The sequence below is a fragment of the Tepidiphilus thermophilus genome (assembly GCF_001418245.1).
Lineage (GTDB): Bacteria > Pseudomonadota > Gammaproteobacteria > Burkholderiales > Rhodocyclaceae > Tepidiphilus > Tepidiphilus succinatimandens.
The window spans coordinates 216288-258722 of sequence record NZ_LIPU01000003.1; the positions used below are offsets into that span (position 1 = coordinate 216288).

39 protein-coding genes and 2 pseudogenes are annotated in these 42435 nt (G+C 67.6%); 27 read left to right on the top strand and 14 right to left on the bottom strand.

Features of this window, described 5'->3' with window-relative positions; all coding sequences use genetic code 11:
- Nucleotides 1-330 precede the first annotated feature (330 nt).
- Both ASC37_RS11905 and ASC37_RS04145 read right to left on the bottom strand, forming a co-directional pair.
- Nucleotides 331-459, bottom strand: a pseudogene (locus tag ASC37_RS11905) (ABC transporter ATP-binding protein); the annotation flags it as partial.
- Nucleotides 460-547: 88 nt separating this feature from the next.
- Complete coding sequence (locus ASC37_RS04145) at nt 548-1546, bottom strand: LLM class flavin-dependent oxidoreductase (protein ID WP_055423160.1); 999 nt, start codon at nt 1544-1546, stop codon at nt 548-550.
- A gap of 502 nt (nt 1547-2048) precedes the next feature.
- Between ASC37_RS04145 and ASC37_RS04150 the strand changes: the two genes are divergently transcribed.
- The 4 genes from ASC37_RS04150 (at nt 2049) to arsH (ending at nt 4684) form a co-directional block, all read left to right on the top strand.
- Nucleotides 2049-2378, top strand: a complete 330-nt coding sequence (locus ASC37_RS04150) for an ArsR/SmtB family transcription factor (RefSeq protein WP_028875140.1) — start codon at nt 2049-2051, stop codon at nt 2376-2378.
- Between the two features lie 117 nt (nt 2379-2495).
- The gene (gene arsB / locus ASC37_RS04155) at nt 2496-3533 is read left to right on the top strand and encodes an ACR3 family arsenite efflux transporter (protein WP_051240790.1); all 1038 of its coding nucleotides are present in this window, start codon (nt 2496-2498) and stop codon (nt 3531-3533) included.
- Between the two features lie 13 nt (nt 3534-3546).
- Nucleotides 3547-3969 (top strand): arsenate reductase (glutaredoxin), encoded by a 423-nt coding sequence (gene arsC, locus ASC37_RS04160; protein ID WP_028875138.1) that lies wholly within the window; start codon nt 3547-3549, stop codon nt 3967-3969.
- Nucleotides 3962-4684 carry an arsenical resistance protein ArsH gene (arsH, locus tag ASC37_RS04165; RefSeq protein WP_028875137.1) on the top strand — a complete coding sequence of 241 codons (723 nt, stop codon included), beginning with the start codon at nt 3962-3964 and terminating at the stop codon, nt 4682-4684. The genes arsC and arsH overlap by 8 nt, the downstream gene beginning before the upstream one ends.
- A gap of 223 nt (nt 4685-4907) precedes the next feature.
- On the opposite strand, the gene ASC37_RS04170 is transcribed toward arsH, so the two are convergent.
- The 6 genes and pseudogenes from ASC37_RS04170 to thiI form a co-directional block, all read right to left on the bottom strand.
- Nucleotides 4908-5192: a SelT/SelW/SelH family protein gene (locus ASC37_RS04170; protein ID WP_028875136.1), complete on the bottom strand. Its 285-nt coding sequence runs from the start codon at nt 5190-5192 to the stop codon at nt 4908-4910.
- A gap of 96 nt (nt 5193-5288) precedes the next feature.
- The gene (locus ASC37_RS04175) at nt 5289-6029 is read right to left on the bottom strand and encodes an SDR family oxidoreductase (RefSeq protein WP_028875135.1); all 741 of its coding nucleotides are present in this window, start codon (nt 6027-6029) and stop codon (nt 5289-5291) included.
- Nucleotides 6030-6182: 153 nt separating this feature from the next.
- Nucleotides 6183-6464, bottom strand: a pseudogene (locus ASC37_RS04180) (aldo/keto reductase); the annotation flags it as partial.
- The gene (yghU, locus tag ASC37_RS04185; protein ID WP_037990181.1) at nt 6445-7287 is read right to left on the bottom strand and encodes a glutathione-dependent disulfide-bond oxidoreductase; all 843 of its coding nucleotides are present in this window, start codon (nt 7285-7287) and stop codon (nt 6445-6447) included. The gene yghU and the pseudogene ASC37_RS04180, both read right to left, overlap by 20 nt.
- A complete protein-coding gene (locus ASC37_RS04190) occupies nt 7284-7520 on the bottom strand; it encodes a hypothetical protein (protein ID WP_141056139.1) in 237 nt (78 codons plus the stop codon). Before ASC37_RS04190 ends, yghU begins: the two co-directional genes overlap by 4 nt.
- Nucleotides 7521-7675: 155 nt before the next feature.
- Nucleotides 7676-9148, bottom strand: coding sequence for a tRNA uracil 4-sulfurtransferase ThiI (thiI, locus tag ASC37_RS04195; protein ID WP_055423162.1), 1473 nt, complete (start codon nt 9146-9148; stop codon nt 7676-7678).
- A 128-nt stretch (nt 9149-9276) separates the two neighbouring features.
- Here thiI and mgtA point away from each other — a divergent pair, with 128 nt between their 5' ends.
- The 3 genes from mgtA to ASC37_RS04210 all read left to right on the top strand — a co-directional run bounded on the left by mgtA (nt 9277) and on the right by ASC37_RS04210 (nt 14591).
- Nucleotides 9277-11814: a magnesium-translocating P-type ATPase gene (gene mgtA / locus ASC37_RS04200; RefSeq protein ID WP_055423163.1), complete on the top strand. Its 2538-nt coding sequence runs from the start codon at nt 9277-9279 to the stop codon at nt 11812-11814.
- A gap of 96 nt (nt 11815-11910) precedes the next feature.
- Nucleotides 11911-12936, top strand: coding sequence for a UDP-glucose 4-epimerase GalE (galE, locus tag ASC37_RS04205; RefSeq protein WP_055423164.1), 1026 nt, complete (start codon nt 11911-11913; stop codon nt 12934-12936).
- A 92-nt stretch (nt 12937-13028) separates the two neighbouring features.
- Entirely contained in the window at nt 13029-14591 is a 1563-nt protein-coding gene (locus tag ASC37_RS04210) for an acetyl-CoA hydrolase/transferase family protein (RefSeq protein WP_055423165.1), read from the top strand.
- A gap of 27 nt (nt 14592-14618) precedes the next feature.
- Here the strand turns inward: ASC37_RS04210 and ASC37_RS04215 are convergent, their stop codons facing one another.
- The 3 genes from ASC37_RS04215 to ASC37_RS04225 are packed head-to-tail and all read right to left on the bottom strand — an operon-like array spanning nt 14619 to nt 17974.
- Nucleotides 14619-15044, bottom strand: a complete 426-nt coding sequence (locus ASC37_RS04215) for a PIN domain-containing protein (RefSeq protein WP_198288998.1) — start codon at nt 15042-15044, stop codon at nt 14619-14621.
- Nucleotides 15045-15085: 41 nt separating this feature from the next.
- Nucleotides 15086-16918 carry a PHA/PHB synthase family protein gene (locus ASC37_RS04220; protein ID WP_055423166.1) on the bottom strand — a complete coding sequence of 611 codons (1833 nt, stop codon included), beginning with the start codon at nt 16916-16918 and terminating at the stop codon, nt 15086-15088.
- A 27-nt stretch (nt 16919-16945) separates the two neighbouring features.
- Nucleotides 16946-17974 (bottom strand): MBL fold metallo-hydrolase, encoded by a 1029-nt coding sequence (locus ASC37_RS04225; RefSeq protein ID WP_055423167.1) that lies wholly within the window; start codon nt 17972-17974, stop codon nt 16946-16948.
- Nucleotides 17975-18034: 60 nt separating this feature from the next.
- Here ASC37_RS04225 and ASC37_RS04230 point away from each other — a divergent pair, with 60 nt between their 5' ends.
- The 16 genes from ASC37_RS04230 to rapZ all read left to right on the top strand — a co-directional run bounded on the left by ASC37_RS04230 (nt 18035) and on the right by rapZ (nt 32246).
- Nucleotides 18035-18475 carry a MerR family transcriptional regulator gene (locus ASC37_RS04230; RefSeq protein ID WP_055423168.1) on the top strand — a complete coding sequence of 147 codons (441 nt, stop codon included), beginning with the start codon at nt 18035-18037 and terminating at the stop codon, nt 18473-18475.
- 69 nt (nt 18476-18544) lie between these two features.
- Entirely contained in the window at nt 18545-19717 is a 1173-nt protein-coding gene (locus tag ASC37_RS04235) for an isovaleryl-CoA dehydrogenase (protein WP_055423169.1), read from the top strand.
- Nucleotides 19718-19743: 26 nt separating this feature from the next.
- A complete protein-coding gene (locus tag ASC37_RS04240) occupies nt 19744-20958 on the top strand; it encodes an acetyl-CoA C-acyltransferase (protein ID WP_055423170.1) in 1215 nt (404 codons plus the stop codon).
- Nucleotides 20949-21857 (top strand): DMT family transporter, encoded by a 909-nt coding sequence (locus tag ASC37_RS04245; RefSeq protein ID WP_082438367.1) that lies wholly within the window; start codon nt 20949-20951, stop codon nt 21855-21857. The genes ASC37_RS04240 and ASC37_RS04245 overlap by 10 nt, the downstream gene beginning before the upstream one ends.
- 31 nt (nt 21858-21888) lie before the next feature.
- Complete coding sequence (locus tag ASC37_RS04250; protein WP_055423171.1) at nt 21889-23022, top strand: acyl-CoA dehydrogenase family protein; 1134 nt, start codon at nt 21889-21891, stop codon at nt 23020-23022.
- Between the two features lie 11 nt (nt 23023-23033).
- On the top strand, nt 23034-23636 hold the full coding sequence (locus tag ASC37_RS04255) for a 2-hydroxychromene-2-carboxylate isomerase (RefSeq protein ID WP_055423172.1): 603 nt from the start codon (nt 23034-23036) through the stop codon (nt 23634-23636).
- Between the two features lie 17 nt (nt 23637-23653).
- A complete protein-coding gene (locus tag ASC37_RS04260; RefSeq protein ID WP_055423173.1) occupies nt 23654-25261 on the top strand; it encodes a carboxyl transferase domain-containing protein in 1608 nt (535 codons plus the stop codon).
- Nucleotides 25262-25284: 23 nt separating this feature from the next.
- On the top strand, nt 25285-26073 hold the full coding sequence (locus ASC37_RS04265; RefSeq protein ID WP_055423174.1) for an enoyl-CoA hydratase/isomerase family protein: 789 nt from the start codon (nt 25285-25287) through the stop codon (nt 26071-26073).
- A 10-nt stretch (nt 26074-26083) separates the two neighbouring features.
- The gene (locus ASC37_RS04270) at nt 26084-28114 is read left to right on the top strand and encodes an acetyl-CoA carboxylase biotin carboxylase subunit (RefSeq protein ID WP_055423175.1); all 2031 of its coding nucleotides are present in this window, start codon (nt 26084-26086) and stop codon (nt 28112-28114) included.
- A complete protein-coding gene (locus ASC37_RS04275; RefSeq protein WP_055423176.1) occupies nt 28114-29037 on the top strand; it encodes a hydroxymethylglutaryl-CoA lyase in 924 nt (307 codons plus the stop codon). The genes ASC37_RS04270 and ASC37_RS04275 overlap by 1 nt, the downstream gene beginning before the upstream one ends.
- Nucleotides 29016-29282 carry a DUF1289 domain-containing protein gene (locus ASC37_RS04280; protein ID WP_198288999.1) on the top strand — a complete coding sequence of 89 codons (267 nt, stop codon included), beginning with the start codon at nt 29016-29018 and terminating at the stop codon, nt 29280-29282. Before ASC37_RS04275 ends, ASC37_RS04280 begins: the two co-directional genes overlap by 22 nt.
- A 110-nt stretch (nt 29283-29392) precedes the next feature.
- Nucleotides 29393-30316, top strand: coding sequence for an MBL fold metallo-hydrolase (locus tag ASC37_RS04285; protein ID WP_055423178.1), 924 nt, complete (start codon nt 29393-29395; stop codon nt 30314-30316).
- Between the two features lie 88 nt (nt 30317-30404).
- Complete coding sequence (locus tag ASC37_RS04290) at nt 30405-30614, top strand: hypothetical protein (RefSeq protein WP_055423179.1); 210 nt, start codon at nt 30405-30407, stop codon at nt 30612-30614.
- Entirely contained in the window at nt 30611-31021 is a 411-nt protein-coding gene (locus ASC37_RS04295) for an HI0074 family nucleotidyltransferase substrate-binding subunit (RefSeq protein WP_055423180.1), read from the top strand. Before ASC37_RS04290 ends, ASC37_RS04295 begins: the two co-directional genes overlap by 4 nt.
- Nucleotides 31006-31323 carry a nucleotidyltransferase family protein gene (locus ASC37_RS04300; protein ID WP_055423181.1) on the top strand — a complete coding sequence of 106 codons (318 nt, stop codon included), beginning with the start codon at nt 31006-31008 and terminating at the stop codon, nt 31321-31323. The genes ASC37_RS04295 and ASC37_RS04300 overlap by 16 nt, the downstream gene beginning before the upstream one ends.
- A 71-nt stretch (nt 31324-31394) precedes the next feature.
- Nucleotides 31395-32246, top strand: a complete 852-nt coding sequence (rapZ, locus tag ASC37_RS04305) for an RNase adapter RapZ (protein ID WP_055423182.1) — start codon at nt 31395-31397, stop codon at nt 32244-32246.
- A 13-nt stretch (nt 32247-32259) separates the two neighbouring features.
- Here the strand turns inward: rapZ and ASC37_RS04310 are convergent, their stop codons facing one another.
- The 3 genes from ASC37_RS04310 to ASC37_RS04320 are packed head-to-tail and all read right to left on the bottom strand — an operon-like array spanning nt 32260 to nt 35296.
- Nucleotides 32260-34026 carry a Na/Pi cotransporter family protein gene (locus ASC37_RS04310; RefSeq protein WP_055423183.1) on the bottom strand — a complete coding sequence of 589 codons (1767 nt, stop codon included), beginning with the start codon at nt 34024-34026 and terminating at the stop codon, nt 32260-32262.
- Nucleotides 34023-34565, bottom strand: coding sequence for a crossover junction endodeoxyribonuclease RuvC (ruvC, locus tag ASC37_RS04315; RefSeq protein WP_055423184.1), 543 nt, complete (start codon nt 34563-34565; stop codon nt 34023-34025). Before ruvC ends, ASC37_RS04310 begins: the two co-directional genes overlap by 4 nt.
- Nucleotides 34562-35296 carry a YebC/PmpR family DNA-binding transcriptional regulator gene (locus ASC37_RS04320; protein WP_055423185.1) on the bottom strand — a complete coding sequence of 245 codons (735 nt, stop codon included), beginning with the start codon at nt 35294-35296 and terminating at the stop codon, nt 34562-34564. Before ASC37_RS04320 ends, ruvC begins: the two co-directional genes overlap by 4 nt.
- Before the next feature lie 171 nt (nt 35297-35467).
- Between ASC37_RS04320 and ASC37_RS04325 the strand changes: the two genes are divergently transcribed.
- From ASC37_RS04325 to ASC37_RS04340, 4 genes are read left to right on the top strand one after another with little or no spacing between them, the layout of a single operon-like run.
- The gene (locus tag ASC37_RS04325; RefSeq protein WP_141654648.1) at nt 35468-38815 is read left to right on the top strand and encodes a DEAD/DEAH box helicase; all 3348 of its coding nucleotides are present in this window, start codon (nt 35468-35470) and stop codon (nt 38813-38815) included.
- Nucleotides 38816-38832: 17 nt separating this feature from the next.
- On the top strand, nt 38833-39036 hold the full coding sequence (locus ASC37_RS11490; RefSeq protein WP_055423187.1) for a heavy-metal-associated domain-containing protein: 204 nt from the start codon (nt 38833-38835) through the stop codon (nt 39034-39036).
- On the top strand, nt 39017-41281 hold the full coding sequence (locus ASC37_RS04335) for a heavy metal translocating P-type ATPase (RefSeq protein ID WP_055423188.1): 2265 nt from the start codon (nt 39017-39019) through the stop codon (nt 41279-41281). The genes ASC37_RS11490 and ASC37_RS04335 overlap by 20 nt, the downstream gene beginning before the upstream one ends.
- Complete coding sequence (locus tag ASC37_RS04340) at nt 41278-42408, top strand: polysaccharide pyruvyl transferase family protein (RefSeq protein ID WP_055423189.1); 1131 nt, start codon at nt 41278-41280, stop codon at nt 42406-42408. Before ASC37_RS04335 ends, ASC37_RS04340 begins: the two co-directional genes overlap by 4 nt.
- The last annotated feature ends 27 nt before the right edge of the window (nt 42409-42435 follow it).

The window sequence follows — 42435 nt, forward strand, 5'->3', positions numbered from 1 at the left end:
AAGTCGATCACCGAGTCCATCTCCTGCAGGGGATCGCCCAAGCGATCGAGCTTGGCGCGATGTTCTTCTGCGGCAAAGAGGTCGGGCTGGATCGCGGTGCGGCGTGCCATGGTTCAGGCTCCTCTCGAATCAGGACAGAGGGATTTTATCAGAGACTGGGGGTAGAGGGGTTTTTCGAGGTGCCCATCACGTTCAATAGGGGATGACAAAGACGGCTATGGCATCGGCGCACTCCTTCACCGCCATGAACGGCGGGGCTTGCTTCAACGGAAGCGATGAACGAAAGCCCCCGGTGTTCCTCTCGCCTTTTCCTTGATAGAGCGAGGCGGTTCAGGCCAGACGTCCCTCCTCGATCGCATGACACGACACGATGCTCGAGCGATACGTATGGGGCGCCGGCGCTTGTTCCTTGCAGCGCGCATTGGCATGCGGACAGCGCGGATGAAATGTGCAACCGGAGCATCCCCATCACAAGCCCTTCCCGGCATAGGTGCGGAGGCGTCTGGCGCGCGTGCCGGCATGAGCGCCGAAGGCCCCTGCGCCGCGCTCAGTCGCGCAGCCCAGCGAGGATGTCGAAGCTGCGCAGGCGCGCGTCCGGGTCGTAGACGTCGCAGGTGAAGATCAGCTCGTCGGCGCCGGTCTGCTCGAGGATCGCGTCGAGCCGCGCACGGACCTTTTCCGGCCCGCCGATCACCGCCATGCCGAGGAAGCTGCCGACCGCGTCCTGCTCGTGGGGCAGCCACAGCGACTGCATGCTCCGCACCGGCGGCTTCAAGCGCAGGCTCTGGCCGCGGATCAGCGCCAGCACGCGCTGGAACACCGTGGTGGCCAGGTACTGGGCCTCCTCGTCGGTCGGCGCGGCGACCAGCGGCACGCCAAGCATCACGTAGGGCTCGTCCAGCACTGCCGAGGGGCGGAAATTCTCACGGTACAGGCGGATCGCCTCGTGCATGTAGCGCGGTGCGAAATGCGAGGCGAAGGCGTAGGGCAGGCCCTTGGCCGCCGCCAGCTGGGCGCTGAATAGGCTCGAACCGAGCAGCCAGAGCGGCACTTGGCTGCCGACGCCGGGCATGGCGACGACCCGCTGACCGTCCTGCGCGGGTCCGAGCAGGTATTCCAGCTCCTCGACGTCCGCGGGGAAGTCGTCGGCGCTGCCGAGGCGGTCGCGGCGCAGGGCGCGGGCGGTGAACGGGTCGGCGCCCGGCGCCCGGCCCAGGCCGAGGTCGATGCGCCCCGGATAGAGCGCTTCCAGCGTGCCGAACTGCTCGGCGATCACCAGCGGCGCATGGTTGGGTAGCATGATGCCGCCAGCGCCGACGCGGATGCGCGAGGTGCCGGCGGCGATGTAGCCGATCAGCACCGCAGTGGCGGCGCTGGCGATGCCGTCTATGTTGTGGTGCTCGGCGACCCAGAAGCGGGTGAAGCCGAGCGCCTCGACATGGCGGGCCAGGGTCAGTGCGTTATGCAGCGCCTGGGCAGGTGTGCCGTCGTCGCGGATCGGCGCGAGCTCGAGTACGGAAAAACGGGTGTGGGACAATCGGGACATGGCGATACTCCAACGGAAAAAGGGGGCATCTGTGGGGCGCCTCGAACAACCTACTGCGCGGCTGCATGGCGGCGTTGCGCGGTGCTCGGATGCTCGCCTATCTTCATGATATGTCTCGCCTCCTGCGCTCCGTGCGCCTTGCCCTGCAGCCGCTCGCGACGGTTTTTCGCGGCGCCCTGTGTTTTTCTGCAGATGCGGGCGCGGCGGACCCATCACGAACCCGCGCGGGTCATTGTTCATCACCGCTGCAGGAAAACGCCCGACGACGGTGCTCCTTGTAGCGATTCAGCAGCAGCTGCACCGATGAGCCGTGCCGCAGAATGCGCATGGCCACCGAACAAACACCGAACAAAAGGATAGTCGCTCTGTTCCAGACCCGGCGCGTGGCCTCGTCGTCCACCCGCGCTAGGCTAGTATAGAGCGCTGGCGCAACGCTGCACGCCTGAAGTTTGCTCTGTTGAGCTCTTGCGCGATGATTCAATAGACGTGGTATCATTGAATTATGGATGAGACCCAAGCCGTATCCGCCCTGAGTGCCCTGGCCCATACCCAACGGCTGCGCGTGTTCCGCGCACTGGTCGCCGCCGGCCCTGCAGGGCTCACCCCGAGCGTGCTGGCCGAGCAGCTGGAGGTGGCCCGCAACACCTTGTCCTTTCACTTGAAGGAGCTGGCCCGTGCCGGCCTGGTCACGATCGAGCAGCAGGGCCGCAACCTGATCTACCGCGCCGAGTATGGCCACATGAATGACCTGCTCGGCTATCTGACCGAGCACTGCTGCCAGGGCGGCGTGTGCCAAGCCAGCGACGATTCCCATGCCTGCATCGCGTGTTGAGCCCCATCGCCTGGCGCTCATCTCGTCGCAGCCCGGGTGGTGCAGCATCGGCGCAGCGGGACGGCCACGCGGGACGCAGCCCGCGAAGCCGTGCAATCAGCGCGAGCGCCTGAATCCATGAGCGTCTTCGAGCGCTATCTGAGCGTGTGGGTGCTGCTGTGCATCGTCGCCGGCATCGTGCTCGGGCAGTTCGCGCCCGGCGTATTCCAGGCCATCGGTCACATGGAAGTCGCTCGGGTGAACCTCCCGGTCGGCGTGCTGATCTGGGTGATGATCGTTCCCATGCTGCTGAAGGTGGACTTCGGCGCCTTGGGTCAGGTGCGCCAGCACTGGCGTGGCATCAGCGTCACTCTGTTCGTCAACTGGGCGGTCAAACCGTTCTCGATGGCGCTCCTCGCCTGGCTGTTCATCCAACGGCTCTTCGCCGACTGGCTGCCTGCCGACCAGCTCGACAGCTATGTTGCCGGTCTGATCCTACTGGCCGCTGCGCCCTGCACGGCGATGGTGTTCGTCTGGAGCCGGCTGACTGGCGGCGACCCCGTGTTCACGCTGTCGCAGGTGGCGCTCAACGACGTCATCATGATATTCGCCTTTGCGCCCATCGTCGGCCTGCTGTTGGGCCTGTCGGCCGTCACCGTGCCGTGGGATACCCTGTTGATTTCCGTGATGCTCTACATCGTGATCCCGGTCATCCTCGCGCAGCTCTGGCGCCGTGCGCTGCTGCGCCGAGGCCAGGCCGCGTTTGATCAGGCATTGGAGCGCATCGGTCCGCTGTCGATCGCCGCGCTGCTGCTGACCCTGGTGCTGCTGTTCGCCTTTCAGGGAGAAGCCATTTTGCACCAGCCGCTGGTCATCGCCATGCTGGCGGCGCCGATCCTGATCCAGGTGTTCTTCAATGCCGGCCTGGCCTACTGGCTCAACCGGAAGGCGGGCGAGCAGCACAGCGTCGCGTGCCCCTCGGCACTGATCGGCGCGAGCAATTTCTTCGAACTGGCGGTGGCCGCCGCCATCAGCCTGTTCGGCTTGCACTCCGGCGCCGCGCTGGCCACCGTGGTCGGCGTACTGATCGAGGTGCCGGTGATGCTGCTGGTCGTGCACGTGGTCAATCGCTCACGCGGCTGGTACGAACGCGGCGCGCAGCCCGCCCATAGATAGGAAGCCTTTCATCATGAGCCACATCACGATCTACCACAACCCCAACTGCGGCACCTCGCGCAACGTGCTCGCCTTGATCCGCAACAGCGGCGAGGAGCCGATCGTCATCGAGTACCTCAAAACGCCGCCCGAGCGCGACACGCTCGAGCAGCTGATCCTCGCCATGGGCGTGCCGGTGCGCGCGGTGCTGCGCGAGCAGGGCACGCCCTATGCGGAGCTGGGCTTGGCCGATCCGAAATGGAGCGACGCGGAACTGATCGACTTCATGCTCCAGTATCCCATCCTGATCAACCGGCCCATCGTGGTCACGCCGCTGGGCACGCGCCTGTGCCGCCCCGCGCAAACCGTGCTGGAGATCCTGCCGCAGCCGCAGCGCGGCGCGTTCAGCAAGGAAGACGGCAAACCGGTGGTGGATGCGCGGGGGCAAGATGTCTGACGCGCTCATCGATCTGCCGAATCTCGACGCCACGCTATTCCAGCAGCCCGACAGGCAACGGCTGCTGACGCCCCCACGTGCCAGCCATGCACCGCGCTTTCTGCTGCTCTATGGTTCGCTGCGCGAGCGCTCGTACAGCCGCCTGGCCGCCGAGGAAGCGGCGCGCATCCTGCGCGCGCTCGGGGGTGAGACGCGCTTCTTCGACCCGTCGGGCCTGCCGCTGGTGGACGACGCCAGCGAAGATCACCCCAAGGTCAGGGAACTGCGCCAGCTGGTGCAGTGGGCCGAAGGCATGGTATGGAGCTCGCCGGAACGGCACGGTGCGATGAGTGGCCTAATGAAGACCCAGATCGACTGGATTCCGCTGTCGGTTGGCGCGGTACGCCCGACCCAAGGCAAGACGCTGGCGGTGATGCAAGTCTCGGGCGGCTCACAGTCCTTCAACGCGGTGAATCAGATGCGCGTGCTGGGGCGCTGGATGCGCATGCTGACCATCCCCAACCAGTCTTCGATCGCCAAGGCGTACCAGGAGTTCGATGAGGCCGGCCGCATGAAGCCCTCGCCGTACTACGAGCGCATCGTGGACGTGATGGAGGAGCTGATGAAGTTCACGCTGCTCACGCGCGACGCGGTGCCGTATCTGGTGGACCGCTATAGCGAGCGCAAGGAAAGCGCCGAGGCATTGGCCAAGCGAGTGAACCAAAGTGCCCTCTGAGGCCCGAGCCGCCCATCAAGCGCCACGGGGCCGGGCGCGTCTTTCTGTCGTTCCTGCGCTTGAGCCGGACTTCTTTCGGTGGGCCGATCGCGCACCAGTCCTCCCACACGGAATTCGTCGAGCGGCGCCACTGCCACATGGCCCTTTGCACCGGCCGGTACCATGCAGACGAGAAAATACGTTGGTGCTCTCCATGCTGTCCCTTGGCACTCCTGCAGCGCGTTCAGTGGCGGTCGTTATGGCCGAGGTCACGGCCCGGAGCGATGCGGTCACGGACGCGCTGCTTGAGCACCTTCGCCTCGGGGAAGCCGCCGTCGGCCTGGCGCTCCCAGATTTGCTCGCCGTCACAGGTGATGCGGAACACCCCGCCGGTGCCCGGCTCCAGAACCACCCGCCCGAGGTCGTCGGCAAAGGTGGATAACAGTTCCTGGGCAAGCCAGGCGGCCCGCAGCAGCCACTGGCACTGGGTGCAATAGGTGATGACGATTTGCGGTTTGCGGGTGGTCATGGCGGCTCCCTTGAAACGGACGAGACGGCAAGGCCTGGTGCTCGGCGGCGAGCGAATCACCCGCCGGGTTGATGCCTCGGCGCAAAGACCTCAGTCTCAGTATTCCTGCGCGGTGGGGCGAAACAGGATCTCGTTGATGTCCACGTCGTCCGGCTGGCTCATCGCGAAGAGCACGGCCCGGGCGAAGGCATCGGCAGGAATGGCGATCTCGTAGAGCTTGCGGACGTTCTCCGCCACATCCGGCTCGGTGATGCTGTTCGGCAACTCGGTGGCCACCGCACCGGGGGAGAGGATGGTGGTACGAATGCCGTAGGGCTTCACTTCCTGGCGCAGACCTTCGGAAATCACGCGCACCGCGTGCTTGGTGGCCGAGTAGACCGTGCTGCCGGCGCGCACCTTGTGGCCAGCGACGGAAGCGACGTTGAGGATGTGTCCGGATCGCTGGCGGATCATGTGTGGCAGGGCCGCAGCGATACCGTACAGGACGCCCTTGATGTTCACGTCGATCATGCGATCCCAGTCATCGACCTTGAGCCGCTCCAGCGGTGAATGGGGCATCAGGCCGGCGTTGTTGAGTATGGCGTCGACCCGCCCGTAGCGCTGCACCGCGGCGTTGACCAGCGCCTCCACCTGACCACGGTCGGTCACATCGGTTCGCAGGGCCAGCGCCTTCTCCTCGCCGCCCAGTTCGGCCGCTAGCGCTTGGATGCGCTCGAGCCGCCGCGCACCGAGCACCACGATGGCGCCCTCGGCGGCTAGTCGGCGCGCCGTCGCCTCGCCCAGGCCGCTGCTCGCGCCGGTGATTACCACGATTTTTCCCCGGATGTTCTCGTTCATCGTCTACCCCTTTGTCGGACCGGTACCGGGTCAGCCCCGTGCCGGTGAAAGTGATCCGTCGAGCGAATCAGGGTTGGAAATAAGCGTTCGCTGCCCAGCCGGCGTCCTCGAGCGCTCCCTCGGGATTTTCAGCCCGCCAGCGATTGGCGACTCCCCGACGGCGGCGCCGGGCGGCAGGATGCGGTCGATGCGCGCCAGATCCTCGGCGCTCAGCCGTACCTCCAGCGCCTTGACGTTCTCCTCCAGCCGTGCGCGGCGCTTGGTGCCGGGGATGGGCACGATGTCCTCGCCCTGCGCCAACACCCAAGCCAGCGCGAGCTGCGCCGGGGTATCAGACGAGGTTTCGCACCAGCGCAGCGTGCCTTTGCAAGGCGTGGCGCACCGTGATCTTACACCCTCGAACCCATTGTCCCAATTAGCCCAAGTCCGAGGCATCGTGGCGCTCTGGTACTTGCTCGTCCTCTTCGCCCCAGGTGCGGTTGACCTTGCGTCCGCGGATCACGGCGGGGCGTGTGGCGATCTCGGCGGCCCAGCGCTGTACGTGTCTGTAGTCTTGCACCGAGAGGAATTCGGCCGCCTGGTAGAGCTCGCCGCACACCAGAGCGCCATACCATGGCCAGATGGCCATGTCGGCAATGGTGTAGTCATCGCCGACGATGTAGCGACGCTCGGCCAGCAGGCGATCGAGCACGTCGAGCTGGCGCTTGGTCTCCATGGCATAGCGGTTGATGGGGTACTCGTATTTTTCCGGTGCGTAGGCGTAGAAGTGACCAAAGCCGCCGCCCACTAAGGGGGCCGAACCCACCTGCCAGAACAGCCAGTTTAGGGTCTCGGTGCGTCCAGCCGTGTCGGTGGGCAGGAAGGCACCGAACTTCTCGGCCAAGTAGAGGAGGATCGAGCCGGACTCGAACACGCGTAGTGGCTTTGCGCCGCTGCGATCGACGAGCGCCGGAATCTTCGAGTTTGGATTGATCTCGACGAAGCCACTGGAGAACTGCTCGCCTTCGCTGATGCGGATCAGCCAGGCGTCGTACTCGGCACAGGCATGGCCGAGGGCGAGCAACTCCTCGAGCATGATGGTGACTTTCACGCCGTTTGGGGTGGCCAGCGAATAGAGCTGCAGCGGATGCTTGCCCACCGGCAACGGTTTGTCATGGGTGGGGCCGGCGCTCGGGCGGTTGATACTGGCGAATCGGCCACCCGAGGGCGCGCAATACTTCCAGACCTTTGGTGGCACGTACGCTGTGGTGTCACTCATGGCGATTTCCTCGATCGGTGGGAAAAACGGTCCGTGCTGCATCGCACATTATGGGCAGCCATGACCGGATTGTCCAATCGCCGCATGAGGGGCCAGGTACGGATGGGGACGATTGCGTCTTGCAGGCCGGCCTCTGCAGCCAAGGCGCGGGCGCCGGCGATGTGGGAGGGCTTGAAGTCGGTCGCATGAAAGCGGATCTGGGGATTGGGATTGGCTGCTTCGAGCAGGTTCATCAACATGAACTGGATGCACGCCGTAGTGCTGCCCGATCTCGTTGAGCCTCTTTACCCCTCTGAGCGCTTCCAGCCCTACTTTCGTCTTGAACGCTGAGCGATGCACCTTGCGCTTCTTGCCTTCGCTCATGTCATCGTCCTCTTTGGACGACAGCTTAAACCGGTGTCTCAAATTCGGGGGCCACTATACCGGCGCGCGCCGGCTGATACACCGCCACGTCCAGCCCGCGCGCGGCGAGCGCCCGGCCGTGCCACTGGCTCAGCAGGCCGCGGTCGCAGTAGAGCAGATAGCGCCGCGCCTCGGGTAGCTTCGCTTCGCGCAGGGCAAAGAAGGGAATCGCCAGGTCGGCTTCGGGCAGTGGCGCTTCGTCGGCGAGCTCGGGGGGGCGGATGTCGATGAGGATCTCGCCGGGGGCTTTGCGCGTCACGATGGGCAGCGCCTCACCGGCCTCGGGCGGCGCGGCGAGCGCCTCGATCTTCCAGGTCTTGCGCGCGGCGAGCGCCCGGTCGAGCACCGTGAAGTCGAAGTTTTGCTCCAGCTCGGCGAGCCGCTCGAAGGAGCCGTGGATCACCGGTCGCCTGGAGATGACGGCGCAGTGTTCCGGCAGATGCTCGGCAAAAGAGCGCGTGCCGATGCGCTCGGCCCAGGCGATGATTTCGTTCTTGTGTAGCGCCACCACCGGGCGCACCACCAGCTTGTCGGTGGCCCAGTCGATGAGGGCGAGGTTTCTCAGCGTCTGGCTCGAGACCTGGGCGAGGCTCTCGCCGGTCACCAGCGCGTCGAGCCCGAGCTCGTCGGCCAGGCGGCTCGCGGCCATCAGCATCAGGCGCTTGAGCATCACGCCCATGTAGCCTTCGCGCACGTCGGCAAGCAGCCGCTCGATCACTTCGCCAAAAGGCACGGAGATGAAGAGCGCTGGATGCGAGCGGGCGTAGCGTTGCCACAGGTAGTGGCACACCTGCTGCACCGCCGCTTCGTGCTCGGCCCCGCCCAGGTCGAAGAAGACGAAGTGCGTCTTGATCCCCCGGCGCAGCATGAGGAATGCGGCCACGCTCGAGTCGAACCCGCCGGAGACGAGGGCGAGCGCTTCGCCCTGCGCGCCCAGCGGAAACCCCCCAAGCCCTTTCTCGCGCGCCTCGACGAGTTCGAGCACTTCACCCGAGAGCTCGATCGCCACCGTGACTTCGGGGTGCGTGAGATCGACTTTGGCCCCGGGAGCAGCGGCAAGGAGCGCGGCGCCCGCCGTGCGTTCGAGTTCGAGCGAGGTGAAGGCATGGCGCCCCTTGCGCTTGGCGCGCACGGCAAAGGTCTTGCCGGCCACCCAGGGCGCGGCGACCGCGGCCACGGCTTGGGCCACGGCCTGCGGCGAGACCTCGGCCAAAGGGAGCTCCCGCACGCGCAGCACGAGATCGATGCCGGGGGTGTCGCACAGCCGCTGCTGCAGCCGCGCGCCGTCCTCATCGGCCACTTCGACCTCGATCTTGTCCCAGAAGCGGCGCACGCGGCAGGCGATGCCGTCTTTGTCGGCCAGACGCCGCACGTTGTCGGCGAGGATCTTGGTCATCGTCTTGCGCACCGAAGTGCTCTTGATGATGATCTCGGGGGAGAGCTTGAGAAGGAAACGCATGCCGGGATGGTCGGGAAAGGGAAGGGGCGATTCTAGCAGTGCAACCGGCGAAGCGTGTCGCTGCGGCGCGCTGGAATGGTCTTCGTCTTCTATACTTCCTTTTGCCCTTCCGACCGGCGAGCCCAGCCATGTCCGACGCCCCGCGCGATGCCTACTGGTCCTGGCCGCTGGAGCGGCTGTTGCAGGCGCTGGCGAGTGAACCCACTGGATTGAGCTCGGCCGAGGCTGCCCGGCGCCTGGCCGAACACGGCCCGAACCGCCTGCCAGACGGCCCGACGCTCGCCCCCGCGGCGCTGCTGCTCAAGCAGTTCATCGACCCGCTGGTGTTGATCCTGGTGTTCGCCGCGCTGGTGTCGGCGTACCTGCGCGAGTGGCTGGACGCCGGCATCGTGCTCGGCATCGTGCTCGGCAGCGGCGGGCTTGGTTTCTTGCAGGAATACCGCGCCTTCACGGCGGTGGCGGCGCTGCGAGCACGGGTGGCGGTGCGGGTGACGGTGCTGCGCGACGGCGCGCCAGTGAGCCTGCCGGCCGAGGCGGTGGTTCCGGGAGACGTGGTGCTGCTGGCCGCCGGCAGCCTGATTCCGGCCGACGGCGTGCTGCTGGAGGCGAAGGATTTTTTCGTCACCGAGGCGGTGCTGACCGGCGAGACCTTTCCGGTCGAGAAAACGCCCGGCACGGCACCGCCGGATGCGCCGCTCGCGCAGCGCCACAACATGGTGTTCATGGGCACCTCGGTGCGCAGCGGTACCGCGCGGGCGCTGATCGTGGAAACCGGCGCGCGCACGGCGTTCGGCGCCATCGCCCAGCGCCTGCGCCGCCGCGCACCGCCGACCGAATTCGAGCTCAGCCTGCGCCGCTTCGGTGCGCTGCTCACGCAGGCCATGGTGGCGCTCACGCTGGCGGTGTTCGCCATCAACGTGTACTTCGCGCGGCCGGTGGTGGAGGCGCTGCTCTTTTCGGTGGCGCTGGCGGTGGGGCTGTCGCCGGAGCTGCTGCCGGCCATCATGACCATCACGCTCGCCCACGGCGCGCGCGCCATGGCCCGGCAGGGCGTGATCGTGCGGCGTCTGGCGGCGATCGAGAACCTCGGCAGCATGGACGTGCTGTGCACCGACAAGACCGGCACGCTGACGGCGGGCGTGATCCGCCTCGACGGCGCACTCGGCACCGACGGCGAGCCCTCGGCCCGGGTGGCGCGGCTCGCTTACCTCAACGCCCACTTCGAAACCGGCATCGACAACCCGCTCGACGCCGCCATCGAGGCGGCCGGCGCACCGCCCGGGCTCGACCCCGCCGCCTGGCGCAAGCTCGATGAAATCCCCTACGACTTTCTGCGCAAGCGCCTGTCCATCGTCGCCGCCGGCCCGGATGGCGCGCCCCTGCTGCTGACCAAGGGCGCCTTCGCCACGGTGCTTGCGGTGTGCGGGCGCCTGCGCGCTGGCGAGACCGAAATTCCCCTGGACGACGCGCAAAAAGCCGCCCTCGAACGGCGCTTCGCCGCCTGGAGCGAACAGGGCTACCGCGTGCTCGGGGTGGCGAGCCGGCGGCTCGACGCCAAGCCCGCCTACCACGCGAGCGACGAGGCGGACCTGTGCTTCGAGGGCTTTCTGCTGTTCTTCGACCCGCCCAAGCCTGGCATCGAGCGCACGCTGGCCGAACTCAAACGCTTGGGCGTGGCCATCAAGATCATCACCGGCGACAACCGCCTGGTGGCGGCGCACCTGGCGCGCGAGGTCGGCATCGCCGAACCGGTGGTACTGACCGGCGCGCAGATCGACGACATGCGCGACGAGGCGCTGTGGCAGCGCGCGGTCCACACGGACCTGTTCGCCGAGGTCGACCCGAACCAGAAAGAGCGCCTGATCCTGGCCTTGAAGCGCTCCGGCCACGTGGTGGGGTATCTGGGCGACGGCATCAACGACGCGCCGGCGCTGCACGCCGCCGATGCCGGCATCTCGGTCGATCAGGCGGTGGACGTGGCCAAGCAGGCGGCCGATTTCGTGCTGCTGCAGCATGATCTCGACGTGCTGTGCCGCGGCATCGAATTCGGCCGCAGCACTTTTGCCAACACGCTCAAGTACATCTACACCACCACCAGCGCCAACTTCGGCAACATGATCAGCATGGCGGCGGCCAGCCTGTTTCTGCCGTTTCTGCCGCTGCTGCCCAAGCAGATCCTGCTGAATAATTTCCTGTCGGACCTGCCGGCCATGGGCATCGCCACCGACCGGGTGGACGAAGAAGCCGTGCAGACGCCGCACCGCTGGAACGTGGCCGCCATCCGCCGCTTCATGATCACCTTCGGCCTCATCAGCTCGGTGTTCGACGGCCTCACGTTTGCGCTGCTGCTGTGGCTGACCGACGGCGCGCCGGCGCACTTTCGCACCGGCTGGTTCGTGGAATCGCTGCTCACCGAGCTGTGGGTGCTGCTGGTGGTGCGCACCGCCCGGCCGGCCTGGCGCAGCCGGCCGGGCACGCTGCTGTGGCGGCTGACGCTGCTGCTGACCGGCGTGACGCTCGCGCTGCCCTACCTGCCGGGCAGCGGCGCGCTGTTCGAGTTCACGCCGCTGCCGGGCGACGTGCTGGCGGCGGTGCTGGCGATCACCGCGGCGTATCTCATATGCACAGAATTGGCCAAGCGGCGCTTCTTTGCCGGCTTGACGTGACAAACATGCACGCATGACCAGCGTGTTCCGTGCGGCTGTTCCGGGCAGGGCCTTTTCACGGTAATCTCGCTTTTTTCCTTACCCAGAGAAGACCGGATGAAGGTGCTGGTGACCGGCGCGGCCGGCTATATCGGTTCGCACACCTGTGTGGAACTCTTGATGGCGGGCCACGAAGTGGTGGCGCTCGACAATTTCTCCAACAGCCACCCTGAAGCGCTCGCGCGCGTGGCCGAACTGGCCAGGCGCGCGCCGACGGTGATCGAGGCCGATGTGCGCGACCGCGACACGCTCGTGCGCGTGCTCGAGCGGCACGGCTGCACGGCGGTGATCCACTTCGCCGGCTTGAAGGCCGTGGGCGAATCGGTGGCGCAGCCGCTCGCCTATTACGACAACAACGTGCTCGGTACCCTGCGTCTGCTGGAGGCGATGCAGGCGTGCGGCGTGAAGACGCTCGTCTTCAGCTCCTCGGCCACGGTCTATGGCGAACCGCAACGTCTGCCGCTCACCGAAGATCACCCCTTGAGCGCCACCAACCCGTACGGCCGCACCAAGCTCGTGGTCGAAGAGATGCTGCGCGACCTCTTCCGCGCTCAGCCCGACTGGCGTATCGCCCTGTTGCGCTACTTCAACCCTGTGGGCGCGCATCCTTCCGGGCGCATCGGCGAGGATCCGGGCGGCGTGCCCAACAACCTCATGCCCTACGTGGCCCAGGTGGCGGTGGGTCGGCTGCCGAAACTGCGCGTCTTCGGCAACGACTACCCCACGCCCGACGGCACGGGGGTGCGCGATTACCTGCACGTGGTCGACCTGGCGCTGGGGCACTTGGCGGCGCTGCGCACGCTCGCCGCCGAACCGCCGCAATGCCTGGCGGTGAACCTCGGGACGGGCCGGGGCCATAGCGTGCTCGAGCTCGTGCGCGCCTTCGAGCAGGCGAGCGGCCGCACGATCCCTTACGAGATCGTTCCACGCCGCCCCGGCGACGTCGCCGCCTGCTGGGCCGACCCGAGCCTGGCAGCCGAGCGCCTCGGTTGGCGTGCCACCCGCGGGATCGAGGAGATGTGCCGCGACGCCTGGCGCTGGCAGCAGGCCAATCCCCATGGCTACTCGAAGACCGGAGGATAAAGGGATTCATATGGCAAGTCTTTGATGTTTTATATAAAACTCATGTCTTGCGGGGTAGAATCGCCCGGTCTCCCTTCCTCTTTTCCTGGACCATGAGCGTGAACGACCGTATCCTCAACGCGCAGCTGCGCGGCAAGATCATGTCGGCCGACGAGGCCGCGGCCCTGATTCCTTCTGGCGTGAACGTCGGTATGAGTGGCTTCACCGGCGCAGGCTATCCCAAAGTGGTGCCCGCGGCGTTGGCCAAGCGCATCCTCGACGCGAACCTGCGCGGGCAGCGTTTCAAGATCAGCGTATGGACCGGCGCTTCCACCGCCCCCGAGCTCGACGGGGCCCTGGCCATGGTCGACGGCATCGAAATGCGCCTGCCCTACCAGTCCGACCCCACCTGCCGCAAGCGCATCAACGCCGGCGAGATGGAGTACATCGACATCCACCTCTCGCACGTGGCGCAGTTCGTCTGGGGCGGATTCCTCGGCAAGCTCGACATCGCCGTGGTCGAGGTGGCGGGCGTCACCGAAGACGGCCTGCTGATTCCCTCCTCCTCGGTGGGCAACAACAAGACCTGGCTCGACCAGGCCGACAAGATCATCCTCGAGGTCAATGCCTGGCAGAATCCCGCGCTCGAGGGCATGCACGACATCTACTATGGCACGGCGCTGCCGCCGCACCGCAAGCCCATTCCCATCCTCAAGGCGGCCGACCGCATCGGCATTCCCTACTACCGCGTCGATCTCGACAAGGTGATCGCGGTAGTGGAAACCAATCATCCCGACCGCAACACGCCCTTCTCCCCGCCCGACGAGAATTCGCGCCGCATCGCCGGCCACATCCTCGAATTCCTGCAACACGAGGTGAAAAAGGGGCGCCTGCCGGAAAACCTCCTGCCGCTGCAATCGGGCGTGGGCAACGTGGCCAACGCCGTGATGGCGGGGCTGCGCGACGGTCCCTTCGAGAATCTCACCGCCTACACGGAGGTGCTGCAAGACGGCATGCTCGAGCTGATCCGCTGCGGCAAGCTCACCTGCGCCTCGGCCACTTCCTTCTCCCTCAGCCCGGATGCGCTCACCGAACTCAACGCCAACCTGAAAGACTTCAAGAACAAGATCCTGCTGCGGCCGCAGGAGATCTCGAACCACCCCGAAGTCATCCGGCGCCTGGGCGTCATCGCCATGAACGGGCTGATCGAGGCCGACATCTACGGCAATGTCAACTCGACCCACATCATGGGCACCTCGATCATGAACGGCATCGGCGGCTCGGGCGACTTCGCGCGCAACGCCTTCATCTCGATCTTCATGACGCCTTCGAGCGCCAAGGGCGGCACCATCTCCTGCATCGTGCCCATGGCCTCGCACGTGGATCACACCGAGCACGACGTACAGGTGATCGTCACCGAGCAGGGCCTGGCCGACCTGCGCGGGCTCTCGCCCAAGCAGCGCGCCCGCGTCATCATCGAGAACTGCGCCCACCCCAACTTCAAGCCGGCGCTGCGCGAATACTTCGAGCGGGCACTGCGCTATTCGCCGGGCAAGCACACGCCGCACCTGCTCGACGAAGCCTTCACCTTCCTGCCCAACTGGATGGCGAACAAGGCCGCGCGCGAAGCCTGGCGCGACGATTCGCTGGTGCAGGCCGACGCCTGGCGCAAGTAAGGGAGCGCCCCGCCCGCGACGATTTCTTCACGAGATCTCGGTTGCCGCAACGGGGCCTCGAAGGGGCATCGCCTGCTCCGGCCGGAGGATGGCGAGCCGCGGCGCGATGCGGCGGTGCCGCGCGAGGCGCAAGAGCGCCTTGTCGCGGGTGAGGAGAAGCGGCGCGTAGGCGAGCGCGCAGACGAGGAATTTCTGGTCGTCGGGATCGCGGCAGCGCGCCGGGGCCTCCAGCTCGGGAAGAGGCAGCTCGCGCCGCAGCGCCGCGTAGGCGGTGCGCGCGGCGGCGGCGCGCTGGGGGTCGAACCCCTCGCGCGCGAGCACGCAGTGCCATTCGGCGATCATCGGCGGGGTGGCGACCGGGACGAGCCGGCCGCTAGCGAGCGCCGCAGCGAGCGGCGAAAGCGCAGGGTCCTCGAAGTACCACAGCGCGAGTGCGGCGTTGGTGTCGAGCACCACCGCCGTCGCACCGACGGCGGTGGGGTTGCTTGCATCGTTCAGATGCGCACCTTGACGTAGGAGCCGGGAGCGTCCTCGATCACCGGGAGCTTCCCTTGGGCCGGGTCGCGCGCCGGCACGCGCGTGTCGTCCTGCGCCGCCAGCCAGTCATTCCAGTTGGGCCACCACGAACCGGGGTGATGTTCGGCGCCGCGCAGCCATTCTTCCGGATCCTCGGGCAGCGGCGTGACCGGGTTGGTCCAGTAACCGTACTTGTTCGCCGAGGGTGGGTTGACGATGCCGGCGATGTGGCCCGAGCCGCCGAGCACGAAGCGCACCGGCGCGCCCGTGAGCCGGCGGGCACCCTTGTACGTGGTGCGCCACGGGGCGATGTGGTCCTCGACCGCGGAGATGAAGTAGCAGGGGTGCTTGATCTTGCCCAGGTCGATCGGCGTGCCGAGGATCTCGATTCCGCCCGGTTCGACGAGCTTGTTCTCGATGTACATCTTGCGCAGATAGAAGCTGTGCATCGCCGCAGGCATGCGGGTGGAGTCGGAGTTCCAGTACAGCAGGTCGAAGGGGAAGGGTTCCTTGCCGAGCAGGTAGTTGTTCACCACGAAGGACCAGATGAGGTCGTTGGCGCGCAGCATGTTGAAGGTGGTGGCCATCTCCGAGCCTTCGAGGTAGCCGCGCTCCTGCATCTTCTTCTCCAGCGCCGCCACGGTCTCGGGCGTGGTGAAAACGCCCAGTTCGCCCGGCTCGGAGAAATCGATGAGAGTGGTGAGGAAGGTGGTCGAACCCAGGCGCTTTTGCCGTTTGCCTGCCAGGCAGGCGGCAGCAGTGGCGAGCAGGGTGCCGCCCAGGCAGTAGCCGGCGGCATTGACGACGCGCTCGCCGGTCTGCTCCTCGATGGCGTCGAGCGCGGCGAGCACGCCTTTTTGCACGTAGTCTTCAAAGGTGGCCTGGGCGAGGCGCTCGTCGGGGTTCACCCAGGAGAGGATGAACACCGTGTGCCCTTGGTCGACCAGCCATTTGACGAGCGAATTCTGTGGCCTCAGGTCGAGGATGTAGTACTTGTTGATCCACGGAGGGACGATGAGGAGCGGCCGCTTATAGACCGTCTCGGTGGTGGGGGTGTATTGGATGAGCTGCATGAGCTCGGTTTGGTATACCACCTTGCCCGGGGTGGTGGCGATGTTCTTGCCCAGCTCGAAGGCGCTGGTGTCGGTCATGCGGATGCGCAGCTGGCCGTGCCCTTCCTCGAGGTCGCGCAGGAGATTCTTCAGCCCGCGGACGAGGTTCTGGCCGTGGGTGCGCAGGGTCTCGCGAAAGACTTCGGGGTTGGTGAGGGCGAAGTTCGATGGGGAGAGGGCGTCGATGAAGTTGCGGGTGAAGAATTCGATGCGCTTCTTCGTGCGCTCGTCCGCGCCCTTGATGTCGCTGACGACCTCATGGATACGGCGCGCGGCGATGAGGTAGGACTGCTTGATGTAGTCGAAGAGGAAGTGCTCTTCCCAGTCCGGGTCCTTGAAGCGGCGATCGCCCTTTTCCGGTTCGACCACGGGCGGAGTCTTCATGCCCATGAGCTTGAGCATGGAGCGCTGCCACAGGGTGAAGTAGTCCCACATCAGGTTCATCTGCGCCTGAGCGAGACGGTAGGGGTTGGCGAGCAGCCGCGCCATCATCTCCATGTAGGTCTGCGCGATGCCGACTTCGTCGGCCGGCGGATGGATTCCCTCCTTGAGCTGCTTGCGCATGGTCTCGCCCAGCAGCCGGGCGGCCCGCTCGGCCACCTCGGCGTAGATCTTCGCCATTTCTTGGGGGTTGGGGAACTCGGCTGTGGTCGGCGGCGGGGCGGCCGGCTTTTGTGCTGGGGTCTGGGTCTCGCTCATCTTCGTTCCCTTGGTGCTCGTTCTCGTTCAGTGGGTCGGGCCCGTGCGCACGAAGCGCTGCCGGCCGTCGGGGCCGCGCAGCCGCTCGGCGCGTCCGAGCGCGACCAGGTGGTTGAGGTGGGCGAGCGCCTCGCCGAGCGCGAACACGACCTGGTGCGTGTCGAGCGCGCGGGAAAAGAGCGTCGGGATCACCTCGGCCGCCGTCTTCGGCGTGTCCAGCGCGGATTCGAGTACCGTCAGGCGCTCTTCGTGATGGGCACGCAGCTGGGCGATGCGCGCGTGCAGGCCGACGAACGGCAGTCCGTGCGATGGTAGCACAAGGGTATCTTCCGGCAAGTGCTTGAACCGCCCCAGGGAACGCAGAAAGTCGGCAAGCGGATCGTCTTCGGGCGAGACGGCCCAAACCCCGACGTTGGTGGAAATCTTGGGCAGCAGCATGTCGCCGGAGATGAGCAGTTTCTGCGAAGGGCAATGGAGGGCGACGTGCTCGGGGGAATGGCCGCAGCCGGTGATCACCTGCCAGGTGCGCCCGCCGATGACCAGCTCGTCGCCGTCGTGCAGGCGATGGAATCGCTCGGGCAAGCGAGGAGCGCCGCGGCGGTAGGCGTTGCCCCGAGCTTCCAGCGCTGCCGCGAGCTCCTCGTCGAGGCCGTTTGCCCGGAACAGGGCGAGCATGGCCTCGACTGAATGGCCGGCGATGCCGTGCCAGACGGCATGCCCGGTGAGGAATTCGGAGTGGCTCATCCATAGTTCCAGTCGCCATTCGCGCATGAGCCAGTCGGCCAGCCCGAAGTGGTCGGGGTGGAAATGGGTGACGATGAGGCGTGAGGGCTGGCGCAGGCGCAGCGCCTCGCGCCAGGCCGCTTGCACGTTGGGCGAGGCAAACCCTGTGTCGACGAGGGCGACCTGGTTCTCAGCGTCGTCGATCAGCCACAGGTTGATGTGATCGAGTGCAAAGGGCAACGGCATGCGCAGCCAGTGCACGCCGGGGGCGACGGTGGCCACTTGCCCGAGCTCGGGGGTGGCGGGGTGCGGATAGCTGAGTTCGGTTTGCATGTGGTAATGTTCCGTTGACGTCAACGGAAACCAGTCTACCGGAAAAACGACGAGGCGAGGATGAGCCGAACAGAGGAATTTTTCACCATCTCGGATCTGGCGCGGGAATTCGGCATCACGCCGCGCACGATCCGCTACTACGAAGATCAGGGGCTGCTGCAGCCGCGCCGCGAAGGGAGGATGCGTATCTACGGTCGCGCCGACCGGGCCCGCCTCAAGCTCACGCTGCGCGGCAAACGTCTGGGGCTGTCGCTTGCGCAGATCAAGGAATTGATCGACATGTACGACGGGCGCCACGATTCGGCACCGCAACTGCGCCGCTTCCTCAGCGTGCTCGAAGAACGGCGCCGTACGCTCGAACAGCAGCGCAGCGACATCGAGGCGGTGCTCGGCGAGATCGACATGCTCGAGCGCCAGTGTCTGAGCCTGCTGGGGCACGATGCCCGGGGGGCCGAGGCCGCACGCCAGGAACTGCAGGCGCGCGTCGAGGCCGCCACTTGATGGGGGCTTTGCAAACGGCCCGGTTTGGTTTACGTTAACGTCAACGTCAACACCAAAGGAGGAGGAAACATGGAGACGGTGGGGCTCGACTTCGGGCTGGGAGAAACGCACGACCTGCTGCGTCAGACGCTGCAGTCGTTCTGTGCGCAGGAGATCGCACCGCGGGCGGCGCAGATCGACCGGGAGAATGCCTTTCCGCCGGATCTGTGGCGCAAGCTGGGAGAACTCGGCCTGCACGGCATGACGGTGGCCGAAGAGTACGGCGGCAGCGCCATGGGGTATCTGGCGCACATCATCGCCATGGAGGAAATCTCGCGTGCGAGCGCCGCGGTGGGGCTCTCCTACGGGGCGCATTCGAACCTGTGCGTCAACCAGATCCACCGCAACGGCACCGAGGCGCAAAAGCGTAAATACCTGCCCAAGCTCGTCTCCGGCGAGTGGGTGGGGGCGCTGGCGATGAGCGAGCCCGAGGCCGGTTCCGACGTGGTGAGCATGAAACTGCGCGCCGAGAAAAAGGGCGATCGCTACGTGCTCAACGGCAGCAAGATGTGGATCACCAACGGCGGGGACGCCGACGTGCTGGTGGTCTATGCCAAGACCGATCCGGCGGCGGGCCCTCGCGGCATCACGGCTTTCATCGTCGAGAAGGGGATGAAGGGCTTTACCGCCGGCAACAAGCTCGACAAGCTCGGCATGCGCGGCTCGAACACCTATCCGCTCTTTTTCGAGAATTGTGAGGTGCCCGAAGAGAACGTGCTCGGCAAGGTCAACGAGGGGGTGAAAGTGCTCATGAGCGGGCTCGACTACGAGCGTGCCGTGCTCGCCGGCGGACCGCTGGGAATCATGGCCGCGTGCATGGACGTGGTGCTGCCCTATGTGCACGAGCGGCGCCAGTTCAACCAGCCGATCGGCCGATTCCAGCTCATGGAGGGCAAACTCGCCGACATGTATACCACCTGGCAGGCCTGCCGCGCCTACGTCTATGCGGTGGGGCAGGCGCTCGATCGCAGCGAGCACAGCCGCAAGCTGCGCAAGGACTGCGCCGGCGTCATCCTCTACGCAGCGGAGAAGGCTACCTGGATGGCGGGCGAGGCGATCCAGGCGCTGGGCGGCAACGGCTACATCAACGACTATCCTACCGGGCGGCTGTGGCGCGACGCCAAGCTCTATGAGATCGGCGCGGGCACGTCCGAGATCCGCCGCATGCTCATCGGGCGCGAGCTCTTCGACGAGACGGCCTGATTATTGACGATACGAGGAGAAACACGATGACGCAGGACAAGCGGGCCGACGACGTGGTGATCGTCGGCGTGGCACGCACGCCGATGGGTGGTTTTCTCGGGGATCTGGCCGAAGTGCCGGCCCCGCGCCTGGGCGCGGCGGCGATCGAAGCAGCGATCGGCCGCGCCGGGCTGCCCAAGGAATCGATCGAAGAGGTGCTGATGGGCAACGTGCTGCAGGCTGGCGAAGGCCAGGCGCCGGCGCGGCAGGCGGCGCTGGGCGCGGGGCTGCCGACTTCGGTCGCCTGCACCACCGTGCACAAGGTGTGCGGCTCCGGCATGAAGACGGTGATGCTCGCGCACGACGCGCTCAAGGCCGGCTCCGTGGCGCTGGCGGTGGCCGGTGGCATGGAGTCGATGTCGAATGCCCCCTACCTGCTGCCCAAGGGGCGCACCGGCCTGCGCCTGGGGCACGGCCAGCTGCTGGATCACATGTTCTACGACGGCCTGGAAGACGCCTACCAGAAAGGGCGGCTGATGGGCACGTTTGCCGAGGACGCGGCGCAGCACTACGGGTTTACCCGCGAGCAGCAGGATGCCTACGCCATCGCCTCGACCGAACGCGCCCAGCGCGCGATCAAGGAGGGGGCGTTTTCCTGGGAGATCGTGCCGGTGAAAATCGCCGGGCGCGGCGGGGAGCGGGTGGTGGAGATCGACGAGCAGCCGCTCAAGGCGAAGCTCGACAAGATCCCTACCCTCAAGCCGGCGTTTCGTGAGGGCGGCACCGTCACCGCGGCCAATTCCTCGTCCATCTCCGACGGGGCGGCTGCGCTGGTGCTCACCACCCGGGCCGAGGCCGAGCGCCTGGGCTGCAGGCCGATCGCGCGCATCGTCGGGCACAGCACGTTTGCCCACGAGCCGGCATGGTTCACCACCGCCCCGGTGGGGGCGATGAAGCGCCTCTTCGCGAAGACGGGCTGGGATGCCGCTTCGGTGGATTGCTTCGAGATCAACGAGGCGTTTGCCGTGGTGACCATGATCGCGATGAAGGAGTTGAACCTGCCGCACGAGAAGGTCAACATCCACGGCGGTGCCTGCGCCCTGGGGCATCCGATCGGCGCGTCCGGTGCGCGCATCCTCGTCACCCTCATCGGGGCGCTGCGGCGTACCGGCGGGCGGCGCGGGGTGGCCAGCCTGTGCATTGGCGGGGGCGAAGCCACGGCGATGGCGATCGAGCTCGAAGGGAGCGTGGCTTGCGGCTGAGCCCCGTCGCCGGCGAGGCGACCCTGTCGGTCTATGTGAAACTCGTCGCGGCGATGTTGAGCTGGGGTGGGACCTGGGTGGCCGGCCGGGTGGTGGCGCAGGCGGTGACCACGCCCATTGCCGCGGCGGCGGCGCGTTTCACGCTGGCCGCGCTCGTGCTCGGCGCCGTGATGCTCGCCAAGGGAGAGCCGATGGGCGCGGACTCGTGGCAGCGAGCCTGGCGCTCGATCGTGGGCCTGGCGCTCACGGGGGTCTTCTTCTACAACCTGTGTTTCTTCTACGGCTTGAAGCACGTCGGCGCCGGACGCGGGGCGCTGGTGGTGGCCTTGAATCCGGTGGCGGTGGCGGTGCTGGCGTGGTGGCTTGGCGGCGAGCGCGCAAAGCCGCTGGCGGTGCTCGGGGCAGTGCTCGCCTTCGTCGGCTGTCTCACGGTGATCGGCAACGGCGATCCGCTCGCGCCGCTCGCCGGCCGCATCGGGCCGGGCGAGGTGCTGTTGCTGGGCTGCGTCGTCTGCTGGACGGCCTATACCTTCGTGGGCAAACGCGCCACGCGCCTCGTCTCGGCGCTCGCGGCCACTTTCTGGTCCTGCGTCCTGGGGGCGGTGCTGCTGTGGGCGGCGGCGCTTGCCACCGGCGGCATCGACTGGGCGCAGTGGAGCCCGTCGGTGTGGGCGGCGGTGGCTTTTCTCGGCGTCTTCGGCACGGCGATCGGTTTTACGTGGTACACCGACGCGGTGCGGGTGCTGGGGGCAGCGCGCGCGGCGATGTTCATCAACTTGGTGCCGCTGGCGGCGGTGCTGATGGCGGCGCTCGCCTTGGGCGAGGCGTTTCCACCCTCGGTGGCCCTGGGCGGCGCGGCCGTGCTCGCCGGGGTGTGGCTGACGACGACGCGGCGCTGAACGAAAACGACGAACGATGAAGGAGGGGGGGATGATCCTCGATTCGGAACACGAACTGATCCGCGACACCATGCGCGCCTTCGCGCAGGAAAAGCTTGCGCCGCATGCGGCGCGCTGGGACCGCGAGCACACCTTTCCCCGCGAGGCGCTGCGCGAACTGGGCGAGCTCGGGGCGATGGGGGTGACGGTGCCCGTCGAATGGGGCGGGGCAGGACTCGACTACCTGAGCCTGGTGCTGGCGCTCGAAGAGATCGCCGCCGGCGACGGGGCGACCTCGACGGTGGTGTCGGTGCAGAATTCGCTGGTGTGCGGCATCACGCTCGCCTACGGTTCGCTGCGGCAGAAGCAGGAATGGCTGCCGCGGCTCGCGCGCGGCGAGGCGCTGGGCTGCTTCTGCCTCACCGAGCCGCATGTGGGGTCCGATGCGTCGGCGATCCGCACCGTGGCGGTGCGCGAGGGCGACTCCTGGGTGATCGACGGCGTCAAGCAGTTCATTTCCACAGGAAAAAACGCCGACGTGGCGCTGGTGCTGGCGGTGACCGATCCGGCCGCCGGCAAGAAGGGGATTTCCTGCTTCCTCGTGCCCACCGACACGCCGGGCTATCTCGTCACGCGCATCGAGGAGAAGATGGGGCAGCGCGCGAGCGACACGGCGCAGATCACCTTCGAGCGCTGCCGCGTGCCGCTCGATGCCCTGGTGGGTGCCGAGGGTGAGGGCTACAGGATCGCCTTGTCGCAGCTCGAGGCCGGACGCATCGGCATCGCCGCCCAGAGCGTGGGCATGGCGCGCGCGGCGTTCGAGGCGGCGCTGCGCTACGCGCATGAGCGCGAAGCCTTCGGCAAGCCGATTTTCGCGCACCAGGCGGTGCAGTTCAAGCTCGCCGACATGGCCACCAAGATCGAGGCGGCGCGTCAGCTGGTGTGGCACGCTGCGAGCCTCAAGGATGCCGGCCGTCCCTGCCTGCAGGAAGCCTCGATGGCCAAGCTCTTCGCCTCGGAAATGGCCGAATGGGTGTGCTCGGCGGCGATCCAGATCTACGGCGGCTACGGCTATGTGAGCGATTTTCCGGTGGAGCGCATCTACCGCGACGTGCGCGTGTGCCAGATCTACGAGGGCACGAGCGAGATCCAGCGCCTGGTGATCGCCCGCGGCCTGGCGGCATGAGGAGAGAAGCGATGCGTCCGATCGAGTTCTATTTCGACTTTTCCTCGCCCTACGCGTACCTGATGGCCGAGCAGATCGACGCCGTGGTGGCGCGCCATGGCCGTGAGGTGCGTTGGCGGCCTTTCCTGCTCGGGGCGGTGTTCCAGCGCACCGGCGACAAGCCCCTGCCGGATCATCCGCTCAAGGGGCCTTATGCGCGGCGCGATTTCGTGCGCTCGGGGCACTTCTACGGCATTCCGGTGGTGGTGCCGGCGCGTTTTCCCATTTCGACGCATCAGGCCGCCCGCGTCTTCTATCTGCTGCACGATCGTGATCCGGCGCAGGCCAAGACCTTCGCCCGGGCGGTGTTCCGGCGCTATTTCACCGACGGGGTCGACGTCTCTTCGCTCGAAGAAGTGCTGCGCCTGGCCTCGACGGTCGGTGTCGGGCAGGTGGAGGCGCTCGCCGAGGCGGCAGGCAGCGAGGCGGTGAAGGCGCGACTCAAGCGCGAATGCGACGAGGCGATCGCGCGCGGCGTGTTCGGTTCGCCTTTCGTCTTCGTTGACGAGGAGCCTTTCTGGGGGGTGGATCGTTTGCCGCAGATCGAACGCTGGCTCGCTGAAGGCGGATTCTGACGGAAAAGGAGGGGTGGATGAGCCGTATCGTATCGAAAGTGGATCCGCGCGGGGCGGAGTTCGCCGCCAATGCGCAATGGATGCGCGGCCTGGTCGCGGATCTGGAAGAGAAAGTGGCCCGCGTGCAGCAAGGTGGAGGGGAAGAGGCACGGCGGCGACACACTGCTCGCGGCAAGCTGCTGCCGCGCGAGCGCGTCGAGCGCCTGCTCGACCCGGGCTCACCCTTTTTGGAGATCGGGCAGCTGGCCGCCTGGGGGATGTACGACGACGAAGCCCCGGGGGCCGGCATCGTGGCCGGCATCGGGCGGGTGCAGGGCGTGGAGTGCATGATCGTGGCCAACGACGCCACCGTCAAGGGCGGCACCTACTACCCGATCACGGTGAAGAAACACCTGCGGGCGCAGGAGATCGCGCAGCAGAATCGCCTGCCGTGCATCTACCTGGTCGACTCGGGCGGCGCCTACCTGCCGCTGCAAGACGAGGTCTTCCCCGACCGCGACCACTTCGGGCGCATCTTCTACAACCAGGCCAACATGTCGGCGCAGGGCATCCCGCAGATCTCGGTGGTGATGGGCTCGTGCACGGCGGGCGGGGCCTACGTGCCGGCGATGTCCGACGAGACCATCATCGTGCGCAACCAGGGCACCATCTTCCTGGGCGGGCCGCCGCTCGTGAAGGCGGCCACGGGCGAAGTGGTCACGGCCGAGGAGCTCGGCGGGGGCGACGTGCACACGCGCATCTCCGGTGTGGCCGACCACCTCGCCGAAAACGACGCGCACGCGCTCTATCTGGCGCGGCGCATCGTGGCGCATCTCAACGCGCGCAAGCCCGTGGATCTGTCGTGGCGCGAGGCCGAGGAGCCGGCCTACGATCCGCAGGAGCTCTACGGCGTGGTGCCGCAGGATACGCGCAAGCCCTACGACGTGCGCGAGGTGATCGCGCGGCTGGTCGACGGGTCGCGCTTCGACGAGTTCAAGGCGCGCTACGGCACCACCCTGGTGACCGGTTTTGCCGAACTCTACGGTTTCCCTCTGGGGATCGTGGCCAACAACGGCATCCTCTTCGGCGAATCGGCGCAGAAAGGGGCGCACTTCATCGAGCTGTGCGCCCAGCGCGGCATTCCGCTTCTTTTTCTGCAGAACATCACCGGCTTCATGGTGGGCAAGAAGTACGAGAATTCCGGCATCGCCAAGGACGGGGCGAAGATGGTCACGGCCGTGGCCACCGCCCAGGTGCCCAAATTCACCGTCATCATCGGCGGGTCGTTCGGCGCCGGCAACTACGGCATGTGCGGCCGGGCCTATTCGCCGCGCTTTTTGTGGACCTGGCCCAACAGCCGCATTTCCGTGATGGGCGGCGAGCAGGCCGCGAGCGTGCTGGCCACCGTGCGACGCGACGCGATCGAAGCCAAGGGCGGAACCTGGTCGCGCGAGGAAGAAGAAGCCTTCAAGGCGCCGATCCGCGAGCAGTACGAGCGCCAGGGGCACCCCTATTACGCCACGGCACGTCTGTGGGACGACGGCGTGATCGATCCGGCGCAGACGCGGCGCGTGCTGGGGCTGAGCCTGTCGGCGGCGCTCAACGCTCCCATCGCCGAGACGCGCTTCGGCCTGTTCCGCATGTAACGGAAAAATCGAGGAGGAGAGGAATGTACGAGACGCTGGTGATCGAGACGAGGGGGCCGGTGGCCACGGTATGGCTCAATCGCCCGGAGGTGCACAACGCCTTCAACGCCAAGGTGATCAAGGAGCTCACGGCCGCCTTCACGCGGCTCGATGCCGACGCGCAGGTGCGCGTGGTCGTGCTCGCCGGGCGCGGCAAGAGCTTTTCCGCCGGGGCCGATCTCAACTGGATGAAAGCGGCTGGTGCGGCTTCCTTCGAGGAAAACCTCGAAGACGCGCGGCGGCTCGCGCGCATGCTGTGGCAGATCGCGCATATGGGCAAGCCGACCATCGCGCGGGTGCACGGTGCGGCGCTGGGCGGCGGCATGGGGCTGGCGTGCGCCTGCGACCTCTGCATCGCTTCGCAGCGGGCGGTGTTCGCCACTTCCGAGGTGCGCTTCGGCATCATTCCTTCGGCGATCAGCCCCTACGTGATCCGGGCGATCGGCGTGCGTCAGGCGAAGCGCTATTTCCAGAGCGCCGAGCGCATCGACGCTACCCGGGCCTTTGCCCTGGGCCTGGCGCACGAGGTGGTGGAGGAAGAGGCGCTGGATGCCAAGATCGACGAGGTGGTGCAGGCGCTGCTCAGCGGCGGGCCCAAGGCACAGGCGGCGGCCAAGGAGCTCATCGACGCGGTGGCCGACCGTCCGCTCACGCCCGAGGTGCTCGAAGACACGGCGCAGCGCATCGCCCGCTTGCGCGCCACCGAGGAGGCGCGCGAAGGGCTGAGCGCCTTCCTGGAAAAACGTCCCGCTGCCTGGGTGCCGCGTCCTTGAGGAGGGAGCAATGTTCCAGAAGATTTTGATCGCCAACCGCGGCGAGATCGCCTGCCGCGTGATCGCCACGGCGCGGCGGCTCGGCATCGCCACGGTGGCGGTCTATTCCGACGCCGATCGCAACGCCCGCCACGTGCGGCTCGCCGACGAGGCCGTGTGGATCGGCCCGCCGCCGGCGCGCGAATCCTACCTCGACATCGAGCGCATCCTGGAGGCGGCGCGGCGTACCGGCGCCCAGGCCATTCACCCCGGCTATGGTTTCTTGTCGGAGAACGAGGCGTTTGCCCAGGCCTGCCTCGATGCTGGCATCGTCTTCATCGGCCCGCCGGTGGAGGCGATCCGCAAGATGGGCTCCAAGGCCGAGGCCAAGCGCCTGATGGAGGCTGCCGGCGTGCCGCTCACCCCCGGCTATCACGGCGAGGAGCAGGGGCCGGCCTACCTCTTCGAGCAGGCCATGCGCATCGGCTTTCCGGTGCTCATCAAGGCGAGTGCCGGCGGCGGGGGCAAGGGGATGCGGCGCGTCGACCGGCCGGAGGACTTCGCCGAGGCGCTCGAATCCTGCCGGCGCGAGGCGCGTTCGAGCTTCGGCGACGACCGGGTGCTGATCGAGAAGTACATCCTGCGGCCGCGGCACATCGAGATGCAGGTCTTCGGCGATGCCCACGGCCAGGTGATCCACCTCTACGAGCGCGATTGCTCGGTGCAGCGCCGCCACCAGAAGGTGCTGGAAGAGGCCCCGGCCCCCGGCATGACGCCGGAGCGGCGCGCCGCCATGGGCGAGGCGGCGGTGGCGGCGGCCAAGGCGGTGGGCTACGTCGGCGCGGGCACGATCGAATTCATCGTCGAGCCCTCCGGTGCCTTCTACTTCATGGAGATGAACACGCGGCTGCAGGTGGAGCACCCCGTCACCGAGATGATCACCGGGCTCGACCTGGTCGAATGGCAGCTGCGCGTGGCCGCCGGCGAACCGCTGCCGCTTGCCCAGGACCAGATTCCGCTCGAAGGGCACGCCATCGAGGCGCGCATCTATGCCGAGGATCCGGTCAAAGGCTTTCTGCCCTCGGTGGGGCGGCTCGTGCACCTGCAGCCGCCGCCCGAGAGCGTGTGGGTGCGGGTGGATACCGGCGTGGAGCAGGGCGACGAGATCACGCCCCATTACGATCCGATGATCGCCAAGCTCATCGTCTGGGGCGAGAACCGGGCACAGGCGCTCACGCGCATGCGGCAGGCGTTAGCGCAATATCGCATCGTCGGCGTGGCGAACAACGTCGAATTCCTGGGAAAACTGGTCGACTCTCCGGCCTTTCGCCAAGCGGATCTCGACACCGGTCTCATCGAGCGCGAATCGGCCTTCCTCTTCGGGGGGGCCGAAGAACCGCCGCCGGCGGCATGGTTCGCCGTCTCCTGCGCGGAACGCCTGGCCGAGGCGCGCCGCATGCAGGAATCCGCCCGCCGTGCACCCGACCCCACATCGCCCTGGCACGCCGTGGACGGCTGGCGCGTGAACGCGCCGGCGCTGCGGCGCTGGCAGTGGCGCGCCGGCGAGACGACGCGCCGCGTGCAGGCCCGTTGCCTGGGTGAGAAGCTGCAGCTGCAGCTCTTCGACGAGAAAGGCGAATCCGTGGCAAGCGCTACCGCCTGGGGCGCGATGCTGGGCGAGGACAGCCTGAGGCTCGAGCTCGACGGCCGGCGCACCACGGTCACGGCGGTGACCGCCGGCAGCCGGCGGCACGTCTTCCTCGACGGCCGCGCCTGGGTGTTCGACCTCTGTGGTCAGGAAGGAACGGAAGGCGCTGGCACCGGGGTGGATGCGGCAGGGCTCACCGCTCCCATGCCGGGGCGCGTGATCGCGGTGAAAGTCGAGCCGGGCGCGAAGGTCGCACGCGGGCAGACGCTGGTGGTGCTCGAAGCCATGAAAATGGAGCACGCCATCGTCGCGCCGGCCGACGGCATCGTCAAGGCGGTGCGCTTCGCCGTGGGCGAACAGGTGCCCGATGGGGCCGAGCTGGTCGACTTCGAACCGGTCAAGGAGGAAGCGTGATGGAAGGCCCCGCCAAGGTCACGCTCGTCGAAGTCGGGCCGCGCGACGGGCTGCAGAACGAGAAGACGCCGATCGCCCTCGAGCACAAGCTGGCGCTGATCGAGCGGCTCGCCGCCTGCGGCCTGAAGGTGATCGAGGCCACCGCCTTCGTCTCGCCCCAATGGGTGCCGCAGATGGCCGATCATGCCGAAGTGATGCGTGCCCTGCGCGGGCGCCGCCACCCCGGCGTGCGTCATCCGGTGCTCGTGCCTAATCTCAAGGGGCTGGAAGCGGCGTTCGCGGCCGGCGTCGACGAGATCGCCGTCTTCGGCGCCGCTTCCGAGACCTTCAGCCGCAAGAACATCAACTGCGGCATTGCCGAAGCGCTGGAGCGTTTCCGACCGGTGGTGGCACAGGCGCGCGCCGCCGGGGTGCGGGTGCGCGGCTACGTCTCCTGCGTGGTGGGCTGTCCCTACGAAGGGCCGGTGGCGCCGGAGAAGGTCGCGGAGGTCGCCGCCGCCCTCTTCGAGATGGGCTGCGAGGAGATCTCGCTGGGCGATACCATCGGCGTGGGCACGCCGCGGCAGGTGATCGCCCTGCTCGAAGCGGTGGCGCAGCGCGTGCCGCTCGAGCGGCTCGCCGGTCATTTCCACGACACCTACGGCATGGCGGTGGCGAACGTCTACGCCGCCTGGCGTTTTGGCGTGGCCACGTTCGACGCCTCCGTCGCCGGCCTGGGCGGCTGCCCCTACGCCAAGGGGGCCTCGGGCAACGTCGCCACCGAGGAGCTGGTCTATCTCTTCGACGGACTGGGCGTGGAGACGGGCGTGGATCTGAAAGCGCTCGTCGAGACTGCCTGGTGGGTGAGCGGGCTGCTCGGGCGCGAACCGGCCTCGCGCGTGGCCCGTGCGCTGGGCGGATCGTGCGCAGTGCCGCAGCCATGACGGTCGTGGCCTCGCCCTGCATCGGCGTGTGCCGGCTCGACGAGCGGGCCGGCTGGTGTGTCGGCTGCCTGCGCACGCGCGAGGAGATCGCCCTCTGGCGCGACGCGGACGAGGCCGAGCGCCGCCGCATCCTCGCGGCGGTGGCGCGGCGGCGCGCCGCGCTCGGTGAGGGAGAAGCGAACAGCCATGCGCTGGATGCGCCGAAGCTGGGCACCGCGCAATGCGGCGATCCGGCAGCGTCGTAGCGCGTTCGAGGCGTTCCATGGAACCCGAGTGCGTTGGCATTTGTACGATCGAAGACGGTGTATGCGTCGGCTGCGGTCGGCGCGTGTATGGCGAAGAGTCGGGGGAAACGATGACGACGCAGACTCTGCCCCAGGGAATGGTGGTGTTGCAGCGCGGCTGGCTCTCCTCGAACTCGGTGCTGCTGCGCGGTGCCGAGGGTTGGACGCTGGTCGACAGCGGCTACGTGACGAAAACGGAAGAGACGCTGGCGTTGCTCGACGCCGCGGTGGGCAGGGAGCCCATCGTGCGCCTGGTCAACACGCACTCGCATTCGGATCATCTGGGCGGCAACGCGGCGGTGGCGCGGCGTTTCGGCTGTCCCATCTGGGTGCCGGAGGGGCTGGCCGACCCGATCGGGCGCTGGGACGAAGCCGCCTTGCTGCTCTCCAATGCAGGGCAACAGGCCGAGCCCTTCTCCTATTCGGCCACCATCGCGGCCGGCGACACCGTGCCGATGGGCGAGTGGGAGTGGCGCGCGGTTTCCGTGCCGGGACACGACATGCACGCGCTCGCCTACTTCGAACCCTCGCACGGCGTGCTCATCAGCGGCGACGCCCTGTGGGAAGACGGTTTCGGCATCCTCTTTCCCTCCTTGCTCGGCCAGGCGGATGCCATCGCCGCGGCGCGGGAGGCGCTGGCGGCGATCGAACGCCTGCCGGTGCGTTGGGTGATCCCCGGGCACGGCGCCCCTTTTCGCGACGTGGCTGGAGCCCTGCAGCGCGCCTGGGGGCGGCTCGAAGCCTTCGCCAACGATCCCCGGCGCATCGCGCGCAACGCCCTGCGCGCCTGCGTCACCTTCACCCTGCTCGAACGGGGGCGCATGGAGGAAGAAGAACTACGCGCCACCTTGGCGGGGGTCGAACTCTTCCAGCGCGCCCTCGACTGGATCGAACTGACGCCCGACGAGGCAGTGCGCTGGCTGGGCGACGAGCTCGAACGCGCCGGGGCGATCCGCCGCGCCGCAGGGCAATGGCAGGCGATGCTGCCGGCGTGAGCACTCGGGAAGGAACGAGGTCCGTAGCGCCCTGCTGCTGGGGGTGATACCATCGCTCTTCGATGTCGAAAGACGGGTAGAGCCCGGTATGCTCAAACGCGAAGATCTCCGCAAGAACGCCGCCATCGCCGGGATCGAGGCGCGCGGGACCGTGCTTGTCGTCACATCCGGCTCGCTGGTCGGGCAGTGGCAGGATTTGCGACGGCGCACGCAAGGTGGACGTCTCCGACCGGTGACCAGCATCAACCTCGACCTCGGCGCGCTGCTTGCGCGTACTCCGCCCCCAGGCACGGTATGACGAATCACGAACGCTTCCACGAACGCTTCCACGAGCGCTGCCAAGATTTCCTCAAGGCCACCGAGCGGCTCGCCGAAGCCTGCGCCCAGCCGTACTCGGAATTCCTCCGCGACTCGGTCATCCAACGTTTCGAATTCTGCTGGGAGCTCGCATGGAAGGTCCTGCGACTCAAACTGCTCGAGGAGGGAATCGAGGCACTGACGCCCCGCGAAGTCTTCCGTGAGGCCCTGGCCGCGAGGCTGCTGCACGATGGCAACGCCTGGAGCCAAGCCCAGCGCATGCGCAACCTCACCAGCCACACCTACGACGAATCCTTGGCCGAAGAAGTCTATCGTTTCGTCTGCCGCACGGGGTTGCCCCTTTTTCAGGAACTCGCGCAGCAGGTGCGTCGATGGTCGTCGCAGTGACCGACCTGTCGGGCCTCGCCGACGAGATCCTCGACGACCTGCGCCGCGTCTTCGCCCGCCATCCTACGATCGAGGAAGTACGCCTCTTCGGTTCCCGCGCCAAGGGAATGCATCGTCCCGGCTCCGACATCGATCTGGCCGTTTTCGCCCCCTCGATGAGCGAGGAGGAATTCTCCGCCCTGTGGAACGAGATCGACGAACTCCCCATCCTCTTCAAGATCGACCTCCTGCACTGGGATCGCCTCGCCAATACGGCCCTCAAGGATAAAATCCGCCGGGAGGGGAGGCGCATTTACCCGTAACGGACGCCATGATCCCTGAGCGGAGGTGGGGGCGTATCGCCATACGCGGCTGAATCGTCGAGGAGGATCCAATGCGCATCATCCTGGTGAGCGGGCTTTCGGGCTCCGGTAAGACGGTGGGCCTGCGGGCGCTGGAAGACGCCGGGTTCGTGGCCATCGACAACCTGCCGGTGGCCTTTCTCGCGCCGGTGGTCGAGCACCTGGCGAGGCAGGCGGTGGCGCAGGTGGCGATCGCCATCGACGCGCGCACCGGCGGGTTGGAGGCGCTTCCCGGCACGCTCGAGCGCCTGGCGGAACAGGGGCATCGCGTCGATCTGCTCTTTCTGGAAGCGCGCGACGGGGTGCTGCTCGAGCGCTTCTCCGAGACGCGGCGCACGCATCCGCTGGCGCGCGAAGGACGGCCCCTGGTGGAGGCGATCGCGCTCGAGCGCGAGGTGCTGGGGCCGCTGTCGCAGCGGGCGCATCGCATCGACACGAGCGACCTCTCGGCCGGAATGCTACGCGCGTGGATCCGCGAGTTCGTCTTTGCCGGACAGGGCGGCTGGCTCACCCTCACTTTCGAGTCCTTCGGTTATAAGCACGGCGTGCCGCTCGATGCGGATCTGGTGTTCGACGCGCGATGTCTGCCCAATCCTTACTACGACAAGGCGCTGCGGCCGCTCACCGGGCGTGACGAGCCGGTGGTGCGCTGGCTGGAGGCCATTCCCGAGGTGGAGGCGATGTTTGCCGAGATCGCCGGTTTTCTCGATCGCTGGTTGCCGTGCTACGAGCGTGAGCATCGTGCCTATCTCACGGTGGCGGTGGGCTGCACCGGCGGGCAGCATCGCTCGGTGTATCTGGTGGAGCGCCTGGGGCGGGCGTTCGCGGCGCGCGGCCGTGTGCTGGTGCGCCACCGCGACTGCCCGGCCGTGCTTTCTGCCTGAGGGGGCGTTCCGCTCAGGCGGCATGCGGCGGCAGCGCCGCCTCGCCCAGCAGCCGCGCGGCGGTGAGCAGGTTCTCGGTGATGCGGCGCACGTAGGCCGTGTCGTTCATCATCGAGGTGGCCTCTTCCGGCGAGAGTTCGCCGTTTTTCAGCCATTCTTCCAGCAGGCCGTTGGCCAGCGGGTCGAGCTGCGCCAGCGAGGTGTGGGTGACCAGCGTGAGCTCGGCGGCACTGCCGTCGCAGCCCGGTTCCCGCGGCAGATGGGCGATGGCGTAGAGCGTCTCGACGAGGTGGCGGCGGTAGCGCAGGTACTGCCGCTGCACGATGGAGTTGGGGTGCTGCAGGCCGGGAACGAGATTCTTCTGCAGGTGCTTGGTGTCCTTGACCGCTTCCTGGATGGCGGCGCTCGCCTGAAGGATATGCTGCAGTTTGGCCGCCAAGGGAGCGGGCGGCGCGAGGCGCGCGGCGAAGTCTACGATGAGCCCGGAGAGCGGCTTGATCCGCGCCCGGTAGAGACCGTCGATGTCGATCGTATGAACCCGCGCGGGTGGGTGGTCGAGCTCGTGCGGATCTTCTCCGGCGCGCATGGCCTTGGGGTCGACCTGCATCACCAGGGCGATGAGGTCGATCGCCCGGTCGAACAGGCGCCAGGTTTCCTTGCGCAGCGATTCGATCGCCACGTCGGGCGTCTTGAGCTGGGTCGGCGAGAGGTATTTTGGAGCGGTCAGGGCCGGGGTCGTGTCGGGCAAGAGGCGCTGGAGCAGCCGCAGGAAGCGTGAGAGGTTCGGCAGCGCGAGGCACACGCCCACGGCGTTGAAGAAGGTATGGAAGAAGGCAAGCTGCAGCAGCGCATCGTCTTCCGGCAGGCCGAGCAGCCTGGCACCGAGCCGCGTGCCGGTGCGAAAGAGGGGGAAGGCGGCTAGAGCCAGCACAGCGGCGAAGAGGTTGAAGAAGAAATGCCCGAGGGCGAGCCGTTTGGCCGCGACGTCGGCGCCGATCGCGCCGAGCAGGGCCGTGGCGGTGCTGCCGATGTTGGCCCCGATCGCGATGGCGAGCGCGTTGTCGAATCCGATCTGGCCGGACGCAAGTGCGGCCACCGTGAGCAGCATGGTCGCGTGGCTCGATTGCATCACCACCGTGGCAAGGGTGCCGACCGCGGTGTAGGTCAAAAGCCCGGCGTACCCCGGCGGGGCATAGGCGCGCAGGTCGAACTGCTGCTGAAAGAGCTCGGAGCCGATCTTCAGGTAATGGATGCCGAAGAGGATCAGCCCCAGGCCGATGAGGATGTGGCCCGTGGCCGCGAAAGCGCGTTCACGCGAAAAGCGCAGCACCATGCCGAGCGAGACGAAGGGCAGCGCGTAGCGTGCGAGATCGAGCGAGGCCCCCAGCGTGGCGAAAATCCAGGTGCCCGTGGTGGTGCCGATGTTGGCCCCCAGGATGAGCGCGAGTCCGCTGTTCAAGGAGATCATCTTCGCCGAGACGAAAGACATGGTCATTAGCGAGACGATGCCGCTCGACTGGGTCGCGACGGTGGCGAAAAAGCCGAAAACGAGGCCGCCGAGGGTGCTGCGGGTGCTGGTGCGCACCAGCGTTTCGAGCCCGCTGCCGGCCAGCGCCCTGACGCCATCTTCGAGCGAGCGCATGCCCAGCAGGAAGAGGGCCAGGCCGGCGGCGATCTCGTTGGCGGTGGCGCTATTGACGAGCCACCAGCCGAGCAGCCCCAAGAGGAGCAGGCGCGGCAGGTTGCGCGCCCAGGCCGGCCACAGCGCGATCGGCTTCATCGGCGCGAGGGCGGGGGGACGAGCAGCCGTCCGCCGCGGCGCCGCACGGCTTGCGCCGCGTAGGGGTGGGTGCTTTGGTGGGCGTGGCAGATGGCGCAGGCGAGCGCATCGGCCGCGTCCGGCCCCGGGGTGGCATCGAGGCCGAGCAGCCGCGTCACCATTTCCTGCACCTGCACCTTGTCGGCCTTGCCGTAGCCGACCACGGCCTGTTTCACCTGCAGCGCCGTGTATTCATGCACCGCGGTGCCGCCGAGCAAGGCCGCGCAGAGCACGGCGCCGCGCGCCTGTCCCAGGAGCAGGGTCGATTGGGGGTTGAGATTGACGAAGACTTTTTCGACGGCGGCCTCGGTCGGCCGGTAGGTGGCGATGAGCTCGTCCACGCCGCGAAAGAGGGTGGCGAGCCGCTCGGGCAGGGTGCCTTCGCCGCTGCGGATGCAGCCGCTGGCCACATAGGCGAACCGGGTACCGTGCCGCTCGATGACGCCGAAGCCCGTGATGCGCAGCCCCGGGTCGAGGCCGAGGATGCGCACCGCCGTCATGGCTCCTCTTCGTCGAAGACGGCCGAAGTGTAGACCGCCTGCACGTCGTCGAGCGATTCGAGGGCGTCGATGAGCTTGCGCATCTTGGCGGCGTCTTCGCCCGTGAGCTCGATCTCGTTGAGCGGCTTCCACACCGCTTCGGCCACTTCCGGGGTGAAACCGGCCGCTTCCAGCGCCGCGCGGATGCGCTCGAGCTCGAAAGGCGGGGTGATGACCTCGATCGAGCCGTCCTCGTTGGTGATGACGTCCTCGGCCCCGGCTTCCAGCGCCGCTTCGAGCAGCGCATCTTCGTTCGTGCCAGGGGCGAAGATCATCTGGCCGCAGTGCTTGAACTGGAAGGCGACGCAGCCCTCGGTGCCGAGGTTGCCGCCATGCTTGCTGAAGGCGTGGCGCACTTCGGCCACGGTGCGGGTGCGGTTGTCGGTGATGCAGTCGACGAGCACCGCCGCGCCGCCCGGGCCGTAGCCTTCGTAGCGGATCTCTTCGTAGCTCACCCCCTCGAGCTCGCCGGTGCCGCGCTTGATGGCCCGCTCGATGTTCTCGGAGGGCATGTTGTGCTCTTTGGCTTTGTCGATGGCGGCGCGCAGACGGGGGTTGAAGTTGGGGTCGCCGCCGCCGTTGCGCGCGGCCACGGTGATCTCGCGGATGAGCCGGGTGAAGATCTTGCCGCGTTTGGCGTCCTGCCGTTCTTTGCGGAAACGGATGTTCGCCCATTTGGAATGGCCAGCCATTGCCTCTCCTGCCGCGTTGCGATTGAGTTTGCACCTTTGGCCAATTATACTGTGCGATCCCCTTTCCCCGGCGTGAGCGCAATGAATCCGGCAGAACGCAACCGTCGTCGTCTCGAGTGGTTGAGGCTCCACGTCTTCGGTCCCGTCTACTGGTCACGGGGAGAGGATTTGGTGCAACGGGATAGGGTGCGCTCCTATGAGTTTTCTGGCGACGAGCAGCATTGGCACATCGAGGGCCGGGTTCAGGGAACGCAGCGTTCTCCTTACGTGCAGCATATCGATATATCATGGGACGAAGAAAGCGACGTCAAACCTTCGTCCATTGAATGTTCCTGTACCTGCCCCATCGGTGAGGCGTGCAAGCACTGTGCGGCGCTGCTCATCGAGTTCGCCGGGCGGCTTGCAGAGCGGGAGGCTGCCAGGGGGCAAGAGGTCGAGGTGCCAGGTTCCGGAAATCCCCTCCCCCCCTCGGAGGAAGAGGGACGGATCCACTTGGGCGAGCTGGTCGAGCTCATGCTCGGCAACCGGTCTCTTTCGCCGGACAAGGAAGGCGTGTCTGCCGCAGTCGCGCGAATCGCCAAGGACCAGGAGGCCAAGCGCTCCCCGGCCATGCGCTGGATCGAGGAGACGGCCCGCCAGCGCCGTCTGCGCCACGAGCCGCACCCTTACCCGGGGCCGGACCAGCAGCCGCCGGAGCGCATCCTCTACGACGTGCGGCTCGACGAGCGCCGCGGCCTCTTCGGCTGGAATGCCTTTCTCACCCGTCCCTACAAGCGCGATCCGCGCCGCTTCGTCGCCGGCAAGCCCGTCGATCTGCTCACGGTCTACTACCATCGGGAAATCTATGAGGCGCTCACCGTCGCCGATCTGATGGGGCTGGCGGTGGCGTCGATGCACGGTCCTCCGCGTACCTGGCTGGGTGCGGCCTTTGCCGCCATCGTCCAGAGCGGACGCGCCTGTCTTGGATCGCACACGGAGGGCGTCTTCCTGCGCTGGGGCGAGCCAAGGCGCTTGCTGTGGCTATGGCGCGAGACGGCGCGCGGGGCATTCCAGGGCGTGTGGCACGTGGAGGGCAATGGCGAGGCGGGCATCGTGCCGCTGCGCTTCATGCTGCCCTGGCACTATTTCGAGCGCAAGACCCATACCGTGGGGCCACTGATCCTGCCTGAGGGAGTGGAATGGGCCGACGTCGAGCGGCTCGACGCCTTGCCGCCGGTGCCGCAGGCGGAAGCGCCGGTGTTCGCGCGGCGCTGGAGCGAGCTCTTCGGCGAAGCATTGCCGGCTCCGGCCCCCGTGGCGACGGTGCGGGTCGAGGAACCCGCGCACTTTCGCCTCGTCCTGTGGCGCGACGAGCAAGGAAAACGGCGCATCCGTCCCGAAGTGCGCTACGGCGAAGTCGCGGTCGATGCCCAGGGGCGGGTGCATCATCCGTTCGGGGACGAGGTGCGCCTCGAGCTGCCGCACCGTTCCGTGGCCCGGGAGAAGCAGTGGTTCGGCACGGTGCGGGTGCTGCTGGAGCCGCTGCGGATGGCGCTCGCCTGGCCCGATTTCACCGAATACGAGGCGCAGGCCGAATCCCCCCTGCTGTGGCACGAGCTGCGCGAGCGGCTCGAAGCCGGGGTGCTGGGCGAGTTCTCGCCCGAGATCGAGGTGGGGGACGATTTCTGGCCGCAGGAGTGGGAGGCGAGCACGGCGGAAGTGGAACTCGCCCAGGCCGACGAAGGAGGCGACTGGTTCGCGTTCGACGCCAAGGTGAAAGCGGGCGAGCGCGAGATCGACCTCACGGAGCTCGCGGCGGAGGTCTTCGAGCGCTATGGCGAGGACGACTGGCCGGAGAAAATCGTCTATCCCTTTCCGGAAGAAGACGCCTGTGCGGTGGTGCCGCTCGAGCCGATCGCACCCATCCTGAAGCTGACGCTGGAATTGCTGCGGCGCGAACCGCGGCGCGAGGGGCCGGTGCGGCTGTCGCGCTACGATTTTTCCCTGCTGCGCGAGCTGCCGCCCGGAACCTTGGCCCAGATCCAGGCACCGACGCTGTCGGCCATGCTCGAAGAGCTGGAGCGCTACGGCGGCCCCATGCCGGTGGAGGAACCGCCGGGCTTGCAGGCGCAGATGCGGCCCTACCAGCGCACGGGCCTGGCCTGGCTGCAGTTCTGGCGCCGGCATCGCCTGCACGGGATCCTGGCCGACGACATGGGGCTGGGCAAGACGCTGCAGGCGCTCGCGCATCTCTTGGCGGAAAAGCGCGCCGGCCGGCTCGAGCAACCGGCGCTGGTGGTGGCGCCCACGAGCCTCGTGGGCAACTGGGCGCGCGAGGCGGCGCGCTTCACCCCCGATTTGCGCGTGCTCGTCTGGCACGGGGCGCAGCGGCGCGAACGGCTCGAGTCGATTCCCGGCCACGATCTCGTCATCACCACCTACCCGCTCGTGTGGCGCGACGTGGAGCTCCTGCGCCCGCAGGCGTGGTCGGTGATGATCCTCGACGAAGCGCAGATGATCAAGAATCCGCGGGCGCAGATCTCGCAGCACGTGCGCAAGTTTCGCGCCGAGCAGCGCCTGTGCCTGACCGGCACGCCGATGGAGAACCATCTCGGCGAGCTGTGGTCCCTCTTCGATTTCCTCATGCCGGGCTTTCTCGGCTCGCTCGAGACCTTCAACCGCTGGTATCGCCATCCGATCGAGCAGGAGGGCGACGCGGCGCGTCTCGAGCATCTGCGCCGGCGCATCCGCCCGTTCCTGCTGCGGCGCACGAAGGCAGAGGTGGTGGCGGAACTGCCGCCCAAGACCGAGATCGTGCAGACCGTGACGCTGGGCGAGAAGCAGGCCAAGGTCTACGAGGCGATCCGGCTGACCATGCAGGAGCGCGTGCGCCGGGCGCTGGCCGAAAAGGGGCTTGCCCGCAGCCAGATCACGGTGCTCGATGCGCTCCTCAAACTACGGCAGGTGTGCTGCGATCCCACGCTGGTCGACCTGCCGCAGGCGCGCCAGGTGAAGGAATCGGCCAAGCTCGACTGGCTGCGCGAGACCCTGCCCGAACTCGTCGAAGAGGGGCGGCGCATCCTCATCTTTTCCCAGTTCGTGCAGATGCTCGAGCGCATCGAGCCGGTGCTCGCCGAGCTGAAAATCCCTTACGTGAAGCTCACCGGCAGCACGCGCCGGCGCGACGAGGTGATCGATCGCTTCCGCCAGGGCGAAGCGCCGGTCTTCCTCATCAGCCTCAAGGCGGGCGGCGTGGGCTTGAACCTCACCGAGGCCGACACGGTGATCCTCTTCGACCCCTGGTGGAACCCGGCGGTGGAGGAACAGGCGATCGATCGTACGCACCGCATCGGTCAGGACAAGCCGGTCTTCGTCTATAAACTCATCGCAGCCAATACGGTCGAAGAAAAAATGCTGGAGATGCAGGCGCGCAAACGCACGCTTGCCGAAGGCACGCTGGAGACGGGCGAGGCGGGCGGGTTTGCGCTCACCGAAGAAGACGTGGCGGCACTGCTGTCTTCTTCGCCCGTGGAAGCTTGACGACAGGAGCAAGGACGATGCAACAACGCTACGAAGTGAAAGGGATGAGCTGCGCGCACTGCGAGAAGGCCGTGGCCGAGGCGCTGAAGAAGGTACCGGGCGTGACGCGCGTCGTCTCGGTGAGCCGGGAGCGCGAAGAAGTGGTGATCGAAGGCGATCCGAGCCCGCAGGCGGTGATCGAGGCGATCCTCGAAGAGGGCTATGACGCAAGACTCGCCTGATTCCGCGCCCGCCGCCGAGGCCGAGCTCGAACTGGGCATCCGCGGCATGACCTGCGCTGCCTGCGTGCGGCGCATCGAGCGGGCTCTGCTGCGGCTGCCGGGCGTGCGCCAGGCGAGCGTCAATCTGGCGCTCGAGCGCGCCACGCTGCGCTACGACCCGAGCCGCGTCGACGAGGCCGCCATCCGGCGCGCCATCCGCGAACTCGGCTACGAGCCGGTGCCGCGGGCGTCACAGTCTTCCGCCGACGAGGAAGACGAGGCCGCGCGCGCGGCGCGGCGCCGGGTGCTTTGGGCCGTAGGGCTCGCGGTGCCGCTCGTGCTGCTCGCCATGGGGCCGATGCTGCCGGGCGGAGAAGCGCTCTTTGCCCGCCTCGCCCCGATGTGGCTGTGGCAGGCGCTGCAGGCGGCGCTCTCCTCGCTCATCCTCTTTGCCTGCGGCGCGCCGCTGCTGCGCGCCGGCTGGTCGGAACTGCGCCACGGCGCCCCGGCGATGAACGCCCTCGTCCTGCTGGGGGCCGGCGCCGCCTGGGGCTATTCGCTGCTCGCCTGGCTCGCGCCGGGGATCTTCCCGCCAGGCAGCGCGCATCTGTATTTCGAATCGGCCGGAGTCATCGTCGCCCTGATCCTGCTCGGGCGCATGCTGGAGGCGCGCGCCCGCGGCCGGGCATCCCGCGCCATCTCGCGCCTGCTGCGGCTGCAGCCGCGCACGGCACGGGTTTTGCGCGAAGACGGCTCGGTGTGGGAATTGCCTGTCGAGGAACTGCGCCCCGGCGACCGGGTGCAGGTGCGCCCGGGCGAGCGCCTTCCCGCCGACGGCATCGTGCGCGAGGGAGCGGGCTGGGTCGACGAGTCCATGCTCACCGGCGAACCGCTGCCGGTGGAAAAGCGCCCCGGCGATCGGGTGGTCGGCGGCAGCGTGCTCACTTCCGGCGGCTTCGCCATGGAGGTGACCGAAGTCGGCCGCGAGACGCTGCTTGCGCGCATCATCGCGCTGGTCGAACGGGCGCAAGCCGAGAAGCCGCCCATCCAGGCGTTCGCCGACCGCGTGGCCGGCGTTTTCGTGCCGCTGGTGCTCGCCGTGGCCGCGCTCACCTTTGCCCTCTGGCTGGCCTTCGGTCCCGAACCGCGGCTCTCCTACGCTTTCGTCACTGCAGTGAGCGTGCTGCTCATCGCCTGCCCCTGCGCGATGGGGCTCGCCACGCCCGTCGCCCTCATGGTCGCCACGGGGCGGGGGGCGGAATGCGGCATCCTCGTGCGCCGCGGCGCCGCCTTGGAGCGGCTCGCCGCGATCGACACCGTGGTTTTCGACAAGACGGGCACGCTCACCGCCGGGCGACCGGCGCTGGTGGAAGCGTGCTGGAATGCGCCGGGCGAGGCGCGGCAGTGGCTGCTGCGCGTGGCCGCACTGGAAAAAGCAAGCGAGCATCCGATTGCCGGCGCCCTGCTCGCGGCCGTGGGCGAGGTGCCGCTGCCGCCGGCCGAGGAGGTCGAACCGGTGGCGGGCGGCGGCATCCGCGGCCGCGTCGAAGGGTTGCGGCTCGCGGTGGGTTCGCGCCGCTTCCTGGAGAAGGAGGTGGGAACGCGGGCGCCGGATGCGGCGTTGGCGTCCTGGGCCGAGGCGCAGGCCGGCGAAGGAAGAACGCTCGTGTGGGTGGCGGCCGACGGCGTTCCCGTGGGGGTGCTGGCGTTTGCCGATCCGCTCAAGCCCACGAGCGCGGCGGCGGTGGCCGAACTCCATGCGCTCGGCCTGCGCGTGGCGCTTCTTTCCGGCGATTTGCGCCGCAGCGTGGAGGCAGTGGCCCGGGCGCTCGCCATCGAGGAAGTTCGCGCCGAGGTGCGCCCCGAAGAAAAGGCCGAGGCGCTGCGTCAATGGCAGGCCCAGGGGCGGCGGCTCGCCTTCGTGGGCGATGGCATCAACGACGCGCCGGCGCTCGCCCAGGCCGACGTGGGCATCGCCATGGGCACCGGTACCGACGTGGCGATCGAGACCGGCGACGTGGTGCTCATGCGCGGCGACCCGGCCGCCGTGCCGCAGGCCGTGCGCCTTGCACGCGCCACGCGTCGCACCATCGCCTGGAATTTCGTCTGGGCCTACGGCTACAACGTGGTGCTCATTCCGCTCGCGGCTGGCATCTTCCACCCCTGGACCGGCTGGCTGCTCGACCCCATGCTCGCCGCCGCGGCCATGAGCCTCTCCAGTCTCTTCGTGGTGACCCACTCGCTGCGCCTGCGCCGGGCGATATGAGCGCCATCGACCTGGTGCTCTTCGGCGCCTTCGACCGGCACAATTACGGCGACCTGCTGCTTGCCCGGCTCGCCGCCGAGTCCGCCGGCGGGCGCAGTGTGCACTTCGCTGGCCTGCGCGCCTGGGATGCGCGTTCCGTGGCCGGATTCGCGGTGCACCCCCTGCCCGAAGTGATCGCGGACCTGAAGCAAGGCTACGACCTGTACCACGTCGGCGGCGAGATCCTCGATTGCGACGCCTGGACCGCAGCGGTGATGCTGCTCGACGAAGAAAGTGCCGCACGGGCGATCGCCTGCTTCGATGCCGACCCCTGCGCCCGCCGCCGCGAGGCGGTGCGTCGGTTGGGCACGCACCGGCCGCTACCCTACGTGCTGCGCCGAGGGGACGCCCCCGGAGTGCGACGCCTCGGTTTTGCTCCCTGCGGCGGCACGGGGTTCGACGCATTGCCGCGCAGCGTGCAGCGCGCCGCGCTCGCGGCACTCGCCGCGGCGGACGAAGCGCGCGTGCGCGATGCCCGCACCCGAGCGCTCTTTGCCCGCCAGGGGCTTTCCCTGCCGCTCGCGCCGGACCCCGCCGAGGGGCTTGCCGCCTCGAATCTGGCAGCGGCGCTCGAAACGCATGCCGCCGGCTGGCGCGCACGGCTCGGTGCCTATCGCCTGGTGCAGTTCGCTGCTGAATGCGCCACCGACCCGTGGCTCGCGGCGCTCGCCGCCTGGCTGGAAGCAGGCCGCGAAGCAGGCGAGTGCTTCGCCCTCGTGCGTGCCGGCGCCGCCCCGTGGCACGACACGCTAGAAGCGCTCGAGCGCCTGTCCCGCTTCCTATCGCCGTCGAACCGGGCGGCGCTGCGCCTGATCGACGAGCTCCGGCTGGAGGCAATCGGCGGGCTCGCTGCCGGGGCGGTGGAAGTCTGTGCCACCAGCCTGCATCTGCTGCTCACGGCCCGCGCCTTCGGGGTGCCGGCCGTGGCGCTGGAACGGGAGCCGCACGCTGCGCGCAAGCTGCGCGCCTATTTCGGCACCTGGCACCCGGAGCAAACCTTCTGGGCGCCGGGTGTCGCCTCAGGGCCATCGCACTCGAATGACATGCATTTCCTGAAAATTTTCAGAAAAGTCGTTCACGTTCAATAGGTTATGCAGCCATCTTGTGAACCCTCT

Coding starts and splice junctions, on each gene's coding strand:
- ASC37_RS04270 (WP_055423175.1), top strand. CDS start 26,084: ATGTTCCAGAAGATTTTGATCGCCAACCGCGGCGAGATCGCCTGCCGC.
- ASC37_RS04295 (WP_055423180.1), top strand. CDS start 30,611: ATGACGAATCACGAACGCTTCCACGAACGCTTCCACGAGCGCTGCCAA.
- ASC37_RS04275 (WP_055423176.1), top strand. CDS start 28,114: ATGGAAGGCCCCGCCAAGGTCACGCTCGTCGAAGTCGGGCCGCGCGAC.
- ASC37_RS04300 (WP_055423181.1), top strand. CDS start 31,006: ATGGTCGTCGCAGTGACCGACCTGTCGGGCCTCGCCGACGAGATCCTC.
- ASC37_RS04290 (WP_055423179.1), top strand. CDS start 30,405: ATGCTCAAACGCGAAGATCTCCGCAAGAACGCCGCCATCGCCGGGATC.
- ASC37_RS04150 (WP_028875140.1), top strand. CDS start 2,049: ATGGATGAGACCCAAGCCGTATCCGCCCTGAGTGCCCTGGCCCATACC.
- ASC37_RS04220 (WP_055423166.1), bottom strand. CDS start 16,918: ATGAGCGAGACCCAGACCCCAGCACAAAAGCCGGCCGCCCCGCCGCCG.
- ASC37_RS04225 (WP_055423167.1), bottom strand. CDS start 17,974: ATGCAAACCGAACTCAGCTATCCGCACCCCGCCACCCCCGAGCTCGGG.
- rapZ (WP_055423182.1), top strand. CDS start 31,395: ATGCGCATCATCCTGGTGAGCGGGCTTTCGGGCTCCGGTAAGACGGTG.
- ASC37_RS04265 (WP_055423174.1), top strand. CDS start 25,285: ATGTACGAGACGCTGGTGATCGAGACGAGGGGGCCGGTGGCCACGGTA.
- ASC37_RS04285 (WP_055423178.1), top strand. CDS start 29,393: ATGACGACGCAGACTCTGCCCCAGGGAATGGTGGTGTTGCAGCGCGGC.
- ASC37_RS04260 (WP_055423173.1), top strand. CDS start 23,654: ATGAGCCGTATCGTATCGAAAGTGGATCCGCGCGGGGCGGAGTTCGCC.
- ASC37_RS04340 (WP_055423189.1), top strand. CDS start 41,278: ATGAGCGCCATCGACCTGGTGCTCTTCGGCGCCTTCGACCGGCACAAT.
- ASC37_RS04145 (WP_055423160.1), bottom strand. CDS start 1,546: ATGTCCCGATTGTCCCACACCCGTTTTTCCGTACTCGAGCTCGCGCCG.
- thiI (WP_055423162.1), bottom strand. CDS start 9,148: ATGCGTTTCCTTCTCAAGCTCTCCCCCGAGATCATCATCAAGAGCACT.
- ASC37_RS04320 (WP_055423185.1), bottom strand. CDS start 35,296: ATGGCTGGCCATTCCAAATGGGCGAACATCCGTTTCCGCAAAGAACGG.
- mgtA (WP_055423163.1), top strand. CDS start 9,277: ATGTCCGACGCCCCGCGCGATGCCTACTGGTCCTGGCCGCTGGAGCGG.
- ASC37_RS04310 (WP_055423183.1), bottom strand. CDS start 34,026: ATGAAGCCGATCGCGCTGTGGCCGGCCTGGGCGCGCAACCTGCCGCGC.
- ASC37_RS04170 (WP_028875136.1), bottom strand. CDS start 5,192: ATGACCACCCGCAAACCGCAAATCGTCATCACCTATTGCACCCAGTGC.
- galE (WP_055423164.1), top strand. CDS start 11,911: ATGAAGGTGCTGGTGACCGGCGCGGCCGGCTATATCGGTTCGCACACC.
- arsB (WP_051240790.1), top strand. CDS start 2,496: ATGAGCGTCTTCGAGCGCTATCTGAGCGTGTGGGTGCTGCTGTGCATC.
- ASC37_RS04190 (WP_141056139.1), bottom strand. CDS start 7,520: ATGAACCTGCTCGAAGCAGCCAATCCCAATCCCCAGATCCGCTTTCAT.
- ruvC (WP_055423184.1), bottom strand. CDS start 34,565: ATGACGGCGGTGCGCATCCTCGGCCTCGACCCGGGGCTGCGCATCACG.
- yghU (WP_037990181.1), bottom strand. CDS start 7,287: ATGAGTGACACCACAGCGTACGTGCCACCAAAGGTCTGGAAGTATTGC.
- ASC37_RS04255 (WP_055423172.1), top strand. CDS start 23,034: ATGCGTCCGATCGAGTTCTATTTCGACTTTTCCTCGCCCTACGCGTAC.
- arsH (WP_028875137.1), top strand. CDS start 3,962: ATGTCTGACGCGCTCATCGATCTGCCGAATCTCGACGCCACGCTATTC.
- ASC37_RS04240 (WP_055423170.1), top strand. CDS start 19,744: ATGACGCAGGACAAGCGGGCCGACGACGTGGTGATCGTCGGCGTGGCA.
- ASC37_RS04175 (WP_028875135.1), bottom strand. CDS start 6,029: ATGAACGAGAACATCCGGGGAAAAATCGTGGTAATCACCGGCGCGAGC.
- arsC (WP_028875138.1), top strand. CDS start 3,547: ATGAGCCACATCACGATCTACCACAACCCCAACTGCGGCACCTCGCGC.
- ASC37_RS04230 (WP_055423168.1), top strand. CDS start 18,035: ATGAGCCGAACAGAGGAATTTTTCACCATCTCGGATCTGGCGCGGGAA.
- ASC37_RS04235 (WP_055423169.1), top strand. CDS start 18,545: ATGGAGACGGTGGGGCTCGACTTCGGGCTGGGAGAAACGCACGACCTG.
- ASC37_RS04210 (WP_055423165.1), top strand. CDS start 13,029: ATGAGCGTGAACGACCGTATCCTCAACGCGCAGCTGCGCGGCAAGATC.
- ASC37_RS11490 (WP_055423187.1), top strand. CDS start 38,833: ATGCAACAACGCTACGAAGTGAAAGGGATGAGCTGCGCGCACTGCGAG.
- ASC37_RS04250 (WP_055423171.1), top strand. CDS start 21,889: ATGATCCTCGATTCGGAACACGAACTGATCCGCGACACCATGCGCGCC.
- ASC37_RS04335 (WP_055423188.1), top strand. CDS start 39,017: ATGACGCAAGACTCGCCTGATTCCGCGCCCGCCGCCGAGGCCGAGCTC.